We start from the raw sequence: 56,687 nt of genomic DNA on the forward strand, positions 1-56,687 counted from the left end.
CCGCGGGCTGAGCCCGACCCGGCGCGCGCCGGCCCGGCCCCGCGCGCGCCCGGTGCCGAACCCGGGGTTACGGGCCGATCGGACGCTGAATCGACCGGTATCCCCGGGTTCGGCGGCGCGGGGCTGTCGGTCGGTCCGCGCACGGCGGAGGTGAGGTGTACGCCCGCGGCGACTATGTGTACGATCGTACGCATGACTGCTCCGACCGCGTCGCGCCCCGCGCTCGTCGACCGTCGCGCCCGCACCGCGGTCGCGCTCCTGTTCCTCACGAACGGCGCGCTGTTCGCGAACCTCATCCCGCGCTACCCCGAGATCAAGGACGCCCTGGAGCTCTCCAACGCGACCTACGGTCTCGCCGTCGCCGCCTTCCCCGCGGGCGCGATCACCGCGGGCCTCGCGGCGGCGCCGCTCCTTCGGCGGTTCGGCTCGGCGCCGGTCGCCGTGGCGGGCACGATCCTCACCGGCGTCGGCGTCCTGCTCGCGGGCGTCTCGCCGTCGCTCGCGGTGCTCGTGACGGCACTGTTCCTCGCGGGTGCGATGGACTCGATCACCGACGTCGCGCAGAACGCGCACGGCCTGCGGGTCCAGCGCCGCTACGGGCGCTCGATCATCAACTCCTTCCACGCCGTCTGGTCGATCGGCGCCGTCCTCGGCGGCCTGATGGCCGCGGCCGCGATCGCGCTCGACCTGCCGCTCGGCGTGCACCTCGCCATCACCGGGGTGCTGTTCTCCGCCGTCGCGCTGTTCGCCCGGCGCTGGTGCCTGACCGGCCTGGACCTCGCGCCCGACGACGAGCCCGCGGACGCCGCGGGGACCGGTACCTCCGGCGTCGGGCCGGCCGTCGCACGCGTCACCGGGCGCACCGTGCTGCTGCTCGGCGCGCTCGTGCTCATCGCGATCGCCGGCACGCTGGTCGAGGACGCCGGGAACACGTGGGCCGCGATCTACCTGTCCGAGTCGCTCGGCGCGGTCGCGGAGCTCGCGGCGTTCGGGTTCGTCGCGCTCGTCGGGGCGCAGTTCGTGGGGCGCCTGGTCGGGGACCGCATGGTCGACCGCTTCGGCCAGCGCGCCGTCGCGCGTGCCGGCGGCCTGCTGATCGCCGTCGGCGTCGGCCTCGCGCTCGCGCTGCCGAGCGTCCCCGGCACCATCGCCGGCTTCGCCGCGGCCGGGTTCGGCACCGCGACGCTCGTGCCCGCCGCGATGCAGCAGGCCGACGAGGTCCCCGGACTGCGGCCGGGCACCGGCCTGACCCTCGTGTCGTGGCTCATGCGCCTCGGGTTCCTCGCGTCGCCGCCGCTCGTCGGGCTGGTCGCCGACGCGACCAGCCTCCGCGCGGGCCTGCTCGTGCTGCCGCTCGCGGGCGTCCTCGTCGTGATCCTCGCGGGCGTGCTCGCCCCGCGCCGTGCCCCCGCGACCGGGGCTCCCGCCGACCCCGGTACCGTCGGTCCGGCGCCCGACGCGCACCGCACGCCCGAGCCCGAGGAGGCCTCCGCATGACCACCGACTATTTCGCCGGCGACGACCGCACCAGCTACGAGCGCATGGCCGCGGGCGACCTCTACGTCGCCGACGACCCGGCCATCACCGCCGGTGTCCAGCGCGGGATGCGCCTCGTCGACGCGTTCCACCGGGCGGTGCTCGACGGCGACGGCGACGACACGCGCGCTCGCGGGATCCTCACCGACCTGCTGGGATCGCTCGGCGAGGACGCCTGGGTCAAGCCGCCGTTGGCCGTGGACTTCGGCAGCAACGTGCATCTCGGTGCCCGCACGTTCGTCAACTCCGGCCTCACCGCGCTCGACGTCGCGGCGGTCACGATCGGCGACGACTGCCTGATCGGTCCGAACGTCCAGCTCCTCACCCCGACCCACCCCGTCGACCCGCAGCCCCGGCGCGACAAGCTCGAGGCCGCCGAACCCATCACCCTCGGCGACAACGTGTGGCTGGGCGGCGGCGTGATCGTGTGCCCCGGCGTGACCATCGGCGACAACACCGTGGTGGGCGCGGGCGCCGTCGTGACGCGCGACCTGCCGGCGAACGTCGTGGCCGTCGGCAACCCGGCGCGCGTGATCCGCGAGAACATCTGAGCCGTGGCCGCACCCGCGTCCCCACGCTCACCCCGCCCGCGGCGCCACGACCCCGACCGGCACGACCGCATCGTCGCCGCCTGCCTCGACGTGATCGCCGAGCACGGTGTCGCGGGCACGTCGCACCGGCGGGTCGCCGCCGCGGCGGACGTCCCGCTCGGCTCGATGACGTACCACTTCGCGGGGATGGACGAGCTGCTGCGTGAGGCGTTCGGGCGGTTCACGCGGGACGCCGCCGCCCAGTTCGAGCGCCGCATGCACGACGCGCGCACCCCTGAGGAAGCCGTCCAGGCGGTGACGACGCTCATCACGCACGACGTGTTCTCGACCCAGCGCGACCTGGTGCTCTCGCACGAGCTCTACACCCTCGCGGCGCGCGACCCGGCGTACCGGACCCTGACGAACGCCTGGATGCGCCGCAGCCGGGCCGCGCTCGGCCGGCACTTCGACCCGGCGACGTGCCGCGTGCTCGACGCGTTCGTCGAGGGCATGACCATCCACCGCGCGCTCGACACCGAGCCGCACGACGACGTCGACATCCTCGACGCCGTGCGGCGGATCACCGGAGTCGCCGCACCCTAGATGGTGCGGGTCATGACGTCGGCGACGCGAGGCGCCTGCCGGTCGCGTCGACCCTCACACCGGGTCGACCACACTCAGGCCGAGGTGCTCGGCGACAGCCTTCATGGTGGTGTCATGGCTCGCGACGGTCACCGGCTCGCCGATGAGCAGCGCGGTGGCCAGATGGAGGGCATCGAGCGTCTTGACGTGCCGTTCGATGGACTCGGCGACGGTGTGCGTCTGCGGGGTGATCTCGATGATGCCGACGCGGTCCAGGAGCGGCGCCCCGTCGGCTGGCGGGCGACCGTCGCGACGGAGCACACGGACCACCTCGGTGCGCAGCAGTCGAGACGAGACCACCGTGGCACCGGGGTCGTCGAGCCACGCCTGGAGGCGTGGGCGCTCAGGGACGTCGAGGATCGTGCGTAACGCGACGGAGGAGTCGAGGTAGACGATCGGCACCTCAGTGCTCGCCCTTCATCTCGTCCAGCAGCGCGTCGACCTGCGACCGGGTGTACCGGGGACCGCCGGGGCGTTCGGGCCACGGCGCGGGAGATGCTGCGGGGGGCGTGTACCGACCCTCACGCTCGAGGCGCGCCAGACCCGCCTCGGTGACATTGAACTCGGTCACCCTCCACCGCGGCTCCCCGCGCTCGGTCACCACGACGTCGTCGACGCCCGTGACCTGGTCGAGCACCTGGGCGGTGTGCTGGTTGAGCTCACGCTTGGTGACCGTCTGCATGGGGACAGCGTAGTACGTCTGTCTGACATTGCACGTCCCCGACCAGGCACGACCTCTCAGTACCCCGGCGAGCTTCGTCGACGGCGCGAGCGCTGGACCAGGGCGATCCCGAGGCCGACGAACGCGACGGCCAGGGCCAGCGCACCGACGAGGTCGCCGCCGGTCCGCGGCAGGTCGCCGTCGGGCGCAGGGGGTACGGGGCTCGGTCCCGGGGGCACGGGGCTCGGGGCCGGGTCCGGCGTCGGCTCGACCGGGTGGACCGTGCACGTCGGGTCGCCGTCGTCGCACTGCGCCGGCGGAGCCTCGCCCGAGACCACCACGAAGTTCCCCAGCGAGTCGTCCCCGCGCTCTCCGTCCGGCAGGACGGTCACCGCGTACGAGACCGTCACCGACTCACCCGGGTCCACCGAACCCGTCACGACGATCGTGTCCCCGGTCACGGCCACGTCGAGCGCGCCCTGCGGCTCGACGACGAGGGAGCCCTCGACCGGCGTCGCGTCGTCCAGCACCCCGGACAGGTCGTCCGTGTGGTCGACGGCCACCGTGGCCTGGCCGACGTTCTCGAACGTCAGGGTGTAGGCGACGGTGTCCCCCGCCGAGACGGTCGCGCCGTCGGCCGGGTCCGCGGACTTCACGACCTGGAGCTCGGGGATGGGCGTGACCGTGCACGCGGGGTCGCCGTCGACGCACTCCTCCGGCGGGTCCTCGCCCGGTACGACGAGGAAGTTCGCCGCGAGGTCGTCGCCGCGCTCGCCGTCGGGCGAGACGGTGACGGTGTACGTGACCGTCGCGGTCGCGCCCGGCGGGAGCGTGCCGCCGATCGCGAAGCGGTCGTCCACGACGTCTCCGACCGTGACGGACGCGGTGTCCGACGTCGGGCCGGAGGTGAGCTCGGCGTCGTCCAGCACGCCCGCGAGGTCGTCCTCGCGCGCGACGTCCGCGGTCGCCTCGCCCGTGCTCGTGATCGTGATCGTGTACGTCAGGACGGTCCCGGCCGCGACCGGGTCCGTCGACGCCTCGACCGCCTTCGCGTACTCCACGGCGGCCACCGGGCTCAGGGTGCAGTCGGGCTCGTCCAGGTCGACCGGATCGCAGTCCGGTCCCGGAGGCGGGTCGTCGTCCGGGCCGATCAGGAAGTTCGCGGCCAGGTCGTCGCCGCGCTCGCCGTCGGGCAGGACCGTGACCTCGAACGTGACCGTGTACTCCTCGCCCGCCGGGACCGTCCCGGTCACGGCGATCTGCGACCCGACGAGGACGGCGTCGAGGTCTCCCTCACCCGGGGCCGGGCCGGCCGTGACCTCCGCGTCGTCCAGCAGCTGGGAGAGGTCGTCGACCGCGTCGACCGTCGCGTCGGCCTCGCCGTCGTTGCGGAAGTGCAGCGTGTAGGTCAGCGTCGATCCGGCCACGACCGGGTCGTCCGACGCCGAGACCTCCTTCCACGACGCCAGGTCCGCCGCGGGGACCTGGGTGCCGCTGCACGCGTCGGCCGCGTCGGCCGCGTCGTCGACCGGGACGCACGCCTCGTTGACCAGGTTCGCGTCCCCGGCGCCCGTGTACGTCACCGAGTACGTGATCGTCACGGACTCGCCCGCCGCGAGCGGCCCGGACCACGACAAGGTCGGCTCGGCGTAGACGAGCGCGCCGACGTCGGGGTCCACCGCCGCGTCGTCGTTCCACGTCGCGTCGTCGAGCACGTCCGTCAGGTCGTCCGTGACGCTCGCCGGAGCGGCGTCCGTGAAGTCGCCGGGACCGACGTTCTCGACCACGACCGTGTACGTCACCGTCTCACCGACCGCCGGGATCTCGGTCGGCTCGACCGACTTGTCGACCGTGAGCGCGGGCAGGTCGAGTGCCGCGGGGGCGCACGGCTCGCCCGTCACCGGGTCGAGGCCGGCGTCGGTCGGCGGGTCGCACGCCGGCGGCACCGGCGTCTCCGGGTCGGCGGGCTGCCACGCGACGTTCCGCACGACGCGGTCGCCGCCCGAGGTCAACGTCACCGAGTACGTGAGCGTCACGAACTCCCCTGCGGGCAGCGGCCCGCTCCACGTGAGGAGCGGTTCGGCGTACGACGGCGGGACCACCCGGTCCGAGGACGCGTCGTCGTTGTACGTCCCGTCGTCGAGGACGCCGCTGAGGTCGTCGACCACGACGGCCGGGTCCGCGACCGTGTAGTCGCCGGTCCCCGTGTTCGTCGCTGTCACGGTGTAGGTCACCGTGTCGCCCACGCGGGTGTCCGCGGTCGCATCGGACGTCTTCGTGATCGCCAGGGCGGTCACCGGGTGAACGGTGCACGTCGGGTCGTCCGTCGCGCACTCGTCCGGCGGGTCCGTGCCCGCCGCGACCACGAAGTTCCCGAGCGAGTCGTCCTCGCGCTCACCGTCCGGGAGGACCGTCACGGAGTACGTCACGGTCGCGGTCGCGCCCGGGTCCACCGTGCCGGTGATCGTGAACGCGTCGCCGGTCACCGGGCCCACGACCACGGACGCCGTGTCCGACGTCGGCCCGGAGGTCAGCTCCGCGTCGTCGAGCACGTCGGACAGGTCGTCCGTCTGGTCCACCGTCGCCGGGGCGGTGCCCTCGTTCGCGAAGGTCAGCGTGTAGGTGATCGTGTCGCCCGCGGCCACCGTGCTGCCCGAGGCCGGGTCCGCCGTCTTCGCGACCACGAGCTGCGGCACCGGGTGCACCGTGCACTCCGTCCCGGCGTCCGCACAGTTCGGCTCCGGGTCGTCGCTCGGCGCGAGCACGTTCCCGAGCGAGTTGTTCCCCCGCTCTCCGTCCGGAGCGACCGTCACCGTGTACGTCACGGTCGCGGTCGTGCCCGGGTCGACGGTCCCCGTGACGGTGAACGCGTCGCCCGTGACGCCGCTCGCCACGAGCGACGCCGTGTCGGACGCCGGGTCCGTCGTCAGCTCCGCGTCGTCCAGCACGTCGCCCAGGTCGTCCGTGTAGTCGACCGTCGTCGCCGCCGCGCCGTCGTTGGTGAAGGTCAGCGAGTACGTCACGGTGTCGCCGGGCAGCACCGCCGTCCCCGCCGCGGGGTCGGCGGTCTTCGCCACCACCAGCTCCGGCACGGGGTGCACCGTGCACGTCGGGTCGTCCGCCGCACACTCGGCGGGTGGGTCCGTGCCCGTCGGGATCACGAAGTTCCCCAGCGAGTCGTCCCCGCGCTCGCCGTCGGGCAGCACCGTGACGGTGTAGGAGACGGTCACCGACTCCCCAGGACCGACCGTGCCGGTTGCCGCGACCGACTCGCCGTCCACCACGGCGTCCAGCGCGCCGTCCGGCTCCACGACCACGGAGTCCGCGTCGAGCGTCGCGTCGTCGAGCACTCCGGACAGGTCGTCCACGTGGTCCACCGTCGCGGGGGCCGCGCCGTCGTTGGCGAACGTCACCGTGTACGTCACCGTGTCGCCCGCGACCACCGTCGTGCCCGACGCCGGGTCCGCCGACTTCGACACGACCAGCTCCGGGACCGGGTGGACCGTGCAGCGGACGTCGAGGTCGCTGCAGGACGGGTTCACGGAGCCCGACGGTGCGAGGAGGTTCTCGAGCGAGTCGTCGCCGCGCTCGCCGTCGGGCAGGACCGTCACGGAGTAGGTGACCGTCACCGTCTCGCCCGGGTCGACGGACCCCGTCACCACGACGGAATCCCCGTCCACCGCGGCGTCGAGCGCGCCGTCGGGGTCGACCACGAGGGATCCCTCGTCGAACGTCGCGTCGTCCAGCACACCGGACAGGTCGTCCGTGTGGTCGACGGTCGAGGCCGCCTCTCCGTCGTTGCCGAACGTCAGGGTGTACGTCACGGTGTCGCCTGCCACGACGGTCTCGCCGTCGGCCGGGTCGGACGTCTTGTCGACGAGCAGGTCGGGGAGCGGGACGATCGTACCCGCGCACTGGTCCGCCGTCGTCGAGGCGTCCTCGACCGGGACGCACGCCTCGTTCACGAGCGTGAAGTCCCCGCCGCCCGTGTACGTCACCGAGTACGTCAGCGTCACCGACGCGCCCGCCTCGATCGGGCCGGACCACGTCAGGACCGGCTCGGCGTAGGTGAAGGCACCGACGTCGGGCGTCGCCGTCGCGTCGTCGTTCCACGTCGCGTCGTCGAGCACCTGAGTGAGGTCGTCGGTCACGGTCGCGGGCGCGGTGTCCGTGTAGCTGACGCTGCTCGTGTTCGTCACGACGACGGAGTACGTCACCGTGTCACCCACGGCGGGCTCCTCGGTCGTGTCGACCGACTTCGTCACCGTCAGCGACGGCAGCTCGAGCTCGGCCGGGGCGCACGGCTCGCCCGTGACCGGGTCCGTGCCCTCCTCGGTCGGCGGGTCGCAGGCCGGGGTCACCGGCGCGTCCGGGTCGGCGGGTTCCCACGCGACGTTGCGCACCGCGCGGTCCCCGCCCGCCGTCAGCGTCACCGAGTACGTCAGCGTCACCGACTCCCCCACAGGCAGCGGTCCCGTCCAGGACAGCAGCGGTTCGGTGTACGACGGCGGCCCACCCGTGCTCGCGGTCGCGTCCCCGTTGTACGTGGCGTCGTCGAGGACGCCGGAGAGGTCGTCCAGGAGGACGGCCGGGTTCTCGACCGTGTAGTCGCCCGTCCCTGTGTTCGTCGCCGTCACGGAGTACGTCACCGTGTCGCCGACGCGCGTGTCGGCCGTCGCGTCCGAGGACTTCTCGATCGTCAGCCCCGGCTCGCTGAAGAACTCGACCTCGGCGCAGGCGGGCGGGAGCAGGCCGACGAGGTTGACGACGTTCGCGTCCGGGCAGTTCGTGTACGTCACGGGCGACGGGTCCGCGCCCTGCGGGGTGTCCGACGTGACGTCGACCGTGACGGTGCAGGAGACCTCGCCGGCCGCGAGCACGCCGTCGGACACCGTGATCGTCGAGCCGCCCGCATCCGCCACCGTGGTCGCCTGGCACGTGCCGCCGACGCCGCTCGGGTCCGCGACGACGAGGCCCTCGGGCAGGTCGTCGGTGAACCCCCACCCGGCCTTCTGGGACAGCTCGGACGAGTTGGTCACCGTGAACGTCAGGGTCGACGTCCCGCCGACCGGCACGGAGGCCGGGGAGAAGCTCTTGTCGAGCTGGGGCGTCACGTCGACCAGGCGGATGTTGTCGATCGCGTGGTCGTTGCCCTGGCTGCTCCCCGTCTCGTTGCGCAGCACGAGGCCGACGATCGAGCCCGCGGGCACGATCTGGGACCCGTTGGAGAAGAACGTCCCGGCCCGCACGTAGGTGCCGCCGTCGCCCCAGGAGTCGTCGGGCGGCAGGGTCGGCGAGGTGTAGGACGTGGTGCTCGGGTCGGTGCACGCGGTGATCGGGGCGTCCTGCACCGGGCGCTCGGTCCCGCCGTACGTGAGGTAGAAGCTCAGTCGGGAGTTGTTCTGCCCGCCCAGGTACTCGCACGAGACCTCGGCGACGTCGACCGAGAACGTGAGGAACCGGTTGGACGGCACGCCCCGCACGAACGTTCCGCCCACCGTCTGCAGCTCGATCGAGCCGGGCGCGGGATCGATCAGGTGGGTGTAGGCAGTGAGGGCGCGGTTGGCCTGCGTCCCGGCGTCTGACGCGTTCACCGGGGCCGCGTCCGTCCCGCCCTGGACCCCGGCCGCGACCTGGCCGAGCACATCCGCGAGGCGGCGCGTGTTCTGCTGCGCGTACGAGGCGGAGAAGTCGTCGGGGCATAGCGAGCTCGACACGGTGTAGCTGATGATCGTGCCGTTGCAGTCGACCTGGTCGAGCCACGGGTACTCGGCCGTGTAGGTGACGCCATCGGTGCCGGGGTAGGCCGGCAGCCACTCCGCCGTGCCCGCCGCGCCGTTCTCGAAGGTCTCGAGGAAGACCTCCACCGGTTCGCTCGGCACCCCCGGGTTGCCCGGCGCCGCGAACAACGGTGCCGCGCTCGCCGGCCCTGCGAGCGCCGGTCCAGCGAGCGCCGGCTCCGCGGTCACGAGCGTCCCTGCACCGATCGCGGGTGCTGCCACCAGCACGGCGGCCAGCGTCGTCGCCGTCCCTCTCGTCATTCGCACGCGCAGCTCCTCGTCGCCTGCCCCCGGCTGTCCCGGACGCCGGCCTCCCGCGGGACGGCGTCTCTAGGTGTCCTCTCTACCACCCGCGGGCGTGCGTAGCCCGGTGAGCGCGCGGCGCCGCCCCGTAGGGCGTTTCGAAGGTCGGGGCAGCTGCCAGTCGGTGGTTCGTCGACGATCACACGCGTGGGCGATGGGCTCGAACGATCGCGAACCTCGCGCAGGTGGGCGTGCGTTCCCACGCGCAGCCCCCATCCCGCTTGACCGAGGGGATCGAGATCGGTCGTGGGGGCGGTGGCGGTCTCGACGATCATCAGGTGGTCGTCCCCGCCGACATCGATCACCGCGATCCGAGGATCGGGAGGGGTCGCGGCACGCTCGAAGGCCAGAGCTCCCCCGAGCAGCCCCGTGTAGTACGCCACGAGCCGGTCGAGGTCGGGCGTGGACAAGGTCAGGTGGTTGATTCCGAAGAGATCGGACAGAGAGGTCACCGTAGTCGAGCCCCTGCTGCGCGCGACGCCGCCCGGGCTACGGGAGCTCGAACGGCAGGTCCAGCCCGTCGAGCACATGCCGGCACGAGCAGTCGTCGTCCTGCGGGAGGGCGGCGACGACGTCGTGCAGCACGCCCGTGAGCGCGACGACGTTGCGCGCGAACGCCTCGAGCACCGCCGCGTGGGTCACGGACGTCCCGACGTCGACTCCCGCGTCGGCGTCGGTCACGAGCGCGAGGGTCGTGTAGCAGAGCGCGAGCTCGCGCGCGATCGCCGCCTCGGGCATGCCCGTCATCCCGACGACGCTCCCGCCCTCGGCCGCGTTGCGCCGGGACTCCGCGCGGCTGGAGAACCGCGGCCCCTGGATCACGACGAGCGTGCCGCCGTCGACGGCGGGCAGCGAGCCGGACTGCGCGGCGCGCACCGCGACGGCGCGCCCGCGCGGGCAGTACGGGTCGGCGAACGGGACGTGCACGACCGCGCCGACGTCGTCGTACACGGTGTGCGCGCGGCCCCACGTGCGGTCGACCACCTGGTCCGGCACGACGACGGTCCCCGCCGTGAGCTCGGGCCGGAGCCCGCCGACGGCGGACGCCGACACGACCTGCCGGACGCCCAGCGCCCGCAGCGCCCACAGGTTCGCCCGGTAGTTCACGCGGTGCGGCGGGAACCGGTGGTCGGAGCCGTGCCGCGGGAGGAAGACGACGGGCCGCCCCGCGAACGTCCCGCGGCTCGGCGGGTCGGACGGGTCGCCGAAGGGGGTCGTCACGGGGACGGGCTCGGGGTCGTCGAGCAGCCGGTAGAGCCCGGAGCCGCCGAGGATGCCCACGGGTGCGGTCGTGTCGGTCACGCCCGTCACGCTAGCCCGCCCGCGCCTGACGCCGCCCGGTGACGCCGCCGTTCGACCGAACCGTCAGCAGTTCGTCAGCCGCCCGCCCGATACCCGCCGTGCGGACGCAACGCCTCGACGAGTGACGGGAGATAACCGCTGGTCGGTCCCGCGACTCACAGCGCGACCGCATCCGCGAGCGCCGTCTGCGAGATCGGCTGCTTGAGCAGCTGCGCGGGGAACACGTCGATGTCTTCGCGCCCGAACAAGGCCCGCGTCTCCTCCATGAGGCCGGACGCACGCATCAGGAGGTTCCCGTCCGCAGGATCCATGTCGACCAGGATGTCGATGTCACTGCCCTCCTGCGCGGTGCCGCGAGCGACGGACCCGAACAGTCTCGGACTCGTCGCTGCGTACCTGGTCAAGAGCTCCTCGAACTCGTCGCGGTGCACGTTGATGAGTTCGCGCAGGGCGAGCGTCGCGAGAGACACGGCGGTCTTCGGCATGTCTCCAGCGTACCGAGGCGGCAAGCCGGCAGGTAGAGCGGCACCTACGACGCACCGCTGACCCGCAGGCTCGTACCGGGGCGGTGCACGCATCGCGCGTGCCGAGCCGTCAGGCGACCGTCAGCCGGTCCTGCCCCGAGCAGGGCTGCGCCGGGCGGTGCGGGCGGCGATGCTGGAGTGATGCGCATCCTCGTCACGGGCGGGGCGGGCTTCATCGGGACCGCCGCCGTCCGCACCCTCACCGCGGCCGGTCACGACGTGCTCGTCCTCGACTCGCTGCGACCCGACGTCCACGGCGACCGGCCGGCTCCCGCCCTTCCCGACGGCGTCCCGCTCGTGCGCGCCGACGTCCGCGACGGCGACGCGGTGCGTGCCGCGCTCGAGGGCCGGGACGTCGTCGTGCACCTGGCCGCGAAGGTCGGGCTCGGGGTCGGGATCGACGACGTCGACGACTACGTCTCCTCCAACGACCTCGGGACGGCGGTGCTGCTCCGGGCGGCCGCGGGGAGCGCGCCGCACGTCGTGTACGCGAGCTCGATGGTCGTCTACGGCGAGGGCGCGTACTCGTGCGCCACGCACGGCGCCGTCCACCCGCCGCCCCGCGACCCCGCCGACCTCGACGCCGGGGTCTTCGACCCGCGCTGCCCGGCCTGCGGCGAGGTGCTGACGCCAGGGCTCGTCGACGAGGACGCCGCGCTCGACCCGCGCAACGTGTACGCGGCGACGAAGGCCCACGGCGAACGCCTGCTCGCGGCGTGGACCCGCGCGACCGGCGCGAGCGCGACCGCGCTGCGCTTCCACAACGTCTACGGGCCCGGCATGCCGCGCGACACCCCGTACGCGGGCGTCGTGTCGATCTTCCGGTCCGAGGCGGAGCACGGGCGCGCGCCGCGGGTCTTCGAGGACGGGCGCCAGCGCCGCGACCTCGTGCACGTCGACGACGTCGCGCGCGCCGTCCTCGCGGCGGTCGAGCAGCCGCAGGGCGCGGGGGCCGTCGAGGCGTTCAACGTCGGCTCCGGCACCGTGACCACGGTCGGGGAGGTCGCCCGCCGGGTCGCGGCGCTGCTCGACGCCCCCGAGCCGGTCGTCACCGGGCAGTGGCGCGCGGGCGACGTCCGGCACGTCACGGCGTCGAGCGAGCGCGCGGCGCGCGTGCTGGGCTGGCGGGCGGCGGTGTCCGTGGACGACGGCCTCGCCGGCCTGGTCGAGGAGGGCTGACTGCGCGAGATCGACCCGCACGCCCGAGATCGACCTTCAGTGGGTCGACTTCGCGACGCCCGGGTCGATCTCGGCGTCACCGTGCGTCACCGTGCGTCACCGGGCGTCAGCGCGGGGAGGCGGGGAGCAGCACCTCGACCCGGCAGCCGTCGTCGGACGACGCGACGTCGAGCGTGCCGCCGTGCCGGTCGACGACGCGGTCCACGAACGCGAGCCCCAGACCGTCCGACCCGTCCGCGCCGGCGCCCACCTGGAAGCCCGGCCGGGCCAGGTGCGGCAGCGCCTCGGCGGGGATGCCGCCGCACGTGTCGCGCACGACGACGCGGACCGCTCCGTCGACGTGGCCCGCCTCGACCGTCACGAGCCCGACCGGCGAGCCGGCCCGCGCGAGACCCGCGGTGCCCCCGTCCGATCCGCTCGCGCGCACCGCGTTGGCGACGAGGTTGTCGAGCACCCGCTCGAGCTCGTCGGGATCCCCGGCGACGACGACGCCGTCCTGCGACGCGACCCGCAGCTCCACGCCGACGGACCGCGCGAGCGGGCGCGCGTGCGCGACGACCCGCTCGAGGACGTCCGCCACGTCCACGTCGCGCGCCACCGGGCGCGGCCGCGGCACGTCGTTGCGCGCGAGCTCGGCGAGGTCGTCGATCATGCGCGCCATGCGCTCGGTCGCGGCGACGATCCCGTCGAGCGCGGGCACCGGGTCGGGGAACACGCCGTCCTGCAGGCCCTCGGCGGCCGCCCGGACCCCGGCGAGCGGCGAACGCAGGTCGTGGCTGACGAACGCGACGACCTCGCGGCGCGCGGTCTGCGCCGCGCGCTCGCTCTCGCGCGCGGCGTCGAGGCGACGCCGCGTCTCCTCCAGCTCCGCGACGACGAGCGCCAGCTCGGCGGTCGCCGGGGCACCCCCCGGAGCCGGCCGGCGCAGGGCTCCGGTCTCCGTGCGCGCCGGGTCGCCGGTGCCCGTGCCGTCGGGGTCCGCACCGGCAGCCGGCCCGGCGTCGCCTCCGGCGTCGTCCCCGAGCCGCCGGGCGAGGACGCGGACCCGGCGCACGTCGTCGGCCACCGTGCGCCCGAGGACGACGGCGATCACGACGGCGAGCACCGACGACGCCCCCAGTACCAGCCGGACCACTCCCGCGTCGTGCTCGGAGAGGAACATCGCGGACACGTTGACCGACAGCGCGAGCACGACGGCGGCGAACGGGACGAGCGCGGCGAGGACCAGCGCGAGGACGAGCGAGACCCGCCGCGCCGCGCGCACGGCCCAGGCCCCGAGCAGCCCGACGACCACCGCGCACCCCGCGGTCACGGCGAGCATGAAGCCGACGTCGGTCATCGGTCCCTCCCTCCTGCCGCGGCGGTGCTCCCCACCTGATCGTGCGCGGCCTCGTTCCCCGTCTCGTACGCCGGTCGTGCGAGCGTGTACCCGCTGCCGCGCAGGTTGACGACGAGCGTCGGCTCGCCCGGGTCGTCCTCGAGCTTCGCCCGCAGCCGGCGCACGTGCACCATGACGGTCGAGTCGTCGCCGAAGCTCCATCCCCACACGCGGCGCAGCAGCTCGGCGCGGCCGAACGCACGCCCCGGGTGGCGGGCGAGGAAGTGCAGGAGCGCGAACTCGCGGGGCGTGAGCGCCACGGTCCGCCCGTGGTACCGCGCGGTGCGGTCCGTCGCGTCCACGACCAGGTCGCCGACGACGAGCCGCGTCGGCGCGTTCTCCACGTGCCCCGGTCCGCGCCGCAGCAGCGCCTCGACGCGCAGCACGAGCTCGCGCGCGTCGAACGGTTTGACGACGTAGTCGTCCGCCCCCACCTCGAGGCCGCCGATCCGGTCGTCCACCGTGCCGAGCCCGGACAGCAGCAGGACGGGCGTGCCGTCCCCGTCCGCCCGGCGTCGCGCGAGGAGGTCGAGCCCGGAGCGGCCCGGGAGCCGCACGTCGAGCACGACGGCCTCGGGCCGCCACGTGCGCCACGCCCGTTCCCCCTCCACCGCGTCGGTCGCGGTCCGCGCCTCGTGCCCGGACGCCCCGAGGTGCGCGGCGACGCTCGCGACGGTGAGCTCGTCGTCGTCGACGACGAGCACCCGTGACGGCCCGGTGACGGGCTGCAACGGCTCGTCGTCGGCAGTCGTGCTCATGCCTGCACAGTAGCCCGGCACCGGTGCCCGCTCCGGCCGAGGACCACGACGCGGCCCGGGACGACGTCGCCCCGTCAGGGAACCGTCAGGTCCGCTGACGAGCGCCGTCGTCGGGCCGCACCGTACGGTCGAGACGTGACCAGCGTCGACGTCGTCCTCCCGTGCCTCGACGAGGCCGAGGGCCTCGCCTGGCTCCTGCCGCGCCTGCCCGCCGGGATGCGCGCCGTCGTCGTGGACAACGGCTCCACCGACGGGTCGCGGGATGTGGCCCGCGCCCACGGCGCGCTCGTCGTGGACGCGCCCGTGCGCGGCTTCGGGTCCGCGTGCGACACCGGCCTGCGCGCGGCGACGGCGGACGTCGTCGCGTTCTGCGACGCCGACGCGAGCCTCGACCCCGCCGACCTGCCGCGCGTCGTCGGGCCGGTCTCGCGCGGCGAGGCCGATCTCGTGCTCGGGCGCCGCGTCCCTGCGGCGGGCGCCTGGCCGTGGCACCTGCGGCTCGCCAACCGGGAGCTGGCGCGGCGCGCGCGGCGCCGCACCGGCGTCGTCGTGCACGACCTCGGCCCGATGCGCGCGGCGCGGCGCGACGCGCTGCTCGGCCTCGCGCTCGCGGACCGCCGCTCCGGCTACCCGCTCGAGATGCTCGTCGCCGCCGCGGACGCCGGGTGGCGGGTCCGGGAGGTCGACGTGCCCTACCGGCCGCGCCTGGGCCGGTCGAAGGTGACGGGGACGCCGCTGGGCGTGTGGCGCGCCGTGCACGACATGTCGAAGGTGCTCGCATCATGAGGCCCGTGCCGCTCGACCCGCCGCGCACCGTCGTCGTGCTCGCCAAGGCTCCCGTCCCGGGGCGCGTCAAGACGCGTCTGACCAGCCTCCTGTCCCCCGCCGAGGCCGCGGACGTCGCCGCGGCGGCGCTCGCCGACACGCTGGAGGCCGTCGCGGCGCTGCCGGGCGACCACGTGCTCGTCCTGGACGGCGTTCCCGGGCCGTGGGTGCCGCCGGGGTTCGTCGTGCTCCCCCAGGCCGAGGGCGGGCTCGACCGTCGCCTCGCCGGGGCGTTCGACGCGGTCTTCGACGCGGTCTTCGACGCCAACCTCCCGCGCCACGACGGTCCGGTGCTGCTCGTCGGGATGGACACGCCACAGCTCGCACCCGTGCTCGCGGGCATCGACTTCCACGGGCACGACGCCGTGCTCGGCCTCGCCGACGACGGCGGCTTCTGGGCCGTCGGGCTGCGCGCCCCCGACCCCGGCCTGTTCCTGGGCGTCCCCATGTCGGAGCCGACGACGGGCGCGGCCCAGCTCGCACGGCTGCGCGCGCACGGGCTCGACGTCGGGCTGCTGCCGACGCTGCGTGACGTCGACGAGCCGGACGACGCCGAGGCGGTCGCCCGCCAGGCGCCCGACACCCGGTTCGCGCGCCGGTGGCACGAGATCGCGGCTCGGGTGCGACCGGGGTCGGTGGCCGGGGCAGGGCACGGCACCGCGTGGGCGCGGCCGTGACGGTCTCGCCGCCGCGCCGCGTCAGCCCCGTGGTCCTCTACGAGGCCGCGCTGGGCGGCGAGCCCGTCGTCGCGCTCGACGGGGGCGGCACGCGACCGCTCGACGTGCACACCTGGGCCGCGCCCGCCACGGACTCCGACGAGGTCCTGCTCGCGCGCTGCGAGGCGCCCGTGCTCGACGTCGGCTGCGGCCCGGGGCGCCTGGCCGCCGAGCTCGCGCGGCGCGGGGTGCCGTGCCTGGGCATCGACGTGTCGCGCGACGCCGTGCGGCGCGCGCGGGACCGCGGCGCGATCGCGCTGCGCCGGGCGGTCGAGGCGGCGCTCCCGGGCGAGGGCCGGTGGGGCACGGTGCTGCTCGCCGACGGGAACATCGGGATCGGCGGGGACCCCGAGGCGCTCCTCGCGCGGTGCCGCGACCTCGTGCGCCCGGGCGGCTCGGTGCTCGTCGAGACCGAGCGCGACCCGGACGTGCACGACCTCTCCCCCGTCGTCCTGCGCGCCGCGGACGGGCGCCTGAGCCGGCCGATGCCCTGGGCGCGGCTCGGCGCACGGGCGCTGCGCGACGTCGCCGCGCGGGCCGGACTCAGCGGGGTCGAGGAGTGGACCGCGGGCGGACGGACCGTCGTCGTGCTCAGGCGCACCGGCAGAGCCTCGGCGACACCCGCCACAGACAGATAACCAACACCGGCTGTATGCTACGCGCCATGACTCATACCTACGAGGAGGGTCTTGTCCGGCGGGACTCCGGCATGCGTACGCTCCGGTCGCACCTCGACGCAGTGGTGCGAGCCGGAACGGGACGGATCGTCGCCGTGCGAGGTCGCCGCCAGGTGGGCAAGTCCACCCTCGTCGAGCGCTTCGTGGCCTCGGCCGACGTCCCGTCGGTCTTCGTCCCCGGCGTCTACGGGTCGTCGTCCCGGCGCCAGCTCGAGGACGCCACCCGGGCGATCACCGAGTCTCGTCGACCGCTGCCGGACGCCGATCTCCTGGCCCAGTCCCCGGCTGGTTCCTGGCGCGAGTGGCTCGGTCGCCTTGCCGTGGCCGCGCGGTCCGGCCCGGTCGTCGCGGTGCTCGACGAGTTCCCGTGGATGGTCGCGGGCGATCCGACGCTGGAGGGCGAGCTGCAGGTCCAGTGGGACCGGACCCTGGAGAGACTTCCCGTCCTGCTGGTCCTGATCGGCTCCGACGTCGCCATGATGGAACGGCTCGCGACCCACGGCAGGCCTCTCTTCGGCCGCCTCCGTCCGTGCACGGTCTCGCCGCTCGATCCCGCCGAGGTGGCCTCCGCTCTCCCTGGCCGCGGTGCGTTCGGCGTCTTCGACGCGTACCTGGTCACCGGTGGGTACCCGCGACTCGTCACCGACCTCGCGGCGTCGGACCTCGAGCCGGAGCAGTACGTCCGGACCTCTCTGGCCGACCCGTACAGCCCGCTCGTCACGACGGCTCGTCTCACGCTCGACGCCGAGTTCCCGGCCGCGCCCGCCGCCTACCGAGTCCTCGCGGCGATCGGCTCGGACGACACCGCGAACCCGGGCTTCACCGACGTGCTCTCCGCGATCCAGGACTCGTCCGAGCGCAAGGCCCTGGAGACGGCGACGACCCGGGCCTTGAAGACGCTGACGGAGACCAGGTCGCTCGTCGAGCGCGAGATCCCGGCGTGGGCCTCGTCGTCCGGACGCCTGCGTCGCTACCGGGTCACGGACCCGTACCTGCGCTTCTGGTTCCGCTACGTCGAGAGGCAGGTGGAGCAGATCGCGCGCGGCCGGGCGGACCTCGCGGTGGCTGCCTTCGACCGCGACTGGGCAAGCTGGCGGGGCCGGAGCGTCGAACCCGTGGTGCGTGAGGCCCTCACGCGGCTCGCACGGTCGGACGAACGCCTGGCGGGGGTGGAGGCGGTGCGACCGTGGTGGACCAGGGACGGCCGCGTCGAGGTCGACGTGGTCGCGGCGACGCACGACCGCTCGGCGGTCGTCGGCTCGGTGAAGTGGCGACCCGAGCGAGGTCTGTCGGCACGGGACGTGGGAGCGTTGCGCGCCGCGCGCGACCGGGTGCCCCGTGCCGCGGAGGCGCGCACCGCCGCGATCAGCCCCTCGGGCGAGCTCCCCGCCGGTGCCGACCTCGCCTTCGGCGCCGACGACCTGCTCTCCGCCTGGCGCGACTGAGGGCGGCTCACCCCTGGGCGTCGCCGCCGACGTCGGGGCGTCGAGATCCCGCGATGAACGCCCCGGCGACGACGCCGAGCACCACGACGAGCGCGGCCGTCGCGATCGCGGCGAGCGGGTCCTGCGGGACGACGGACCAGTGCGCGCGGTCCGCCGCGCCGGCCACGACCGCTACGGAGAACAGGGCGAGCGCCCCGGCGGCGAGGAGCCCGCCTCGCAGGGGGCCGCGCCAGACGGGCGGCACGCGCGGCAGGACGAGCGCCCCGAGCGCGAGTGCGATCGGCGCGAGCAGCAGGTCGTGCACCACGACCCCGCCCGCGAGCCACAGCAAGACGGACGACCACTGCCCGCGCGGCACGGTCGACCACGCGGTCCACGCGCCGAAGGCCATGAGCCCGACGCCGCCCAGGACGAGGGCGGCCCGCGCCCGGCGGACGACGGGCGGCTGGGCCGCCGGCGCATGCGGGGACGGCGCGCGCGGAGCGGGCCCACGCGCGCTCACGCGACGCTCCCGTCCCGCAGGACCGTGATCCGCGAGACCCACTTGGTCTGGAGCACGCCGGGCCGGTTCGGGGCGACGACGCGCGCCGGGTAGCCGTGGTCGAGGTCGAGGTCCTCGCCCGCGAGGCGGAGCGCGAGGAGCGTGTCGTCGGCGGCGACGTACGCCGCAGGGAGGGTCGACTCGCGGTACGACCCGCCCTCCTGCAGGCTCTCGACGCGGACGTCGTCGCGCTCGGTGCCCCCGACGAGGCGGACCAGGTCGCGCACGCGCACACCGTCCCAGGTGGCGGTCGCGCTCCAGCCCTCGACGCACGCGATCGGCACGACGGCGGTCACGAGCCCCAGGGCGAGGAGGTCGTCGCGCGACAGCGATCGCTCGCCGTCCGGTCCGGTCAGCGCGAGACGCCAGGCCGGGTCGGTCGCGCTCTCCTCGACCCCGGCGGACCGTGCCGTCTTGTTCACGGGCAGACCCTGCGGCCCGACGCGCGGGTCGCGCGGCGCGAGCACGGCGAACGGAGCGAGCGGGCGGACCGTCTGCCCGACGGTGAGCGCGACGACGCCGAGCGTCGTCGCGGCGACGGCGGCGAGGAACCCGCGGCGCGTGGCGCCGGCCCCGTCGTCCGCGGACGCGAGCGGGGTGGCGCCCTGTGCCACGGCGGACGGCGAGACGGCGGTCGGGGCGTCGTCTTCCGCGGGGACGCGCGGGGTGTCGTCCCGCATGTCGTCCACCGACGCGCGCAGCGCGGTGACGATCGTCGGCAGCTTCACCCCGACGTGCACGACGACCGCCCCGAGGACGACCCACGCCGTCGCGTAGTGCACGGCGACGAAGCTGAACCGCCACGGGTACACCTGGAACACGTTGAGCACCCCGGTGACCACCTGGAACGTGGTCGCCGCGACGAGGACCGCGACGGACGCACGCTCGAGCCCGTGGACCACGCCGCGCAGCGCCGGACGCTCGAAGAGGCGCGGGTAGGCGGCGTAGAGCTTGGCGAGCAGGAGCGGCACGCACGCGATCCCGACGGCGACGTGCACGCCCTGAGTGAGCCGGTAGCCCCACGACGGCGACGGCCCGAACCCCAGCCACGGCACGGGGTTCTGGTGCAGGTGGGACAGCAGCCCGGTGACGAAGAGGACGACGACGGCGGAGCCCAGCAGCGCCCCGACGCGCGCGACGACGCGCGCGTCGTGGACGGGCGAGCGGAAGTCCACCGTCCGGGGAGCCGTCGGCCTCATCTCTCGACCCTAGGCCGCTCGCTCACGGCCCGGACCTGACGGTCGGCTGACGGAGATGAGCGTCCGCGACGGCGAGGGGCCCGCGGCGTTCGCGATGCACACCTACCGCGACCTCGCCCTGTACGAGCGCTGGGTCGAGCAGGCGAGCGACGGACGCTGAGCGGAACGTTCGTCGGGAGTGCACCATGGGGAGGCTGACCCTGGGAGGAACTTGATGAAGATGAACGGAACCGGGCCTCCGGTCGTCCAGGTGGTCCTGGCCACGCGGCACCTGGAGGAGTCCGTCGAGTTCTACTCCGCGCTGTTCGGCTGGGAGTTCCTTCCCGACATCTCGTCGTTCCAGATCGGGACCGTCGACACCAGGTCCTTCTTCCTGGTCACGATCGAGAACTGGCACGACGGGCTGGCTCCCTCGACCTTCGGCGTGCTCGTGGACGACGTCGACGCGTGCCACACACGTGCCCTCGAGCTCGGTGCCGTCGAGATCCGCGTTCCTGAGGACTCCGCGTGGAAGCCGCGGAGCTCGGTGATCGACGACCCGTCCGGCAACCGGATCCAGCTCGCCCAGGCGTGAGCGCGCTCAGCTCCGCGCCGTCCTCCCCCGGAGCGCACGGAACGCCAGGAAGAAGCTGATCGTCCCGACCACGGCGATGGCCGCGACCCCCTGCCACAGGGCGGTGACGTCCCAGCCCTCCATGATGAGCGAGCGCAGTGCCGCGAGGAGGTAGGTGACGGGGTTGAGCTCCGCGATGGTGGCCAGCCAGCCGGTGAGCGCCTCGAGCGGCAGGAACGTCGTGGTGAGGAACGCGAAGGGGAAGAAGAGCAGGAAGCTGGAGTTCACGGCGGCCGGGTTCCCCGTGCGCAGCGCGATCGCGTACGGGAACCCGGTGAACGCCAGGCCCCACAGTCCTGCGAGGAGCAGGAACACGAGGACCCCGGCGATGCCGGTCGCGAACTGCACCCCCAGCACGAAGCCGAGCACGAGCACCGGGATCGACAGCGCGACGACGAGCACGAGGTCGGCGACCATCAGGCCGAGCAGCAGCGCGGTGCGGTGCATCGGGGTGAGCAGGAGCCGGTCGAAGTAGCCGTCGGTGATGTCCGTGACGAGGGCGCTCGCCCGCGACACCCCGGTGACGGCGAAGATGATGGCCACCGGGATCTGGAACGCCTCGACGCCCGTCGCGGTGGCGACGTCGGACAGCGCGCCGACGTTGACCACGAAGAAGAAGATCGGGATGACCAGCGCGGGGATGATCGCCTCCGGCTCGCGCGGGATCTGGCGCAGCGCGCGGATCGCGACGGACGTGAGGTCGCGCCAGAACCCGGCGGGGCGGCCGGTGATGGACTGCGCGCCGGCGGGGAGCGCGCCGCGGCGCGGCGTCGCGGGTCGCGCGGTCATGCTGCCGCTCCCTCGTCGTCGAGGATCCGCTGGCCCGTCACCCGGAAGAACACGTCGTCGAGGGTCGGACGGCGCAGGGCCAGCTCGTGCACCTCGACGCCCGCGCGGTCGAGCGCGAGGGCGATCGGGCTGATCGCCCGCGCGCCGTCGGCCACGGAGACCATGAGGCGCCGGCCGTCCGCGTCGACACCCTCCACCCCGGTCACCGTCCCGAGGGCCGACCGTGCGTCGTCGTCGCGGTCCCCCACGTCGATCACGACGACGTCGGTGCCGATCGTGCGCTTGAGCTCGGCGGGAGTTCCCTCCGCGACGATCGACCCGCGGTTGATGATCCCGACCCTGCCGGCGAGGGCGTCCGCCTCCTCGAGGTACTGGGTCGTCAGGAAGACGGTCATCGAGAGCTCGCGGTTGAGCCTGCGTACCTCGGCCCACACGGCGGCGCGGCTCACGGGGTCGAGGCCGGTCGTCGGCTCGTCGAGGAAGAGCACCTCGGGGTTGTGCACGAGGGCGAGCGCGAGGTCGAGGCGGCGCTTCATCCCGCCCGAGTACGTGGCGACCCGGTCGTCGAGGGCGTCGCCGATGTCGATGAGCTCGCGCAGCGCAGCGACCCGGCGGTCCGTCTCTCGGGAGTCGAGCCCGTAGAAGCGCCCCTGGAGCCTGAGCATCTCGACCCCGGTCTGCTTGTCGTCGAGGGCGGCCTCCTGCAGCGCCACCCCGATGCGGAGGCGGACGGCCGTCGCCTCTCGCACGACGTCGTGGCCCGCGACCGTCGCGGTACCCGCCGTCGGTGCGAGCAGCGTGCACAGCACGCGCGTGAGCGTCGACTTGCCCGCCCCGTTCGGCCCGAGGAACCCGTACATCTCGCCGGTGCGGACCGTGAGGTCCACGCCGGCCACGGCGAGGTTGGTGCCGAAGCGTCTCTCGATGCCCTTCGTGACGATCGCAGCCTCGGGCACGCGATCACTCCCTCTCGACCAGGCGGCGGCCGTCGGGTCGCCGGGAACGGACGTGAACATCCTCAGTGTGAGTAGTTCGGCGGGAGGTACCAGGACGGATGCACGAGGTGCCCGGCGAGTACGGGTCGGCGGGCGTGTCGATCACCACGGCGAGCGCAGCACCGTCGCCAGGACGAGCGTCGCGGCGCCCTGGGCGGCGAGCCACCAGCGCCAGGCGACGGCGCGCCCCGGGTCGACGAGCGCCGCGGCGGCGGGCGCGACCCAGCACGCGAGCGGCAGCCAGATGCGCTCGACCTCGCCACGCTCGAACCCCGTGATCGCGCCGAGCAGCGCGGACCCCGCCGCGACGAGCACGAGCGCACGCGTCGTCCGGTCGAGGTGCCGGACGCGCGCCAGCCCGCCGACGCCCGCCGGGCCGACGAGCACGCAGAGCAGCACCACGTCCGCGACGAGGAAGAAGAGGTACGGGCGACCCGTCCCGGATCCCGCCGCCCACTCGGCCTGCGTCGCCGCGACGCCCTCCCACAGCCAGAACCCCGCGGCTCCCCACGCGAGCGCGGACGCGACGACGACCGCGGCCGCGACCGCCGTCGGCGCCCACCGTCGCGTCGCCCACGGCACGACGAGCGCGACCACACCCATGTGCAGCAGCCCGTAGGAGAGGAACGGGCACGCGCCGAGCAGGACGCCGGCGACCACGGCGGCGGTCCAGCGCACCCCGGGCCGCGACGTCGTCGACGCGACCGCGAGCGCCGCCACCCCCCATGCGAGGACGCCGGCGAAGAAGGCGTCGGCGCTCGTCGCGACCCACAGCGCGGCGGGCGCCAGCACGACGGCGGGCAGGGCGCGCCGCGCCGTCCGCTCCCCCGCCTCGCCGCCGAGCCGCCGCAGCGTGACCGCGACCGCGACGACGGCGCTCGCCCCGGCGACGACCACGAGCGCGCTCGCCCAGCCGGCGCCGGAGAGCCCGTGCCGGTCGAGCCCGGCGAGGACCAGCACGAACCCTGGTGGGTGGCCGCGCACGTGGATCGGGTAGGCGCCGATGTCCTGCGTGAACCCGGCGACGAACCCCGCCGGGTCCGCCGCGGCGTCGGGCACAGCGGGCAGGTAGTCGTGCCGCCCGCGCATCGGCTCGGCGAGGTGGTCCCACGAGGTCAGCGCGCCGAGGGCGACCGCGAACGCGAGCCCCGTCGCGCCGGCGACGGCGAGGAGGACCGGCCAGCGCAGCGTCGTCGCGAGGCGCGGACCGAGCGCGACCACGGCCGCGACGACCACCAGCGCGACGACCGTCCCGAGACCGGCCCGCACGTCCCAGTGCCCGACGAACGGCTCGGCGCCCGTGAGCAGGACCACGCCGTCGCGGCCGCGCAGGGTCCAGGCCCACGCCGCCAGGAGCCGCAGGGCGACGGCGACGGCGACGGCCGCGGCGACCGGCACGAGCCACCCCGGCGTGCTGCGGGCGCGTGTCGGCACGGCTCCTCCTGCGGACGGGTGCTCCCGACGCTACCCGCGGGCGGCGTCCCCCGGACCCTGGTGCGAGGGTGCGCAGCCTTACGGTGCGCTGACCGTCCCCGGCGCGTCCGGCGACGCCGCGCGGACGTCGAACAGCTCGCACGTCGTGTCGTAGTAGGCGTCGGTCGTGCCGCGGTGGGTCATGCCGATCCGGCGGCACACCGCCTGCGAAGCGGCGTTGTCGACGTGCGTGACCGCGACGACGCGGTCGAGACCCCGCGCGAACGCGTGGGCGAGGACGGCGGACGCCGCCTCCGTCGCGTAGCCGCGGCCCCAGACGTGCGGGTGGAAGTGCCAGCCGATCTCCGTGTCGCCCGACGGTTGCAGCGGGTCGCCCGTGCCCGACGCCGGGATCGGCTTGAGCAGGATCGTCCCCACGGGCACGTCGGCCGCGGGTGCGTCCCCGGGCGTTCCCAGGGCCTCGCGCGGCACCACGGCCCACACCCCGTGCGTCCCGTCGTCGACGGCGTCCCACCGCTCCACGCGCGCGGCGGCCTCGTCGAGGGTGGTGAGGACCTGCGGCGTCGTCCCGACGAAGCGCATGACGTCCCAGCGCGAGTAGATGTCGAGGATCGCGTCGGTGTCGGCGAGGGTCCACGGGCGCAGGACGAGGCGTTCGGTCGTGAGGGTCTGCATGGCGCCAGGCTATCCACGCCGTACAGCGTGGGGACTACGTCCCTCCGTGCCTCGTGCTCTGTTCACGGCGGGTCCGCGGGTCCTGCTCCTGCTCGTCGTCGTGCGGCGGCGAGAATGCCCACCACGACGAGCGCGGCGGACAGCAGGACGAGGGAGCGCGTGCGCGCGCCGGTCTCGGCCAGGGCTTCCGCCGGCACGGCATCGCGGTCCGGGTCGTCGTCGGTGCCGACGCTGACCTCGTCCCCTGCTCCGGCTGCGAGTACACGCAGCTCGACCTGGCCGCCCACCGTCACCGTGTCCGGCAGGAGGACGTCGAGGCGCAGCCAGCGCTGCTCGTCGGACGTCATGGTGAAGAGCGGGCGTGCTTCGCCGTCCACGGGCACAGGCGCACCCCGCACGTGCACCTGAGCATCTGCGCATACTCCGTCCTGCCACCGCTGTGGGCACGAGCGGACGTCGGCAACCAGAGCCAGCTCGTCGTCGCCGGTGCCCGACCAGCTCACGGCGATCGACCCCGGGCTCGGTGCGCGTGTCTCGACCCCGACCTCCCAGGCCACCGTGTCACCGGGCGTCATGGCTGCCATGCGCTCCGTGTCCGCGATCGATGTCAGGGAGATGACAGGGCCTCGCACCACGCTCTCCCGCGGCAGCGCGACAGCGCGACCGTGCGGTACCAGAGCGAGCGAGGTGGCGCAGACCATGATCAGCGCGAGGGTCGGGGCCGGGGAGGCAGCGTGGTCCGCTGTCGACCGCTTGGGCGGGCGGGGCCAGAAGGCCCAGACGACGAGGGTGCTCGCGCCCAGCGTCACGGCGCCGAGCACGATGGGGTTCTGTGCCATCGCGAGGACCGGGGCGACGCCTGGTACGTCGAAGACGACCCGCCGGACCGACGACACGAGGTAGGGCTCAGGATCAGGCTGGGAGTTGGCGTCTCCTTGGAGCGTCAGCAGACGCTCGGCGCCGGGTGCTTCCTCGATCGCCACCACCCGGTGCGTGACGTCGAGCTGGCCTTCTCGATCGACGGTGACGATGTCCCCCACGGCCAGCTCGGCCGCCGGGACCGGGACGGTGAAGGCGGCAGAGCCCGTGGTGATTGCCGGTGCCATCGAACCAGTACGGAAGAGCGCCACGCGACCGTCGAGCACCACCGCGAGGACGGCCAGGACGACACAGATCGATCCGCAGACGGCCGCGACCCAGAGCAGCACGCCGCCAAGGCGACGCGCGACACCCTGCAGAGCGACGACGCCGCCCTCCGCGTCGCGCATCACTGCGCCCTAGAGGATCGGATCGCCGGACTCGGCCTGGAACTCCCACGTCACGCCGGCGTCGCCGCCCTGCGGCAGGGCGTCTCCCGCCTCGACGACGAAGCACAGGTTGATCGGCAATGCTGCGGTCGGCAGCGAGAACGCATCCACGGGTGCCGGGTCGGTCACAGCCTGGTCGGACACGAGAGGCGCCGCCCCGGGAGGAGTGGCTGCGCTGCACGTTGCGCCGAAGCTGGCCACCGGATACAGCGAGTACGTCAGCTCGGCGGCGAGGGCACCGTTCGCCGTGGTGGCAACCGCCACGAGCGCCTCGTAATCGGCATCGGGCGCGAGCTGCACCGCAAACGGCGCGTACACGAGCTCACCCGGGGCGAGGAGCTCCGGATCGAGGGTGAACGTCAACGCCTTGCCCGGCGCCGTCGGCGAGTCCGTGAACGTCGTACCGTCCGTGCTGCCCTGGATGTTGAACGTCCCGGACGCGAAGCTCGCACTCGCGAACTCGCTGTCCTGCCACGCGGCGAGAGTCGCCGTCGCCCCCACCCCCAGGACGACACCTCCTGCAAGCAGCGCGAGCACCTTGCGGCGCCGCTGGGCCTTCATCTCCTCCACGCCCTTCGCAGGAACGATCTCGTTGCTCGCTGTCATCACAGCACCTCCCCCAGCGAGGAGCGGAACGCTCCCGGATACGACCAGGCTAAGAGCAGCAGCCAGATGTCGCCCGCCGAGCCCTACCGCCACTGCGGAGTCCGGTGCCACGACACAAGCGGTCGTGCGGACGGTTGGTGTTCTCGACGCGATGGCCGTGCGATGGTGCGAACCGGGTCCGCCCGAGTCGGCACGACGACGACAGCGATCGCATCAGGTCCGGAGAAGCCTCGGTCAGTGCTGTCAGAGGTTCACTCGAAGGATCACGCGGTGGCCGCACACTGTCTCGTCGAGGACGACGAGCCCGACAACCGCGCTACACCACTACCAGGGACTCGACTGCTACGGGAGCCCGGGCCCCGGTCAGATGATCTTGGGGAAGGAGAGCAGGAGCCCGATGCCGACGACGAGCACGACGCACGCGATGCCGACCATCCCCCACGACGCGCGCTCGGAGCGGAACCTGCCCGCGAACGCGCCGAAGAACAGCACGAGGGCGAAGAGCACGGTCGTGAGCGTGTAGTCGTCGCCGCGCTGGTTGTTCCGCAGCGCCTGGTCGAAGAGGTCGTCGGCGCGTGCGTCCGCCTCGACCGCTTCCACCTCCCCTGGGGGCACGTACGTGTCGAGCGCGAACGGGCTCGGCGCCGCCTCGGGGTTCTGCAGCGGGCGCGACGCGAGCCACTCCTCGAACGCCGGCTCGAAGTGCGGGGTGAACCGCTCGCGCGCGAAGCTCTCGAGCTGGGCGTTACCGTTCGCCACGCCGTCGAGGTAGAGCGAGAAGACCTGCAGGTCGATCGCCCGCGCCGCCTCGGCGCGCGTCTGCTGGGTCGACGCCTCGATGCGCTGGGTCGACGCGCGCGAGAAGGCGATCGACATCTCGCCGCCCCACTTGCTCGCCTCGAAGCCGCTCCACGCCGTCAGCACCGCCGTCACGGCGAGCAGCGCCACCGTCACCGTCTCGCGCCACGACCGACCGCCCGTGTCGGTCTCCTGCGTGCCGCTCTGCTCGCTGCCCTGCTCAGCCTCGTCGGTCACGGCAGGACAGTAGCCCGGGAGCCGGGACGGCGCGCGGCGGACGGTGAGCAGCACGCCGCCGAGGATCAGCGCGGCGAGGCCACGGCCAGCAACGTCCCGACCTGCGCACCCGTCGCGGCCAGGTCGTCCCCGCCGTCGGCGTCCGGCGTTCCGTCCGTGCCGGGGGTGTCCGACGTCGGCCCGTCCGTGGGCGGGACCGTCGGGTCGGTCGGGGTCGGGGTGGGCTCAAGCCACCGGTCCGTGGGGTCGTCGCTGCCGCAGCCCAGGCCATCTCACCTGGCGGGCGCCCTCGACCGCATGGCGGATGGCCCGTAGGATCGGGTGAACCATCCAGAGCGGTCGAGAGTCCTGGCTCGACGACACCGCAGCAACCCGCCGACGGAAGCCTCCCGAGGACAAAGGTGCTAACGCCAGGGTCGATGGAGTGACGCATGGTCTCAGAGGCATCCTTCGCGCACCGCCCGGGCAGTCCCCGGCCGACGGTGTCGTTCGAGCTCATGCCCCCGCGGCGCCCGGAGGCCGCACCGAAGTTCTGGGAGACGGCGCGGCGGCTCGTCGCGACGCACCCCGACTTCATCTCCGTGACGTACGGCGCCGCCGGGACCGACCGGGCCACCGCGCGCCAGGTCGTCGGGCGCCTCCTGCAGGGCACGCCCGTGCTGCCCATCGCGCACCTCACGTGCGTGGGGGCGTCGCGCGAGGACGTCGAGGAGGTCATCTCCGACTTCCTCGACGAGGGCGTGCGCTCGTTCCTCGCGCTGCGCGGCGACCCTCCGCGCGACCAGCCCGACTGGCGGCCCGCGGCCGACGGCGTGCGGTCGTCCACGGAGCTCGTCGCGCTGCTGCGCGAGGTCGAGGCGTCGCGCTGCGCGTCCGACCCGGCCGTCGCCCTGCGCAGCGCCACGCGCCCGCTGACGATCGCCGTCGCGACCTTCCCCGACGGGAACCCAGGCGCCGGCACGACGCGCACGCAGGAGGTGCGCCGCCTGTGGCAGAAGCAGCAGGCCGGCGCGAGCTTCGCGATCACGCAGCTCTTCTACGACGCGTCGTCGTACACCGACTTCGTCGCGGAGGCCCGCGCGGCCGGCGTGACGATCCCCATCCTCGCCGGGCTGCTGCCCACGACGGAGCCCGCGCGGCTCCGTCGCGTCGAGGAGCTCACGGGCGTGCGCGCGCCCCAGCACCTGCTGGACGCGCTCGACGCCCTGCCCGACCCGGAGGCGCAGCACGCCTACGGGATCGCGTACACGGTCGACCTCGCGCAACGCGTCCTCGACGCGGGCACGCCCGGTCTGCACGTGTACACGTTCAACAAGCACCGCGCCGCACTTGACCTGCTCGAGGGTGTCCACCTCGGCGGCGGGTCGCGCGGGACCGGAGGCAGCAACAGCGCTGCCGCCGCCCCGCTCGCCCCGGACCTGGCCAGCGGGCCGTGGGTCACCGGCACCTCCCTGCCCACGACGAGCGCAGCCACGCACGGCACGCCCGTCTGACCGGTCCTCCGGACCAGCAAGAGGTTTCGATCATGGCCACTTCCCTACCCTCCCCTACCCAGAACCCGGTCCCGTTCCCGGCGGGCACCGTGCTCGGCTACCCGCGCATCGGGCGCCGTCGCGAGCTCAAGAAGGCCGTCGAGGCGTTCTGGGCCGGGCGCACGAGCGCCGACGAGCTCGAGGCGACGGCCCGCGAGCTCCGGCTCGCGACGGTGCGCCGGCTCGTCGAGCTCGGCCTCGGCGCCGACGACGCGTCGGTCCCGGGCTCGTTCTCCTTCTACGACCAGGTGCTCGATGTCGCAGCGTCCCTCGGGGCCGTGCCGTCGCGGTTCGCGTCGCTCCTCGGCACCGGTCCGGACGATGCCGGTCGCCTCGACCTCGCCGGCTACTTCACGGTGGCGCGCGGCGCCGGCGATGATGCGCCGCTCGAGATGACCAAGTGGTTCGACACCAACTACCACTACCTCGTCCCCGAGATCGGCCCGGACACCCCGATCCGGTTCGTCGACGACCGCGTCGTGCGCGAGTTCGTCGAGGCCAAGGAGGCCGGCGTCGTGACGCGGCCCGTAGTCGTCGGGCCGGTGACGTTCCTCGCGCTGTCCAAGGCGTCCGACGACGCCCCCGCCGGGTACTCGCCGCTCGACCGCCTCGACGACGTCGTGGCCGCGTACGCCGACCTGCTGCGCGCGCTCGCCGCGGCGGGCGCGCCGTGGGTCCAGCTCGACGAGCCGATCCTCGTCACCGACTCGGTCGACGTGCCGTTCGCCGAGCTCGCGGCCGCTGTGGACTCGGCGTACCGCACCCTCGCGACGGACCTCCGCCCGGTGCCGAACCCGGGGTCTTCGCCGGACTCGTCCGCGATCCCGGCCGCAACCCCGGGTTCGGCGGGGGACGTGCGGCCCGCGATCCTCGTCGCGGCGCCGTTCGGCGGGCTCCGGGCCGGGGCGTCGGCGTCCGACGGCGCGGGCGCGGCCCGGCGCGATGGGCTCACCCTCCTCGCGGCCACCGACGTGGAGGCGATCGCGATCGACCTCGTCAAGGGCGCGGTCCCGGCCGGGTCCGCCGACGACGGGACCATCCCCGGACTCGCGACGAAGACGCTCGTCGCAGGCGTGATCGACGGGCACAACGTGTGGCGCGCCGACCTCGCCGCGAAGCTCGACGGGGTCGACGCCGTGCGTGGGCTCGGTGCGGGCGCGGTCGCCGTCGGGACGTCGACGTCGTTGCTGCACGTGCCGCACGACGTCGACGACGAGGTGTTCCGCTCGGTGGACGAGGCGAGGGACAACGCGCACGGCGACTCGCACGTCGATGCCTCCGGCCCCGTGCGAGGCGAGGCGTCCGGTCGGCGCCCGGGCACGGCGTCGGGCACGACGCTCGACCCGCGCCTGCGCGACTGGCTCGCGTTCGCGGACCAGAAGGTCGGCGAGGTCGCGACGCTCGCCCGCGCGCTCACCGAGGGGCGCGACGCCGTCGCGACCGAGATCGAGGCGTCCCGCGCGGCGGTGGCGTCGCGCGCCGAGGCGAGCGGCGTCGTCGTCCCGGCGGTGCGCGAGCGCGCCGCAGCCCTGACGGACGCGGACTTCGCGCGCGACGACTACGCCACGCGCGCGGCCGCCCAGCAGGAGCGCCTGAACCTGCCGCCGCTGCCGACCACGACCATCGGCTCGTTCCCGCAGACGCCGGAGATCCGCCGCGCCCGCGCGCAGTGGACCAAGGGCGAGCTCTCGGACGCGGACTACACGGCCGCGATGCGCGAGGAGATCGCGCGCGTCGTCGCGCTCCAGGAGGAGCTGGGCCTCGACGTGCTCGTGCACGGCGAGCCGGAGCGCAACGACATGGTGCAGTACTTCGCGGAGCACCTCGACGGGTTCGCCGTCACCGCGAACGGCTGGGTGCAGTCGTACGGGTCGCGCTGCGTGCGCCCGCCGATCCTGTGGGGCGACGTGACGCGCCCGGAGCCGATCACGGTCGAGTGGTCGGCGTACACGGCCTCGCTCACCGAGAAGCCGGTCAAGGGCATGCTCACCGGGCCGGTGACGATCCTCGCGTGGTCGTTCGTGCGCGACGACCAGCCGCTCGGCGACACCGCGAACCAGGTCGGCCTCGCGCTGCGCGACGAGATCGCGGACCTGGAGGCCGCGGGCATCGGGATCGTGCAGGTCGACGAGCCCGCGCTGCGCGAGCTGCTGCCCCTGCGCAAGGCTGACCAGCCGGCATACCTCGACTGGTCCGTGGGGTCGTTCCGGCTCGCGACCTCAGGCGTGGAGGCGGCGACGCAGATCCACACCCACCTGTGCTACTCGGAGTTCGGCGAGGTCATCGGCGCGATCGACGGCCTGGACGCCGACGTGACGTCGGTCGAGGCGGCGCGCTCCCGGATGGAGATCGTGCCGGAGCTGCGCGACGCCGGGTACGCGCGCGGGATCGGGCCGGGCGTCTACGACATCCACAGCCCCCGCGTGCCGTCCACCGAGGAGGTCACCGAGCTGCTCGAGCTCGCGGTGAAGGCGATCGACCCGAGGGTCGTCTGGGTCAACCCGGACTGCGGCCTCAAGACCCGCCGCTACGAGGAGACCGTGCCGTCGCTCGAGCACCTCGTGACGGCGGCGAAGGCGGTCAGGGCCACGCTGTCCTGATCCGGGTCCTGCCGAGGTAGAGCCCTGGTCGCGCGAGGTAGAGGCGTGGTCCGGCGAGGTAGAGGCGTGGTCGTGACCACGCCTCTACCTCGGCGCACCGGAGCTCTACCTCGCGAGGTCGTCTCGTCAGCGCTCGGTGGTGCCCGTCCACGACATGGGCCACATGAACGCGAGGGTCGCCGCGGCGAGGCCGCCGACGAAGAGCCACACGCCGCCGTCGACGCCCGACATGCCGGCGCCCATGAGCACGAGGCCCCCGACGAACAGCACGAACGAGACGATGAAGCGCGCGAACGCGCCGGCGTGGCCGGGGATGTCGCGACCCTCGGTCCCGGTGGGGAGGGGGCTGTTCGCCGCCTGCTCGCTGCTCGTGGTCATGGACGTTCTCCTTCTGCGGCTGTACGGGGTGCGGGCGCCGGTCCCGCTCAGGGGGCCGACCGTTCCACGCAATTCTCCACCGTACCGGGGTCGTGCGCGCTCGCCGTCTACGCTCGGGCGCATGACGACGACGATCGGCCGCACCGTCCTGCTCTGCCGCGACCTCGACGCGAGCGCCGCGTTCTGGGCGGACGGCTTCGGGTTCGGCACGCTGTTCCGCGGTGAGACGGACGGGTTCCCGCTCCTGCACGTCGGCCCCGGGCGTGTGGACGAGCCCGGGCTGTGGCTCGTCCCCCTGCCCGACGGCGCCGCTCCCCTGACGCGCTTCGGCCTCCCCAACCTCGTGCTCTACGTGGACGACCTCGACACGTCCCTCGCGCGGCTCGCGGCGATCGGCGTGGACCCGTCCGTCGGGCCGGACGAGGACTCGGGTGACCGGTTCGCGCACGTCAACGACCCGGACGGCCACCGGATCGTCGTCGTCCAGCTCGGGTCGCCGTCGACGACGCCCCGGCCCTCGGCGTAGCACAGGCCCCTCGCCGAACCCAGGGTTACCAGTCACACAGACGCCCCGGTGACGCGAGATCCCGGGTTCGGCGGGTGCCTGGGCCCGGCCCGTCCCCACGAAGCCCGCCCGCGCCCGGACGACGTGGCCCCTTTCACGTTGACGGCGACGCCCCGCGAGGCGCACCATCGACAGGGACGGTTGCCGAGGGCAGCCGTCCGTCGTGCCGGACGTGCACGACGACGGGTCAGGTCGCGCTCCAGGGCGCGCCGTACGGGACGAGGAGACGCGGATGCTCGGCACCGCAGGCTGCGAGGTGGCCACGACGGCCTGCTCGGGCACCCTTCCCTCCCGCACCGTCACCCGCTGAGACCGCGGTTCGGTCGCCGACCCCGGCGCCCACCCCTGATGAGTGCTGGACATTTGTCGCCGGAACGCTTTCCACACGACAAATTACCCGCACTCAGCGGCTCGGTGACGACGGTTTGCGGGCACGCCGTCCTCCCCGACCCGTCCAACCACGCGTGCGGCGCCTCGTACGCACGGGCGACCCCGCGTCGTCGTGCACCCCGGCACCCGTGCCGCAGCGCGCCGTCGGACAGGCGGGACCGTACCGACACGGAAGCCGTGAACCGATGAACCCCCTGACCGAGAAGCAGATCCGCGCGTCCCTCGTCAACGCGTCCAAGCGCGAAGCCGCGCAGGCGACCCTCCCCGACCTCGACACGCTCGACTGGGACCGCCTCGACTACCTCGGGTGGCGCGACCGCAGGTCGCCGCTGCTCGCCTACGCCGTCGTCGAGGTCGACGGCGAGCCGCGCGGCGTCCTGCTGCGCTCGACCGACGCCAAGACCGGCGGCATGCGCAAGCGCGCCGTCTGCGCGTGGTGCGAGGACGTCGTCGTGACGGAGGACGTCAGCCTCTACGTCGCGCGCCGCGCCGGCGCCGCGGGCCGTCGCGGCAACACCGTCGGCACGCTCATCTGCACGCACTTCCTCTGCTCGCAGAACGTCCGCCGCGCCCCCACCCGCACCGAGATGGGCGACGACGAGTCGATGCGCGACCTGTTCGTCGAGCTCCGCATCACCGGCCTCCGCGAACGCTCCGCCCGCTTCGTCACCGAGGTCATGCGCGACGTCTGACCACGGCTCTACCTCGCCGGACCACGGCTCTACCTCGCGCAACCACGGCTCTACCTCGCCGAACCAGGGCTCTACCTCGGCGGCGCCGAGGGTGACACGGAAGCGGAGGCCGACGGCGGAGCGGGGGTGGGGCGGGTCGTGGTGGGTCTGGCGGGAGCCCGCGAGGAACGAGCGGGCGGATGGTAGACCCGCCCCGCCGCCGCTCCGTCGTCGGCCGGCCCGACCTGCCCTGCTCCGTCGTCGGCCGGCCCGACCTGCCCTGCTCCGTCGTCGGCCGGCCCGACCCGCCCCGCTCCGTCGTCGGCCGGGCCGACCCCCGCGCCGGTCCGCCAGGACGGCCACCAGTTCCAGCGCCCGAGCAGCGTCATCGTCGCGGGGAGCAGGAGCCCCCGGACGACCGTGACGTCGAGCAGGACGGCGACGGCCATGCCGATGCCGACCTCCTTCATCGCGACGAGCTCGCCCGCCGCGAAGCCGAGGAAGACGATGCCGATGGCGACGGCCGCCGTCGTGACGACGGGGCCTGACGCGGTGATGCCGCGGAGCACGGCGCGGTCGTTCGCGACGCGCGGGTCCTCGCCGGGGCGGCGGGCGCGCCACTCCTCGGCGGTGCGGGAGAGCAGGAACACCTCGTAGTCGGTCGACAGGCCGAAGACGAGCATGCCGATCAGCAGCGGCGTGGTGACGTCGAGCGCTCCCCACGGCTCGAAGCCGAGCAGCGAGGCGCCGACGCCGTGCTGGAAGACGGACACGAGGACGCCGAGCGTCGCGGCGAGCGTGAGCAGGTTGAGCAGGAGCGCCTTGAGCGGCACGACGAGCGAGCCGGTGAGCAGGAACAGCAGGACGAACGTGGCGAGCACGACGACGCCCGCGGCGAGCGGGAGGCGCTGCGCGAGGTGCTCCTGGGTGTCGACGACCTCGGCGGCGGGGCCGGCGACCTGCACGTCGAGGTCGGTGTCGAGGTCGCGGATCGCGCGCACGACGTCCTGCGCCTCGGCGCCGGTCGCGTCGCCGCCCGCCCCGACGTCCGGGGTGACGTCGACGACGGAGACGTCGGCCGGGTAGCCCGAGTCGAGCATGGCGTCGTCGACGCCGGGCAGGGCGGCGACCTCGTCGAAGAAGTCGGCGACGCCGGGCGCGTCGACCGGCGCCTCGACGAGGACGGTGATCGGGGTGACGCCGAGGTCCGCGAAGCGCGAGGTGGAGGCGTCGGCAGCGAGGCGCGCCTCGGCGTCGGCGGGCAGCGAGCGGACCTCCGAGCTGCCGAGCGTGAGGGAGCCGAGCGGCGCCGCGAGGGCGAGGAGGAGCGCCGTCGCGCCGAGCGTGACGAGCACGGCGTGCCGCTGCGCGGTCCGCGCGAGGCGGCCGAGCGTCCCGGCGCTGCCGCGGCCGGTCCACGGGTGGGACCACGTGCGGGCGCCCGGCGCGGGGATCGCGCGGTGCCAGGTCGCCACGAGGGCGGGGACGAGCGTGAGTCCGGCGGCGGTCGCGACGAGCACGACGACGGCGCCCCCGACCGCCATCCCGGAGAGCAGGGAGTCACCGAGCAGGAGCAGGCCGGCGAGGGAGATCGCGACGGCGAGGCCCGAGGCGAGCACCGCGCGGCCCGCGGTCGCGAGGGTCCGCCCGACGAGCTCGTCCACGGGAGCGTCGGGTGCGGCGGCGCGTTCCTCGCGGAACCGTGCCAGGACGAGGAGGCTGTAGTCGACCGTGAGCCCGAGCCCGAGCAGGGTCACGACGTTCACGGCGAACTCGTTGACGGGCACGATCCCCAGCAGTCCGCTGAGGACGAGCAGCGCGACGGCGATGGACGCGAGCGCCGAGAGCAGCGGGAGGAGCCCGGCACGCAGCCCGCCGAGGACGATCACGAGGACGACGAGCAGCACGACGATCGCCGCGCCCTCCCCGACGGCGGCGTCGGTGATCGCCTGGTCGACGAAGGCCTCCTCCGCGAGCAGCGAGCCGCCGACGAGCACCTCGGGGGTGTCGACGGTGTGCAGCCGGTCGGAGACCTGGTGGGCGAGCGCGAGCGCCTCGTCGTCGGTGAGCGCGGGGTCGAGCTCGACGACGACGAGCGAGCCCTGCCCGTCGTCGGCGATGAGACCGCCGCCCGTGTAGGCGTCGGTCACCTCGACCACGCCGGGCAGCTCACGGATGCCGTGCATCACCTCGCTCGCCTGCGCGACGAGATCCGTGGAGAAGTAGTCCCGGCCGGACAGCACGGCGACGACGCTCTCGCCCTCGGGCGCGAGCTCCTCGAGGCGCTCGGCCGCGAGCGCGGACGCGCTGCCGGGCGGGGCGGGCTCCACGTCGCTGGTCTTGTCGAACACTGCGCCGCCGAGCACGGCACCGGTGACGAGGAGGAGCGCCCACACGGCGAGCACCACGGCCCGACGCCGGGCGGCGAACCGTCCGGTCCGGTGCAGCAGGCGTCCGAGCGCCATGGCGTGACTCCCCTCGTCGGGATCCGTCGTGTCAGGAAACAAGCCCCCGCGCTGTCGCGCGAGGGCATGAGGTGAGCACCCTACGCGAGGACGGAGCGCCGTCGGACCACGCTCCGTCCCCCGCGGGACGTCTCATCGGTGCGGCTGGGCGGGGCAGGATCGCCCGCTCCCGGCCGGTGCTCGGGGCGGCCGGCTCAGGCCGGCCGCCCCGGGTTCAGGTCACCCGCAGGTCACCCGCACGTTCCGACGTCGTAGGCGACGTCCGCCTGGAACGTCCGGCCCTCGCCGGTCGCGGACACCTGGGCGGCACCCGCCTCGGCGGAGGTCGAGCGCGTCGCGAACGACTGGTACGCCGACGCGCCCGGCTGGACGCCGGTCACCGTCTTCGTCCCGAACGGCGTCGTCAGCGTGATGTCCGCCGGCACCGTGTCGTCGTTCGTGGCACGGACCGCGACGTACGCCTTGCCCGCGAGGCAGCGGGTGTCGGTCGTCGTGGAGATCGCGAGCTCGTCGACCGGCTCGTCGGTCAGGGCCTTGAACCGGATGTTCCGGTAGCCGACCATCTCGCCGTTGCCGTGGTTCTGGATGCCGACGAAGCTGTTGACCAGCCGCGCCGGGTCGGTGCTCGTGAAGTCGTTGACGAGCACGTCGTTGAGGTAGACGCGGATGCGGTCTCCCTCGACGCGGATGTCGTACGCGTTCCACTGCCCGACCGGGTTGAGCGCGGTCTCGATGGCCTCCGGGTCGGCACCCTGGAAGGTGTAGACGGCGCCCGTGGTGCGGTCGGCCGCGTCGGTCGCGTCGATCTGGATCTCGTAGCCCTGGTTGACGGCCACCCACGGGTCGTCGCCCGGGTTCGGGAACCCGACGAACACGCCGCCGTTGTCGTCCTTCGTGAGCTTCCAGTCGAGCTTGAGGCTGTAGCTGTCGCCGAGCTCCTGGTCGTACCAGAGCAGACCCAGACCACCGGCGCCGCGGATCGAGCAGTCCTCCTGGCGACCGAACGAGCCCGGCCCCGCCATGCGCCAGCCGGCGTCGAGGCTCGCGAGCGTGCCGTCGTAGAGGGCGGTGTAGCCGTCCTCGACCTCGCCCGGGGTGCAGATGTCCGGGGTCGAGCCGAGCGACAGGACGTCGAGGTTGACGTGGCCCTCGTCGCCGTCCTCGTACTTCAGCGTGATCGTGTTCGTGCCCGCCTGGAGCTCCAGGTCACGCGTCTGCGTGCCCCAGTCCTTCCAGCTGCCCGTGGTGGGGAACGTCCACTGGCCGAGGTCCTCGCCGTTCACGTGGAGCGACACGTTCTTGGACCGCAGCTCGGGGTACGGGTGGATGCCGTTCGTGTATCGCACGTTGACCGGGTAGGTCCCCGCCTCGGGGGCGGTGACGGTGAACGTGCGGCCGGAGCCGACGTCCTGCATGCCGGCCGCGAAGCCGGAGCCCGAGTAGTTGCTGTGGTCCGAGCCGATGCTCGACCCGCCGAGCGGCTGCGCCTCCTCCGCCTCGTACCAGCCGCGGTCGGCCGGCGCGACGTAGCCCGGCAGCGAGTTCAGCGTGTACCAGGCCTCGGTGCTGAGGAGCTCGGCACCGCTGGCCGAGGCGAACGGGCGCGGCGAGCGCACGTACACCACGTGGCCCGGCTTGAGCCCGTCGACCTTCAGCGTGACGGTCGTGCGGTCCTCGGACACCTGGGCGTCCGTGACGAACAGCGGCTGCTCGTCGACCTTGGGGCCGCCGTACTGCTGCGTGGGCACGTAGCGCCACTGCTTGAGCTGGTAGGCGTCGGCGAGCTTCGCGACGACCTCGTCGGAGACCGGGTCCGTGTACTCGATCTCGAAGCCGCCCTCCACGACGCGCATCTCCAGCATGTCGAAGGAGTCCTCGTCGACGGGGACGAGCTTCTGGAGGCCGTACCGGAGCTTGCCGGACTCGCCCCAGTTGCCGCCCTCGCCGGTACCGCCGGCGTAGAGCGCGCCGTCGGGCCCGTAGATGATGCGGTTCGCGCCGACCTCGAGGCCCGCGGTGTGGCGGAAGACCGCACCCTGGAACTCGCCGTCGACCCGCTCGAGGAACGCGCGCTGGATGCCACCGTAGGTGACGTCGCCGAGGAGCATCTGCCCCGCGAACTCGCCGTCCTGGACGAGGATCGGGTTGCCCGGGGAGTTGGCGATCTCGTTCTGCGGGAGCCACACGGCGGGCGGGGACACGGGGTTCGCGTCGAACGGCCCGGCCGGGTTCGTGAAGTGGTTGAAGAACTTGTCCTGCTCGATGTGGACGAGCTTGTTCGACGGGAGCCACGCGCCCTGGTTGTCGGTCCCGAAGAGCTCGCCCTCGGGGCCGAAGCCGATGCCGTTCGGGGTGCGCAGGCCGCCCGCGACGTAGGTGACCTCGCCGGTCTCGCGGTCGATCTTGATCGACGTGCCGCGGTTCGCGCCGGGCTGCGGGTTGGTCGTCGCACCGCCGTTGTCGATCGCGACGGAGAGGTTCACGTAGAAGTAGTCCTCGTCGTGCACGAGGCCGAACGCGAACTCGTGGAAGTTGCCGCCGTCGGGCCACTCCGCGATCTTCGTGTGCGTGTCGTAGAAGCCGTCGCCGTCGGGGTCGGTGAGCTGCGTGAGCTGGTACCGCTCCGAGACGAAGATCGAGTCCTCGATGACCTCGATGCCCATGGGGTTGAGCAGCTCGTCCGCGACCTTCGTCGCCGTGACGTCCTCGGGGCCGTCGGCCTCGACGACGCCGTCGAGGAAGTACACCTCGCCGGACGTCGGGTCGGGCCGCCAGCCCCCGGAGCTCACCTCGCCCGTCGTCACGACGGCGAGCTGCTCGTCCGGCGTGAACGCGAGGCCGGAGACCTTGGGCTCGAAGCCCTCGGGGCGCAGGTCCACGAGGTCGTAGTTCGGGTTCACGCTGTCGAGGCGCAGGCCGTCACCGGCGGTGTCGGTCGCGCCCTCGCAGTACTTGTAGCCGGGCGCGGTCACGCGCACGACGCCCGCCTCGGTGCTCAGCGCCGACGTCGGGATCACCTCGAACGCCGCGGCGCCCGGGGCCTTCCACTCGAGCGTCAGACGCTCGTCGTACCCGCCCTCGTAGTACTCGACCCGCAGGTCGTGCACGCCCGCGGTGAGCGCCGCGGAGCCTTCGACGGAGGTCGAGTCGTTCGGGCCGTCGTTCTCGATCACGAGCTCGTCGTCGATGTAGACGAGCGCGCCGTCGTCGTTCGTGACGCGGAACTGGTACTGGCCGTCGGCAGGCACCGTGAGGTTGGCGAGGACGTGGGAGATGAACTGGTCGGAGGCGCCGAACTCCTCGGGCGTGCGCCAGTCGATCGTCGGCATGAGCTTGTCGACGTTCGGGGTCTGCCCGGACTTCAGGGTGCAGACGCCGCCGGGGTCCTGCGCGAGCTGGAAGGTCCGCAGCGTGACGCCGGGCTCCTGCTCGGGAAGGTCTGCCGCAGCGGGGACCGCCCAGCCCGCGACGACCAGGGCGCCGAGGGTGAGGGCGGCGGCGCCGCGGCGGCGCCTGGCCCGGCGGGTCGCCGGCAGGCTCGTGCGTACGAGCATCGTTGCTCCTTCTTCGTATGGATCATCGGGTCGACGAAGCTGGCCCCCAGTGTCACCCGCTCCGCGACCGTGCTCTGACAACGCTGTCGATCGTAAACCGGTTATGTCGAGCCGTCCACAACTTCCGTGTAACGATCGGCAAAAGTGCTGGCGGAGTCCTCGCCGTAGGCTCCGTGGCATGAACGCACGCCACGACGACATCGCCGACGCGACCGTGTCGCGCCCGTTCGCCCAGGTCGACGTCTTCTCCGACCGCCCCACGCTCGGCAACCCGGTCGCCGTCGTGCTCGACGGCGCCGGCCTCACCGACGAGCACTTGGCCGCGTTCGCCCGGTGGACGAACCTCTCGGAGACGACATTCCTCCTGCCGCCCACGGCTGACGGGGCCGCCGGTGGCGCCGACTACCGGCTGCGGATCTTCACCCCCTCCGGCGAGCTCCCGTTCGCCGGCCACCCGACCCTCGGCTCGTGCCACGCGTGGCTCGAGGCGGGCGGGCAGCCCCGGGCGGGAGACGTCGTCGTGCAGGAGTGCGGCGTGGGCCTCGTGACGATCCGCCAGGCGGGCCCGTCGCCCGACGGCGGGGGCTCGCCCGACGACGGCGGGTCGCCCGGGCCCGACGGCGCGCCGCGCCTCGCGTTCGCCGCGCCGGACCTGCTCTCCGACGAGCCGGTCCCCGCCGACGAGCTCGCCGCGATCGTCGACGCCCTCGGCGTCGCCGGCGACCAGGTGCCCGACCAGGTGCTCGACCACCGCGTGCTCGACAACGGGCCCGGCTGGCGCGTGCTGCTGCTCGACTCCGCGGCGCGCGTCGCGGCGCTTGCACCGGACTGGGCGCGCCTGCGCGCCCGGCACCCCGACCTGTCCGTCGGCGTCGTGGGGCTCTACGGCGACGCGGCCGAGGGCGGCCCGGACGGTGCCGGGCCCGACGGCGCTGCGGTCGAGGTCCGCGGGTTCGCCCTGGGCATGGGCATCCCGGAGGACCCGGTGACGGGGAGCCTCAACGCCGTCGTCGGCCAGTGGCTCATGCGCGACGGGCGTCTGCCCGACCGCTACGTCGCCGCGCAGGGCGCCGCGCTCGGCCGCGCGGGACGCGTCAACGTGTCGCGCGACACCGCCGGCACGGTGTGGGTCGGCGGCGCGAGCGTCACGTGCATCGCAGGCACCGTCCGCCTCTGACTCCTCGCCGCCAAGCCACCAGGCGGTGAGTGCATGAAAATTGTCGTCCGACACCGCTGTCGCACGACACATTTCATGCACTCAGCGTTGTCAGGCTCCGTAGACTGCGGCAAGTGTCAAAAACCCCCACAGTTCCCGGGCCTGGTCGCGCCCTGACGGGCGTCGTCGTGCAGCGGGCGCGCTGGGCGCTCATGGCGCAGTTCGGGCTGTTCGGGGTCATCGGGGCGTCGTGGATGAGCCGGCTGCCCTCGGTGCGCGAGGCGCTCGGGATCAGTGCGAGCCAGCTCGGGCTGCTGCTCGTGGTCGGCGGCGTCGGCACGCTCACCGCGGTGGTGGTCACCGGCGCGGTCGTCGCGCGGTTCGGCAGCCGGGCGACGCTCGTCGTCGCGACGGCGGGGAACGTCGTCGGCTTCGGGCTCGTCGCGGTCGGCACAGGGACGGGCAGCGTCGGGTTCTTCGCCGTCGGGGCGTTCCTCAACGGCATGTGCGGCGCGCTGACCAACGTGCCGATCAACATCTGCGCCGCCTCCGTCGAGCAGCACGTCGGCCGCGCGATCCTCCCCCACTTCCACGCCGCCTTCTCCATCGGCGCCGCGGGCGGCGCGCTCCTCGCCGCAGCGTTCTCGTGGGCGCACGTGGGCGTCACCGCACAGGTCGTCGTCGTCACCCTCGCGGTCACGACGGCGCGTGCCCTGCTCATCCGCCCGGCGACCGCGCTCGCACCCGAGCGGGCCGCGCTCGCCCGCGCGGGCGAGCGGGCGTCGTCGGGAACCGGCGACCTGTCCGACGACGGCGTCTCCCCCGGTCCCGCCGTCGCACCCCGGCGCGGGGCCGGGGTCCGGGCCGCGCTCGGTGCGTGGCGCGAGCCGCGCACGCTGCTCATCGGGCTCGTGCTGCTCGCGTCGTCGCTGTCGGAGGGGTCGGCCGGCAACTGGCTGTCGATCGCCGTCGTCGACGGGTTCGAGGTGCGCGAGGCGCTGGGCGCGGTGGCCTACGGGACGTTCGTCGGTGCGATGACGGTGTTCCGGTTCGCCGGCACGGGCCTGATCGACCGGTTCGGTCGCGTCACGGTGCTCCGCGTGTCCGGCGTCTCGGCGCTCGTCGGGCTGCTCGCGTTCGGGCTCGCCCCGAGCCTGCCGCTCGCGTGGGTCGGGATCGTCCTGTGGGGCTGCGGCGCGGCCCTCGCCAACCCGGTCGCCATCGCCGCGGCGTCCGACGACCCCGCGCACGCGGCGCCGCGCGTCGCCGTCGCGACGTCGTTCTCGACCGTCGCCATGCTCAGCGCTCCCCCGCTGCTCGGGCTGCTCGTCGACGGCGTCGGCGCCCGGCACGCGCTCCTGGTGATCTGCGCGGCGACGGTGCTCAGCCTCGCCGTGGCGGGCGCCGTCCGACCCGCTCCGCGGCCGGTGCCCCTGCCTGCGCCGTCTCGACCGGCGAGCACCACGGCGTAGGACGTCTCAGCCCGCGGCCACGAACCCGTCGTACGCGGCGAGGCGCTCGCGGTCGGACAGGAGGTCGATCCCGAGCACGCGACCGTCGCGCACGGTGAACGCGAGGACCGCGCGGACCTGGCCGTCGCGCACGGAGACCAACCCTGGGGACCCGGCGACGAGCGCCGGGCGCGAGAAGCGCGCGCCGTCGAAATGGAGCCGCGCCTGCTCGGCGACGGCCTGCCGACCGCTCAGCATCCGGGTCAGCTCACCCGGGCCGTAGTCGAGCCGCAGCGTGATCTCGGGGTCGAGCAGGGCGAGGAGCCCGTCGAAGTCGCCGGCCTGGGAGGCCGCCAGGTAGGCGGCCACGACCTCGCGACGGCGCGCGACGTCGTCCTGCCGCGGGACGCCGTCGCGCACCTTGCGCCGCGCGCGGCTGGCGAGCTGGCGCGTCGCGGCGACGGACCGGTCCACGATCGGCGCGATCTCCTCGAACGGCACCGAGAACTGGTCGTGCAGGACGAACGCGACGCGCTCCGCGGGGGCCAGGGCGTCGAGCACCACGAGGAGCGCGGACCCGACGGCGTCCGACTCGACGGCCCGACGGGCGGGGTCCTCCGGGCGGTCGGGACCGTCGAGGGGTGCGACGTCGAGGTCGGGCAGACGGGCACCGCCGGGCAGCTCCCAGGACGACTCACGCCGCGAGGACCGGGACCGCAGCAGGTTGAGCGCGACCCGCGCGACGATCGTCGTGAGCCAGCCGCCGAGGTTCTCCACGCCCGCGGTCCCGGCCGACTGCGCCCGCACCCACGCGTCCTGCACGGCGTCCTCGGCGTCGGCGGTCGAGCCCAGCACGCGGTACGCGACCGAGCGCAGGTGCGGCCGGAAGGTCTCGAACTGCTCCGCCGCAAGCTGGTCGGTGCTCACCGGTCACACTCCTTCGTCGGGACGTGTCAGAGGGGTGACAGCACACGCTGCCGGTGCTCACCGAACCACGGAAGCGACGCGCCGGCCACCCTCGAAGGAGCCCGACTTGCACACCCTCACCTCGGCAGACACCCTCGGTTCGTCGCTCGACGGCCGCCTCCTGCTCCCCGGCGACGCGGACTTCGACCGCGCCGCGACCCCGTGGAACCTCGCGGTTCGCCAACCGGTCACCGCGGTGGTCGAGGCCGCGCACGCCGACGACGTCGCCACCACCGTGCGGCACGCCGCCCGTACCGGCCTCGCCGTCGCCGCCCAGTCCACCGGCCACGGCGCCTCGGGCGCGGCGGCGGGGACGATCCTGCTGCGCACAGCGGCGCTCGACGACGTCGAGGTCGACCCCGCGCGGCGCGTGGCCCGGGTCGGCGCCGGCGCCTCGTGGGGCGCCGTCCAGGCCGCGGCCGCACCGCACGGGCTCACGACCCTGCTCGGCAGCGCGCCCGGCGTGGGCGCCGTCGGCTACACGCTCGGCGGCGGCCTCGGCTGGTTCAGCCGCGAGCACGGCCTCGCGGCCGACCACGTGCGGTCGTTCGACGTCGTCGGCCCGGACGGCGAGCGCGCCACCGTCTCGGCGGAGTCCGACCCCGAGCTGTTCTGGGCGCTGCGCGGCGGCGGCGGGGACCTTGCGGTCGTGACCTCGATGGAGATCGACCTCGTCCCGGTGCCGGCGTTCGCGGGCGGGCGGCTCGTGTGGCCTGCGGAGCAGGCGGGCCGGGTCCTCGACGCCTTCCGGGAGATCACGGCGGTCGCACCGCCCGCCCTGAGCCTGTGGCTCTCGCGCGTCGAGGCGCCCGGCGCCCCGGCGGTGGTCGTGGTCCACGTCGCGTTCCTCGGCGACGCCGTCGAGGCGCGCGCGCTCCTGCGCCCGTTCGCCGAGGTCCCGGGTGCGGTCGGACCTGCGCTCGACGAGGCGATCCGGCGCGTCGGGCTGGCGGACGTCGGCGACATCACGGCCGACCCGACCGACCCGGCGGCGGGCAGGTCGCGGGCCGCGCTGCTGTCGCGGATCGACGACGCGGCCGTCGAGCGCCTGTTCACCTCGCCCGTCACCCCGCTGCTCCTGCTGCAGCTGCGCCACCTGGGCGGGGCGCTGGCCGAGCCGGGGGCGGGCGCGGGGGCGCTCGGTGCGCTCACCGAGCCGTACCTGCTCTACGGGTTCGGGCTCGCCTTCGAGCCGGGGATCGCGGCCGCCGTCGGGGGCCGGCTCGACCGCCTGCGCGACGACGTCGCGGACGTGGCCACCGGCCGCGTCCCGACGACGTTCCTCGCCCCGGGCGACACCGCGGCGGCCGCGTTCGACGGCCCCGCGCTCACCCGGCTCCAGGAGCTCAAGCGCTCACGCGACCCGCGCTCGGTGATCCGCGGCGCGTACCCGCTGCTGGGCTGATCGCCGTTCCACGCGCCCCGACGGCTACTCGTCTCGATGGATCGCCCGGAGGTGGGGGTCCACGAGGTCGAGGAGTCGCGCGTGCGTCCGGGGGTCTGCCGAGACGACGAGACCCTGACCGGTGTGCAGCGGATCCCCGGCGAGATCGGTGACGACGCAGCCCGCTGCCTCGCACAGCGCGATGCCCGCGGCGAAGTGGACGGACCGTTGGAGATTGCCGTCCGAGACGTAGGCGGCCCGTCGCCCGGCAGCGACCCACGCGACGGCCAGGGTGGAGGAGATGACCCGGGGACCGAAGGTCGAGCGAAACCTCGGGTCGCCGACGAGCAGACCACCGACGTTCGGCCGGTCGGTCGGCCCGTCGCAGTTGACGTCGACGAGGCCGGAGTCGGGCACCGGCACGAGGGGCCGGTCCTCTCCGTCGCGCCGACGGTACGCGCGCTCCCCGTCCGTCCAGAACACCTCGGCCGTGAACGGGTCGGCGGCCGCCGCGGCCAGGACGCGGTCGCCGTCGACCAGCGCGACGTTGACCACCGCGAGAGGCGTGCCGGCAGCGAAGTTCAGCGTCCCGCACAGCGGGTCGACGAGCCAGCGCCGGGAGGCGCCCGCCGCGCCGGAGGCGCCCGACTCCTCCCCCGTCCGCGCGTCGCGCGGACGGTGCGCGGAGAGAACGCTCATGATCGCTCGCTCGGCGTCGACGTCGGTCTCGGTGGCGAAGTCGGTGGCCGATTTCACGGTGCGGACATGGTCGCCGCCGAAGCCCCTGCGGACCACCTCGGCCCCGGCTCGGCTGGCGGCGATCCCGACCTCGGCATCGGTCATCGGCATCGACATCGGGATCGGCATGGACCGACCGTAGCGGCCACGGCTAGAGCTCGGGCGGAAGACGGCGGCTCGGCGTCCGCCCTCGACCTCGACCGGGCCCTCGACCGACGGCTCATCGAGACGGATGGCATCAGCGAGCGCCCGCGCCCGTGATCGCGCCCGGACGCGAAGGGCCCCGCCCGCTACTACCGCGGACGGGGCCCCAGGACCGTGGACCTCTCAGCCGCGCAGACCGAAGAGCGACGTGTAACTGCGGCGCGCGTTGCCGAACGAGTCGACCGGGTTCGGCGGGACCGCCGTCGTCGGCGCGTTGTCCTGCTCCCAGATCCCGTACCGCGTGCCGCGGGCCTTCGTAGCCCGGAGGAACTCGCGGTAGGGCAGGTCGCCGGCGTCGAACTCGATGATGTCGAAGCCGTTGGGGTTGGCCTCGTTGCGCGCCCCGTCCTTGAGGTGCAGGAGCGGGTAGCGGTGCGGGTTGTTGCGCACGTAGTCGATCGGCTCGAAGCCCGGGAACCGGTACTGACCCACGAACGCCCAGTAGACGTCCATCTCGAGGAACACGGCCCGCGGGTCCGTGTTGTCGAAGAAGACGTCGTACAGCCGCACCTCCGGCTGGTCCGTCGCGAACGCGAACTCGCCCGCGTGGTTGTGCTGGTAGAGCTTGAGGCCCGCCGCGTTCGCCTGCGCGCCCCACGCGTTGAACTCCTCCGCGGCGGCGAGGTAGCCGGCGACCGTGTTGACGTTCGTCGGCGCGTTCGCCGTCCCGACGTGCGGCATGCCGAGGATGTTCGCGATCTCCAGCTGACGCGGGAGGTCGTTGCGCAGCGCGTTGAGGCTCACGTGCGACCCGACGGCGCTGAGCCCGTTGTCGTCGAGGAGCTGCCGGATCTCCTCCGGCGTGATCGGCCCGACCTGGCCCTGGTTGTAGCCCGCGAACTCGATCTCGGAGTAGCCGATGTCGGCGAGCTGCTCGAACACCACGCGGAACCCGAGGCTCGAGACCTTGTCGCGGATCGAGTACAGCTGGATGCCGATCTTGCCCGGGGGGATCAACCGGCCGTTGCCGGCGGCCGAGAGCGGGCCGGCAGCGGGGACGGTCGCGGCGCCGGCGGCCGGCGCGGCGGCAGCACCGAGGCCGACGGCCACGGTCGACGTCGCGAGCGCCTTGATCAGGCTTCGACGCGTCATCTGAGAAGTGCTCATCGTCTCTCCTTCGAGGGATGACAGTGCGTGTTGATGAAGGCCAGAGCGCTGAGCGCCCTGCGGCTGGTCCTCCTCGTCTCGCCGTCGAGCGGGCTCCCTCGCACGTCGTCGTACGAGAGCGGCGACCGCGCGCAGCACAGCGCGCAGCACCGGTTCGAACCGGGCGGAGGATTCGACCTACCGCCCGGTCGTCATCCTACGAGCGTTCCGTCGGGTGTCAATCAAAAGTCGCGACTCTGTCGATAGACATGTTGGGCCGTCCGCCGAGGTAGAGCCCGGTACCGCGAGGTAGAACGGTTCTACCTCGCGGGAGGCGTGGTCGGGCGGGTCGCGGCCTCGAGGAGCTCGAGGACGTGGACGTAGTCCTCGCCCGTGGCGCGGGACATGCCCATCTCGCACGTGCGGTTGTTCGACACGTACGCGTCGAACGCGCCCGACGGCAGCTCGTGCGCACGGTCCTCGACCTCGCGCGCCTCGGCGCGCGTCGCGGCCTCGGTGAGCTCGGGGTGGAGCATCCCGCGGTCGCCCGCGAAGCCGCAGCAGCCCCACGCGGCCGGCACGGTCGCGCGGTCCGCGACCGACTCGGCCACCGCGCGCAGGTCGTCCACCGCGCCGAGGTGCACGGTCGCGCACGTGGGGTGCACGACGACGTCCCCGATCTTCTCGACATCGACCCCCCGCGCGGCGAGGGCGGGCAGCACGTCGGTGCGCACGAAGGTCACCGCGTCGACGATGCGCAGGCGCGCGAACCGCTCGCGCGCCTCGACGTCGCCGTCCTCGCCGGGCGCTCCGGGGCGCCCGAGGTGGCGGGCCGTCTCGACGAGGCCGTGGGTGCAGCTCGACGCGTCGCACACGATGGGCAGCTCACCCCCGCGCGTGGCGACCCACAGCGCGTCGACGACCTTGTGCGCCATGGCGGCTGCGCCGTCGGGCAGTCCCTTGGACGACCACGGCGTGCCGCAGCACAGCCCGCCGATGCCGTCCGGGACCGCGAGGCCCACGCCCGCGCGCTCGCACAACGCCCGGAACGCGGCCTCCGCACCGAGCCCGCCGTCGGCGGGCGCGAAGAGCTCGCCCATGCAGGACGCGAACAGCACGGCCCGCACCGACGTGCCAGGACCAGGTGACGCCCCGGGAGCACCTCGTCCTGACATGCCGCTCGGGTCGCGGCGCGCGCCCGGGCCGGGCAGGTCCGCGTCGACGCGCGGCACGACGTCGGTCCCGACCACCCCGCGCGCGACCTCCGACGCGACGTGCACGAGCGGCGTCGGGAGCGCCTGGACCACGCCGAGCGCGGCGCGCAGCCCCGAGACCACCGGCCCCCAGTGCTCGGCCGCGGCTGCTCCCCCGCGCTGCACGACCCGCGGCTGCGATCGCGCGCGGTGGCCCTTCATGACGACGCCCGTGTCGATGCCGACGGGGCACGCCTCGACGCACATCGAGTCGGCGGCGCAGGTCTCGACGCCCTGGTACGCGTACTGCCGCTCGAGCTCTCGCCGCTCCGCGGGCGGCGCGGCGGCCATCTCCTTGAGCAGCGCGATGCGCTGGCGCGGCGTCGTCGTGATCGTGCGCGACGGGCAGCCCGGCTCGCAGTACCCGCACTCGACGCAGCGGTCGACGAGCGGACCGTCGTCGCCGCCCGCCGACGTCTCGACCTTGAGGTTCCGCAGGTGCTCGTGGTCGTCGTCCGTGATCACGACCCCGGGGTTGAGCAGGCCGCGCGGGTCGAACAGGCGCTTGATCTCGCGCATGACGTCGTAGAGCTCGTCGCCGAACTGGCGCCGCACGAACGGCGCCATGATGCGGCCGGTGCCGTGCTCGGCCTTGAGCGTGCCGCCGTGCCCGAGCACGAGGTCGACGAGGTCGTCGCTGAACGCGGCGTACCGGTCGAGCTCGGCGCGGTCGCCGAGGCGCGGCGTGATCATGAAGTGCAGGTTGCCGTCCTTCGCGTGCCCGAACGTCACCGCGTCGCCGTAGCCGCGGCGCGCGAAGAGCGCGCCGAGGTCGCGCACGGTCGCGGTGAGGTCGGCGACGGGGACGGCGACGTCCTCGAGGAGCGCGGTGCTGCCCGCGGGGCGCGCGCCCGCGACGGCGGTGTACAGGCCCTTGCGCACGCGCCACAGGCGCTCGCGCGTGGCCGGGTCGGTCGTCACGGTCGCGGGCACGGCGAGCGACCCGGCGAGCGAGCCGACGACGTCGCGCGCCACCTCCTGGAACGGCGCGAGCGCGTCGGGCGAGTCCGCGCGGTACTCGACGAGCAGCGCGGTCTGGCTGCGGATGCCGTCACCGGTGGCCAACGACCGCATCGAGGGGTCGGCCGCCGGATCGGCCGCGGCGACGCGCAGGGATGCCGCGTCGAGCAGCTCGATCGCCTCCGCGCCGGACGCGACGAGCGGCACGAGCGCGTCCGTCGCCTGCTCGAGCGAGTCGAGGACCAGGAGCGTCGTCGCGGCGTGCGCGAGTAGCGGGACGGTCCGGAACGTCACGTCCGCGACCCAGCCGAGCGTGCCCTCGCTGCCGATGAGCAGGTGCTCGAGGATCTTCACGGGCTCGTCGTGGTCGAGCAGCGCGTTGACGGAGTAGCCCATCGTGTTCTTCATCGAGAACTGGCGCTCGATCTCCGCGCGCATCGTCGCGCTCCCCCGCACGCGGTCGCGGAGCGCCGCCAGGCCCCGGTGGAGCTCCGGCTCGGCGGCCCGCAGGCGCGCGTCGGCGTCGGGTGCGCCCGTGTCCACGACCGTCCCGCTCGGCAGCACGACCGTCATCGACTCGACCGTCCGGTACGCCGTGCGCGCGGTGCCCGACGACATGCCCGACGAGTTGTTCGCGACGACCCCGCCGATCGTGCACGCGATCTCGCTCGCCGGGTCCGGCCCGAGCCGACGGCCGTGCCGCAGCAGGTGCGCGTTGACGAGCCGCAGCGTGGCGCCGGGCTGGCACCGGACGCGCGCGCCGCCGTCGAGCACCTCGACGCGCGTGAAGCGCGTGCGCGTGTCGACCAGCACCCCGCCGCCCGACGCCTGCCCCGACAGGCTCGTCCCGCCCGAGCGGAACGTCACCGGCAGGCCGCGCCGGGTCGCCTCGCGCATCGCGGCGACGACGCCGTCCTGGTCGTGCGCGCGCACGACCGCGACGGGCCGAAGCAGGTAGTGCGACGCGTCGTGCGCCTGCGCGACCCTCGTGAGCAGGTCGGTGCGGAGCTCGAAGCCGGGTCCCGCTTCCGGGGCCGGTGGGCGCGACCTCACGGCCGGGCCTTGCGCTCGTACCCGAGGCGGTGGGGCTGCACCGCCTCGTACGTCGCGCGCAGGTTGGCGCTCGTGCGGTCGTAGAGCCGCTGCGCGACGCGCACGAAGAGGAAGTCCACGATCGCGAGCTGCGCGATGCGGCTCGAGAGCGCGCCGGACCGGAACTGCGTCTCGCGTGCCGTCGTCGTCAGCACGACGTCCGCGTGCGCGACGAGCGGCGACTCGGGAAAGTTGGTCACGGCGACGGTCGTCGCGCCACGCTCGTGGGCGATGCGCAGCGCGTCGTTCGTCTCGACCGTCAGGCCGCTGTGCGAGACGCCGACGGCGACCGCTCCCGGCCCGAGGAGCGCGGCCGACTGGAGCTGCACGTGCGGGTCGGGCGACGCGAAGCAGATCAGGCCGATGCGCTGGAGCTTCTGCGCGAGGTCCTGCGCCGTGAGCCCGCTGGACCCGACGCCGAACAGGTCGATGCGCAGCGCCTGGGCCACAGCCGCCGCGACCTGCTCCAGCGCGTCGAGGTCGAGCATGCGCGCCGTCTCCTCGATGGTGCGCGCCTCGTGGAACGCGATCTTGGTGACGACGTCCTGCAGGGTGTCCTCGGGGTCGATCTCGCCGTGCGCGACGTTCGCGCGCTCCTGCTCGACCGCCCGGCGGCTCGTCGCCTGCGCGAGGTCGATGCGGAAGTCCGGGTAACCGCCGTACCCGACCGCCCGGCAGAACCGGACGACCGTCGCCTGCGACGTCCCGACGAGGGCCGCGAGCTCGGTGATCGTCTTCCCGACGACGGCAGCCGGGTCGGCGAGCACGACCTCGGCGATGCGCGCCTCGGCCGGGCGCAGGTTCGGCAGGGACTGGCGGATGCGGACGAGACCGTCGGCGGCCATTCAGTCCTCCTCGGTGGTCGGGTCGGGTCGGCCGTGCGGGTCGATCGGGGCGTCCTGGTCGGCCGGTGGCCCGGCCTGCCGGTCGAGCGTGAGCCACGGCTCGTGCCCGACGACGGAGCCCGGGTCGGTCGCGAGGCGTCCGGCCAGGTGCAGCGCGCCGTCGAGCGGAGTGCCCGCCGCCTCGACGAGCTCGACCTCGGGGCGCAGGACGGACAGGCGCGCGCGGAAGGGGTCGGTGAGCAGCGGGCCGACCCCCAGCACTCCCCCGGTCGCCGCCGCGAGCGGCGGGACGCCGTCGACCAGCGCGGCGGCGAGCGTCGTCGCGAGGTGCGTGCCCGCGCCGGCGAGGATCTGCCGCGCGACCGGGTCGCCGTCGTGGGCCGCAGCCGCGACGTCGGGCGTGAAGGACGCGAGCACCTGGGCGCGGTCCGCGCGGGTGTACAGCTGGGCGGGCCATGTGGGGACCGGGCCGAACCGGGCCGTCGCGGCGGCGAGCAGCGCCGTCGACCCGCCGTTGTCGCGGCCGTCGTGCGCGGCGGCCGCCGCCCGGAGTCCTTGCGCCCCGATCCACGACCCGGACCCCAGGTCGCCGAGCAGGTGGCCCCAGCCGTCGACCCGGTGCCAGACCGACCGCAGGTCCGTGCCGAGCGCGATCGCGCCCGTACCGACGGCGACGACGGCCCCCGGCCGCCCACCCAGCGCGCCGAGATGCGCGGTGAGCGCGTCGGCCGCGACGGCGGTCCAGGCGGTGGGCACGACGGCTCGCAGCACGGTGTGGAGCTCGGCCGGGTCATGCACGAGGGAGGCGAGGCCGGTCGCGCCGAGGGCGGCGGCAGCGACGCCGCCGTCGATGACCCCCGGAGCCGCTGCGCGGAGGTGCGCCAGGAGCTCACGGACGACGTCGACGACGTCGCTCCCGCGCGCGGTGACCTGCACGGGCCGGCCGGTCAGCTCGACGTCCTGGCGGGACGCCGCGAGGACGGGTGCGCGTCCGGTCCGTCGCGCGACGAGGCGGCTGCCCGATCCGCCGACGTCGAGCGCGACCAGCCACTCGCCGTCCGGAACGCTGCTCAGCACACCTCATTGTGGCATAAAGTTTCACGAACAAGCGGATAGATGAAGATTGTCGCCACCGCCCGTGAGTCCACGCTCTCGCTCAGGGTAGCGCCGGCAGGCCCCGCTTCGTCAGTCCGGCACGGGTGTCTGCTGGTAAGAGGCCAACGCGACGACGTCGCCCCGGCGCACGTAGACGCTCGTCATGAGACCGGTGAACGGCGGCGCACCCTCGTCGCGCCAGCCCTGCCCGCGGTAGACGAGCACCGCGGCGTCGTCACCGAGCGGGACGAGCCGTTCGTCGTCGATCGCGTACCGGGCCCACGGCGGGGCGTCGCGCAGGGACGCGACGACCTCCTCCCGGTCCCGGACGCGTCCGTCCGCGAGCACCATCACCGCGTCGGGCGTCATGATGCGGCCGTAGAAGTCGGCGCCCGTGCCGTCGCACAGCGAGCGCCAGCCGTCGTGCTCCATCCTCAGCAGCTCGTCGAGAGTCATCCCGCACCTCCGGCTCCAGGCTCGCGCCCGCGCGCGACGCTCGCCACCCCGCGACCCGCCTGAGCCGCCTGCTCTGCCAGGCGCCCGGGCGTCACCCGGACGCGGGGACGATCGCGGTGTGGACGCAGCGCCACGACTCGCCGCGCCGCACGAACGTGTCGACCGACCACTCGTCGTCGCGGAACGATGTCCCGCGCCACGTGCCGGCGGAGACGCCGCGCGCGAGGGTGACCGCGACGTCGTCGTGCACGCTCACGGAGACGAGCTGCGACGACATCTCGGTGTGCAAGAGGTCCCCCGCCGCGACGACGGCGAGGAAGCCCTCGCGCTCCTGCGCGTTCCCGTCCGTGCCGACGAGCACCCACCCGGGCTCGACGAACGCGTCGATCGCGGCGGGGTCGTTCGCGACGAGCGCGTCGCCCCACGCGCGCAGGAGCGCGGCGAAGGCGGCAGGCGTGTCCGACGGTCGGCTCATCGCGCCAGCCACTCCTTGCGCTCGGCGGGCGACAGCTTCTCGACCGACGCGCGGAGCACGTCGCGCGGCATCGTCGCGGCGTGCTCCTCGAGGAACGCGCGCAGCCGCTCGGGCTCGACGTCGCCCGCGTGGCGGAGCATCCAGCCGACGCCCTTCTGCACGTAGGGCTCGCGGTCGTCGACGAGGACCTCGGCGAGCCGGAAGGTGTCGTCCACCTGGCCGCGCCGCAGGAACGCCGCGGTCGCGACGATCGCCGTGCGCCGGCGCGGCCAGTCGGGCGCGCGCGCGAGGTCGTCGAGCACGCCGCGCGGCCGGTCGAGCAGCCACGACCCCAGGACCTGGTACGCCGTGAGGTCGACGAGGTCCCACGTGTCGACGCGGTCGTGCCGTCGCAGCAGGAGGTCGACCAGCTCGGCGTGCCGCTCGACGGAGACCCTGCGGGCCGTCGCGGACTTGCCCATGATCGAGCACGCCCCGGCACGGACCTCGTGGACGCGGTCCTCGAGCAGGAGCTCGATCTCGGCGACCGGCAGGTCGAGCGCGCTCTTGGCGAGCGTGAACACGTCCCCCATCCGCACGCCGACGAACGAGTCGTCGCCGGGGAAGTAGCGGGTGTAGGACCGTCGCTGCCCGGACGTCGCGCGCGCGAGCAGCGCGGCGCGGAACTCGCTCGCCGACGTGAGCGGCGGCATCGCCGGCCTCCTCCCTGCGCCGGCCCCGGGCATGTCGGGCCTCACCGCGGCGCCATGCGGATGGCGCCGTCGAGACGGATCACCTCGCCGTTGAGCATCGGGTTCTCGACGATCGCGCGCACCAGGTGCGCGTACTCGTCCGGGAGCCCGAGCCGGCTCGGGTGCGGGATCTGCGCGGCCAGCGACTCCTGCGCCGCGTCGGGCAGCGACGCCATCATCGGGGTGCGGAAGATGCCCGGCGCGATCGTCATGACGCGGATGCGGTGCTGCGCGAGGTCGCGCGCGAGGGGCAGCGTCAGCCCCGCGACCCCCGCCTTGGACGCCGCGTACGCCGCCTGCCCCACCTGCCCGTCGTATGCCGCGACCGAGGCTGTCTGCACGACGACGCCGCGCTCCTCCCCGTCGGGGTCCGGCCCGTCCGGGCCGAGCGGCTCGAGGGCCAGCATCCGTTCCGCGGCAAGGCGGACGACGTTGAACGAGCCGACGAGGTTGACGTCGACGACGCGCCGGAAGGCGTCGAGCGGGTGCACCCCCGCCTTCCCCAGCACGCGTTGCGCGAGCACGATCCCCGCGCAGCCCACGACGACGCGCGCCCCACCGAGCTCGTCGGCCGCGTCGAGCGCCCGCGCGACGTCGTCCTCGTCCGTCACGTCGGTGGGGACGAACCGCGCGCTGCCGCCGAGCGCGTCGGCCACCGCCGCGCCGTCGGACGACGCGAGGTCCGCGAGGACCACGCGCGCCCCCGCCCCGACCAGACCCTCCGCCGTCGCGCGCCCGAGGCCCGAGGCCCCTCCCGTCACCAGGGCGACCGTGCCCTCGATCCGCATGTCTCACCCTCCGTCACCGGCGCGAGCACCGTCGCCCGCCCTGCTGACCGTACCCAGATCGACCCGCAGGTCGCGAGGTCGACCCACCGAAGGTCGATCTCGGACGCTCGGGTCGATCTCGCGGGGAGCCTCAGTGCGACGGCATCTCCAGGCACCCGCCGTCGGCGATCGGGCCGCCCGCCTCGAGCGTCACGGCGTCTGGCGCGACGGCGCCGTACACGCACCCGCCCGGGACCCAGACGCCCACGCCGACGACCGTCGCGACCTCGCCGCCCGCCGTCCTGTCCGCTACCTGCACGCTCTCGTCGAACCCCGCCGCGGCGAGCGCGGCCCAGACCTCGTCACCGTCGACGGGCGACCCGTCGGCGAGCGGGTCGAGCGCGGCCTGCACCGCGGGCAGGGAGAGCGCCGCCTCGGCGTGGCTCTCGGGCGTGCCCATCCGCTGCCGGTAGGCCTCGTTGGACGCGTCGAGGCCGGGATCGGGCCCGGTCTCCTGCTCGACGGCGGTCGTGTCCTCCGCGTACGTGGTCGCCGGCCCGCCGTGCGTCCCGTCGTGGTACGAGTCCGCCCACTGCTGCATCCCGAACGCGACGACGGCGTAGAACCCCACGACGCCGACGAACGCGAAGATCGACAGGCCCACGACGACTCCGATGACACCACGCGCCAGCCGCGAGGTGCCGTCCGTGTCGGCCGGGGTGCCGGCCGGCTCGTCCGGACCGTCGGGTCCGCCGACTCGTCGCGTCGTCATGCGGCGAGTCTCGTCCCGGGGGCGGCGGGCAGCGACCGCGGGCGCGGCACCGCTCCAGGATCTTCACATCTCGGACGTCGCAGGGTGCAGGATGGGAGGGCGACCCGGGCAACCGTCCGTCACGCGCGACCGTCAGGAGAGAGATCACATGAGCCTGTACGACATCCCGTTCGACGCGATGGACGGGACGACGCACACCCTGCGCGAGCACGCGGACGAGGTCGTGCTCGTCGTCAACGTCGCGTCGCGGTGCGGGCTCGCGCCGCAGTACGCGACGCTCGAGGCGATGCAGTCGACGTACCGCGACCGCGGGTTCACGGTGATCGGGTTCCCCAGCAACCAGTTCCTCCAGGAGCTGGGCACGAACGAGGCCGTACAAGAGTTCTGCTCGACGACGTACGGCGTGACGTTCCCCGTGGTCGACCGCGTGCGCGTCAACGGGCGGCACGCGCACCCGCTCTACACCGAGCTCAAGAAGGCGCCCGACGCCGAGGGCAAGGCCGGGCGCGTGACCTGGAACTTCGAGAAGTTCCTCGTCCTGCCAGGTGGCGACGTGCGCCGGTTCCGGCCGCGCACCCTTCCCGACGACCCGGCGATCGTCGACCTCGTGGAGCAGCACCTGCCGCGCTGAGCCCGCCCGGGCGCGCAGGCCGCTCAGCGCACGACGAGCGCGGGGTGCCGCGCGTCATCGACCCGCACGACGACGTCGGCCACCTCCGCGGGCCGGACCTCCCGGTCGTAGCGCGCGTAGGCGGCGAGCGTCCACGCCTCGTCCGCGTCCGTGCGGCGCGCGAGCGTCGCCGCGCGCAGCGCGAGGTGGACGGTGAGGTCCGTCGTGAGCCCGCGCCCGAGGGAGAGCGACCCGTCGAGCACGACGACGAGCCCCGGCTCGGCGTCGACGTACGCCGCGCGGGTGGAGCGGCTCGTCGCCGGGTCGCGCAGACTCGGCACGTAGCGGCCGGACCCACCGGTGCCGACGGCGTCGAGCACCTCACGATTGAGCCCTGCCACGTCGATCCACTCGTCGAGCAGGGCGTCCGGGTCCTCGCGACCGCGCTCGAGGCGCAGCGACGCGGGGCGCCAGAAGTCGCGCACCCGGATCCGCGCGACCGGTCGCCCGGCCGCGCGCAGCGGTGCGACGAGCGCGTCCGCGAGCGCCTCGGGATGCGTGGAGGGGTGGCCGTCGACGAGGAGCCGGACCGCGGCGTCGGGCTCGCGGCGGCCGCGGCCGTCGGTACCGGGGAGGGGGCGGAGCAGCAGGTCCACGACCCGGTCCACGAGGACGGCCTCGGTCACCGGTTCGACGCGCACCGCGTCAGGACGCCACACCGCGCCGCTGGGACATGCCCCGCAGCGCGGTGTCGACGAGCGCGTCGACGTACTCGTCGGTCAGGGGGCCGCTGCGCTGGAGCCACCGGTTGAGCAGGGGGCCCCAGATGACGTCGACCGCCACGTCGAGGTCGAGGTCTCGCGCCAGCTCGCCCGTCTCCTGCGCGCTGCGCAGGCGACGTCGCTTGGCCTCGCGGAGCGGGGCGTCGAGCCGCTCGTGGTACGCGGCGGCGAGTGCGTCGTCGTGCGCGACCTCGGTCGCCAGCGCGCGCATGGGCTCGGCGAGTTGGGGGTCGTTCAGCTCGGCGACGGTCGCCTTGAG

The 56,687-nt window shown here is 74.1% G+C and carries 51 protein-coding genes and 1 riboswitch (2 of these 52 running past the window's edge); of the genes, 18 read left to right on the plus strand and 33 right to left on the minus strand.

Annotated features, from left to right (window positions below):
• The 4 genes from AC4H2H_RS01010 to AC4H2H_RS01025 all read left to right on the plus strand — a co-directional run.
• On the plus strand, positions 1-11 hold the 3' portion of the coding sequence (locus AC4H2H_RS01010) for an alpha/beta fold hydrolase (protein ID WP_494368950.1). 796 nt of this gene lie to the left of the window's left edge; 11 of the gene's 807 nt are visible here — the last part of the coding sequence; the start codon falls outside the window, past its left edge; its stop codon occupies positions 9-11.
• A gap of 181 nt (positions 12-192) precedes the next feature.
• Positions 193-1,497 (plus strand): MFS transporter, encoded by a 1,305-nt coding sequence (locus AC4H2H_RS01015; RefSeq protein ID WP_494368951.1) that lies wholly within the window; start codon positions 193-195, stop codon positions 1,495-1,497.
• Positions 1,494-2,087 carry a sugar O-acetyltransferase gene (locus tag AC4H2H_RS01020; protein WP_494368952.1) on the plus strand — a complete coding sequence of 198 codons (594 nt, stop codon included), beginning with the start codon at positions 1,494-1,496 and terminating at the stop codon, positions 2,085-2,087. The genes AC4H2H_RS01015 and AC4H2H_RS01020 overlap by 4 nt, the downstream gene beginning before the upstream one ends.
• Positions 2,088-2,090: 3 nt before the next feature.
• Entirely contained in the window at positions 2,091-2,669 is a 579-nt protein-coding gene (locus AC4H2H_RS01025) for a TetR/AcrR family transcriptional regulator (RefSeq protein ID WP_494368953.1), read from the plus strand.
• A gap of 54 nt (positions 2,670-2,723) precedes the next feature.
• Here AC4H2H_RS01025 and AC4H2H_RS01030 read toward each other — a convergent pair whose 3' ends face one another.
• The 6 genes from AC4H2H_RS01030 to AC4H2H_RS01055 form a co-directional block, all read right to left on the minus strand.
• Positions 2,724-3,110, minus strand: a complete 387-nt coding sequence (locus tag AC4H2H_RS01030) for a type II toxin-antitoxin system VapC family toxin (protein WP_494368954.1) — start codon at positions 3,108-3,110, stop codon at positions 2,724-2,726.
• Position 3,111: 1 nt separating this feature from the next.
• Complete coding sequence (locus AC4H2H_RS01035; protein ID WP_494368955.1) at positions 3,112-3,390, minus strand: hypothetical protein; 279 nt, start codon at positions 3,388-3,390, stop codon at positions 3,112-3,114.
• Positions 3,391-3,446: 56 nt separating this feature from the next.
• Positions 3,447-9,410 carry a DUF7927 domain-containing protein gene (locus tag AC4H2H_RS01040; RefSeq protein WP_494369114.1) on the minus strand — a complete coding sequence of 1,988 codons (5,964 nt, stop codon included), beginning with the start codon at positions 9,408-9,410 and terminating at the stop codon, positions 3,447-3,449.
• A complete protein-coding gene (locus tag AC4H2H_RS01045) occupies positions 9,407-9,904 on the minus strand; it encodes a VOC family protein (protein WP_494368956.1) in 498 nt (165 codons plus the stop codon). Before AC4H2H_RS01045 ends, AC4H2H_RS01040 begins: the two co-directional genes overlap by 4 nt.
• Positions 9,905-9,941: 37 nt before the next feature.
• Positions 9,942-10,754, minus strand: coding sequence for an S-methyl-5'-thioadenosine phosphorylase (locus AC4H2H_RS01050; protein WP_494368957.1), 813 nt, complete (start codon positions 10,752-10,754; stop codon positions 9,942-9,944).
• Positions 10,755-10,909: 155 nt separating this feature from the next.
• Positions 10,910-11,239: a nucleotidyltransferase family protein gene (locus tag AC4H2H_RS01055; RefSeq protein WP_494368958.1), complete on the minus strand. Its 330-nt coding sequence runs from the start codon at positions 11,237-11,239 to the stop codon at positions 10,910-10,912.
• Between the two features lie 180 nt (positions 11,240-11,419).
• On the opposite strand from AC4H2H_RS01055, the gene AC4H2H_RS01060 reads away from it, so the two are divergent.
• The gene (locus tag AC4H2H_RS01060) at positions 11,420-12,457 is read left to right on the plus strand and encodes an NAD-dependent epimerase/dehydratase family protein (protein WP_494368959.1); all 1,038 of its coding nucleotides are present in this window, start codon (positions 11,420-11,422) and stop codon (positions 12,455-12,457) included.
• Positions 12,458-12,563: 106 nt separating this feature from the next.
• On the opposite strand, the gene AC4H2H_RS01065 is transcribed toward AC4H2H_RS01060, so the two are convergent.
• Together AC4H2H_RS01065 and AC4H2H_RS01070 are read right to left on the minus strand one after the other, a co-directional pair.
• Positions 12,564-13,796 (minus strand): sensor histidine kinase, encoded by a 1,233-nt coding sequence (locus AC4H2H_RS01065; RefSeq protein WP_494368960.1) that lies wholly within the window; start codon positions 13,794-13,796, stop codon positions 12,564-12,566.
• On the minus strand, positions 13,793-14,593 hold the full coding sequence (locus tag AC4H2H_RS01070) for a response regulator transcription factor (protein WP_494368961.1): 801 nt from the start codon (positions 14,591-14,593) through the stop codon (positions 13,793-13,795). Before AC4H2H_RS01070 ends, AC4H2H_RS01065 begins: the two co-directional genes overlap by 4 nt.
• A gap of 135 nt (positions 14,594-14,728) precedes the next feature.
• Here AC4H2H_RS01070 and AC4H2H_RS01075 point away from each other — a divergent pair, with 135 nt between their 5' ends.
• From AC4H2H_RS01075 to AC4H2H_RS01090, 4 genes are read left to right on the plus strand one after another with little or no spacing between them, the layout of a single operon-like run.
• Complete coding sequence (locus AC4H2H_RS01075; protein WP_494368962.1) at positions 14,729-15,379, plus strand: glycosyltransferase family 2 protein; 651 nt, start codon at positions 14,729-14,731, stop codon at positions 15,377-15,379.
• Positions 15,376-16,095 carry a TIGR04282 family arsenosugar biosynthesis glycosyltransferase gene (locus AC4H2H_RS01080; RefSeq protein ID WP_494368963.1) on the plus strand — a complete coding sequence of 240 codons (720 nt, stop codon included), beginning with the start codon at positions 15,376-15,378 and terminating at the stop codon, positions 16,093-16,095. The genes AC4H2H_RS01075 and AC4H2H_RS01080 overlap by 4 nt, the downstream gene beginning before the upstream one ends.
• Positions 16,092-16,772 (plus strand): class I SAM-dependent methyltransferase, encoded by a 681-nt coding sequence (locus tag AC4H2H_RS01085; protein ID WP_494368964.1) that lies wholly within the window; start codon positions 16,092-16,094, stop codon positions 16,770-16,772. Before AC4H2H_RS01080 ends, AC4H2H_RS01085 begins: the two co-directional genes overlap by 4 nt.
• Positions 16,773-16,798: 26 nt before the next feature.
• On the plus strand, positions 16,799-18,256 hold the full coding sequence (locus AC4H2H_RS01090; protein WP_494368965.1) for an ATP-binding protein: 1,458 nt from the start codon (positions 16,799-16,801) through the stop codon (positions 18,254-18,256).
• Positions 18,257-18,263: 7 nt separating this feature from the next.
• Here the strand turns inward: AC4H2H_RS01090 and AC4H2H_RS01095 are convergent, their stop codons facing one another.
• Positions 18,264-18,758 (minus strand): hypothetical protein, encoded by a 495-nt coding sequence (locus AC4H2H_RS01095; protein WP_494368966.1) that lies wholly within the window; start codon positions 18,756-18,758, stop codon positions 18,264-18,266.
• Positions 18,755-19,996 carry a molybdopterin-dependent oxidoreductase gene (locus AC4H2H_RS01100; RefSeq protein WP_494368967.1) on the minus strand — a complete coding sequence of 414 codons (1,242 nt, stop codon included), beginning with the start codon at positions 19,994-19,996 and terminating at the stop codon, positions 18,755-18,757. The genes AC4H2H_RS01095 and AC4H2H_RS01100 overlap by 4 nt, the downstream gene beginning before the upstream one ends.
• A gap of 214 nt (positions 19,997-20,210) precedes the next feature.
• Between AC4H2H_RS01100 and AC4H2H_RS01105 the strand changes: the two genes are divergently transcribed.
• Complete coding sequence (locus AC4H2H_RS01105; RefSeq protein WP_494368968.1) at positions 20,211-20,570, plus strand: VOC family protein; 360 nt, start codon at positions 20,211-20,213, stop codon at positions 20,568-20,570.
• A 6-nt stretch (positions 20,571-20,576) separates the two neighbouring features.
• On the opposite strand, the gene AC4H2H_RS01110 is transcribed toward AC4H2H_RS01105, so the two are convergent.
• The 7 genes from AC4H2H_RS01110 to AC4H2H_RS01140 all read right to left on the minus strand — a co-directional run bounded on the left by AC4H2H_RS01110 (position 20,577) and on the right by AC4H2H_RS01140 (position 27,450).
• On the minus strand, positions 20,577-21,398 hold the full coding sequence (locus AC4H2H_RS01110) for an ABC transporter permease (protein WP_494368969.1): 822 nt from the start codon (positions 21,396-21,398) through the stop codon (positions 20,577-20,579).
• Positions 21,395-22,354, minus strand: coding sequence for an ATP-binding cassette domain-containing protein (locus tag AC4H2H_RS01115; RefSeq protein ID WP_494368970.1), 960 nt, complete (start codon positions 22,352-22,354; stop codon positions 21,395-21,397). The genes AC4H2H_RS01110 and AC4H2H_RS01115 overlap by 4 nt, the downstream gene beginning before the upstream one ends.
• A gap of 141 nt (positions 22,355-22,495) precedes the next feature.
• Positions 22,496-23,827 (minus strand): hypothetical protein, encoded by a 1,332-nt coding sequence (locus AC4H2H_RS01120; RefSeq protein WP_494368971.1) that lies wholly within the window; start codon positions 23,825-23,827, stop codon positions 22,496-22,498.
• 78 nt (positions 23,828-23,905) lie between these two features.
• The gene (locus tag AC4H2H_RS01125) at positions 23,906-24,502 is read right to left on the minus strand and encodes a GNAT family N-acetyltransferase (RefSeq protein ID WP_494368972.1); all 597 of its coding nucleotides are present in this window, start codon (positions 24,500-24,502) and stop codon (positions 23,906-23,908) included.
• Positions 24,503-24,564: 62 nt separating this feature from the next.
• Entirely contained in the window at positions 24,565-25,770 is a 1,206-nt protein-coding gene (locus AC4H2H_RS01130; RefSeq protein WP_494368973.1) for a signal peptidase I, read from the minus strand.
• 9 nt (positions 25,771-25,779) lie between these two features.
• Complete coding sequence (locus AC4H2H_RS01135) at positions 25,780-26,415, minus strand: SipW-dependent-type signal peptide-containing protein (RefSeq protein WP_494368974.1); 636 nt, start codon at positions 26,413-26,415, stop codon at positions 25,780-25,782.
• A 363-nt stretch (positions 26,416-26,778) separates the two neighbouring features.
• On the minus strand, positions 26,779-27,450 hold the full coding sequence (locus AC4H2H_RS01140; protein WP_494368975.1) for a hypothetical protein: 672 nt from the start codon (positions 27,448-27,450) through the stop codon (positions 26,779-26,781).
• Between the two features lie 323 nt (positions 27,451-27,773).
• Positions 27,774-27,876: riboswitch (SAM riboswitch) on the plus strand.
• A gap of 5 nt (positions 27,877-27,881) precedes the next feature.
• On the opposite strand from AC4H2H_RS01140, the gene AC4H2H_RS01145 reads away from it, so the two are divergent.
• Together AC4H2H_RS01145 and metE are read left to right on the plus strand one after the other, a co-directional pair.
• The gene (locus tag AC4H2H_RS01145) at positions 27,882-28,943 is read left to right on the plus strand and encodes a methylenetetrahydrofolate reductase (RefSeq protein ID WP_494368976.1); all 1,062 of its coding nucleotides are present in this window, start codon (positions 27,882-27,884) and stop codon (positions 28,941-28,943) included.
• 32 nt (positions 28,944-28,975) lie between these two features.
• Positions 28,976-31,582, plus strand: coding sequence for a 5-methyltetrahydropteroyltriglutamate--homocysteine S-methyltransferase (metE, locus tag AC4H2H_RS01150; RefSeq protein ID WP_494368977.1), 2,607 nt, complete (start codon positions 28,976-28,978; stop codon positions 31,580-31,582).
• A 126-nt stretch (positions 31,583-31,708) separates the two neighbouring features.
• Here metE and AC4H2H_RS01155 read toward each other — a convergent pair whose 3' ends face one another.
• Positions 31,709-31,960, minus strand: coding sequence for a hypothetical protein (locus tag AC4H2H_RS01155; protein WP_494368978.1), 252 nt, complete (start codon positions 31,958-31,960; stop codon positions 31,709-31,711).
• A gap of 121 nt (positions 31,961-32,081) precedes the next feature.
• Between AC4H2H_RS01155 and AC4H2H_RS01160 the strand changes: the two genes are divergently transcribed.
• Together AC4H2H_RS01160 and AC4H2H_RS01165 are read left to right on the plus strand one after the other, a co-directional pair.
• A complete protein-coding gene (locus AC4H2H_RS01160) occupies positions 32,082-32,486 on the plus strand; it encodes a VOC family protein (protein ID WP_494368979.1) in 405 nt (134 codons plus the stop codon).
• A gap of 614 nt (positions 32,487-33,100) precedes the next feature.
• Complete coding sequence (locus AC4H2H_RS01165) at positions 33,101-33,607, plus strand: FBP domain-containing protein (RefSeq protein WP_494368980.1); 507 nt, start codon at positions 33,101-33,103, stop codon at positions 33,605-33,607.
• Positions 33,608-33,678: 71 nt separating this feature from the next.
• Here AC4H2H_RS01165 and AC4H2H_RS01170 read toward each other — a convergent pair whose 3' ends face one another.
• Both AC4H2H_RS01170 and AC4H2H_RS01175 read right to left on the minus strand, forming a co-directional pair.
• Entirely contained in the window at positions 33,679-36,051 is a 2,373-nt protein-coding gene (locus tag AC4H2H_RS01170) for an MMPL family transporter (protein ID WP_494368981.1), read from the minus strand.
• Between the two features lie 230 nt (positions 36,052-36,281).
• On the minus strand, positions 36,282-39,605 hold the full coding sequence (locus AC4H2H_RS01175; RefSeq protein WP_494368982.1) for a 3-keto-alpha-glucoside-1,2-lyase-like domain-containing protein: 3,324 nt from the start codon (positions 39,603-39,605) through the stop codon (positions 36,282-36,284).
• Between the two features lie 178 nt (positions 39,606-39,783).
• Between AC4H2H_RS01175 and AC4H2H_RS01180 the strand changes: the two genes are divergently transcribed.
• Both AC4H2H_RS01180 and AC4H2H_RS01185 read left to right on the plus strand, forming a co-directional pair.
• Positions 39,784-40,782, plus strand: a complete 999-nt coding sequence (locus AC4H2H_RS01180; RefSeq protein ID WP_494368983.1) for a PhzF family phenazine biosynthesis protein — start codon at positions 39,784-39,786, stop codon at positions 40,780-40,782.
• 113 nt (positions 40,783-40,895) lie between these two features.
• Positions 40,896-42,233, plus strand: a complete 1,338-nt coding sequence (locus AC4H2H_RS01185; RefSeq protein ID WP_494368984.1) for an MFS transporter — start codon at positions 40,896-40,898, stop codon at positions 42,231-42,233.
• Between the two features lie 6 nt (positions 42,234-42,239).
• On the opposite strand, the gene AC4H2H_RS01190 is transcribed toward AC4H2H_RS01185, so the two are convergent.
• Positions 42,240-43,139, minus strand: coding sequence for a sigma-70 family RNA polymerase sigma factor (locus tag AC4H2H_RS01190; protein ID WP_494368985.1), 900 nt, complete (start codon positions 43,137-43,139; stop codon positions 42,240-42,242).
• Between the two features lie 106 nt (positions 43,140-43,245).
• Between AC4H2H_RS01190 and AC4H2H_RS01195 the strand changes: the two genes are divergently transcribed.
• The gene (locus AC4H2H_RS01195) at positions 43,246-44,583 is read left to right on the plus strand and encodes an FAD-binding oxidoreductase (protein ID WP_494368986.1); all 1,338 of its coding nucleotides are present in this window, start codon (positions 43,246-43,248) and stop codon (positions 44,581-44,583) included.
• Positions 44,584-44,607: 24 nt separating this feature from the next.
• Here the strand turns inward: AC4H2H_RS01195 and AC4H2H_RS01200 are convergent, their stop codons facing one another.
• From AC4H2H_RS01200 to AC4H2H_RS01245, 10 genes are all read right to left on the minus strand, one after another.
• A complete protein-coding gene (locus AC4H2H_RS01200) occupies positions 44,608-45,429 on the minus strand; it encodes an inositol monophosphatase family protein (RefSeq protein ID WP_494368987.1) in 822 nt (273 codons plus the stop codon).
• 198 nt (positions 45,430-45,627) lie between these two features.
• Entirely contained in the window at positions 45,628-46,611 is a 984-nt protein-coding gene (locus AC4H2H_RS01205) for a sugar phosphate isomerase/epimerase family protein (RefSeq protein WP_494368988.1), read from the minus strand.
• Positions 46,612-46,910: 299 nt separating this feature from the next.
• Complete coding sequence (locus AC4H2H_RS01210; protein WP_494368989.1) at positions 46,911-49,856, minus strand: FAD-binding and (Fe-S)-binding domain-containing protein; 2,946 nt, start codon at positions 49,854-49,856, stop codon at positions 46,911-46,913.
• The gene (locus AC4H2H_RS01215; RefSeq protein ID WP_494368990.1) at positions 49,853-50,740 is read right to left on the minus strand and encodes a MurR/RpiR family transcriptional regulator; all 888 of its coding nucleotides are present in this window, start codon (positions 50,738-50,740) and stop codon (positions 49,853-49,855) included. The genes AC4H2H_RS01210 and AC4H2H_RS01215 overlap by 4 nt, the downstream gene beginning before the upstream one ends.
• Complete coding sequence (locus AC4H2H_RS01220; protein WP_494368991.1) at positions 50,741-51,817, minus strand: N-acetylglucosamine kinase; 1,077 nt, start codon at positions 51,815-51,817, stop codon at positions 50,741-50,743.
• Between the two features lie 108 nt (positions 51,818-51,925).
• The gene (locus tag AC4H2H_RS01225) at positions 51,926-52,291 is read right to left on the minus strand and encodes a nuclear transport factor 2 family protein (RefSeq protein WP_494368992.1); all 366 of its coding nucleotides are present in this window, start codon (positions 52,289-52,291) and stop codon (positions 51,926-51,928) included.
• Positions 52,292-52,382: 91 nt separating this feature from the next.
• Entirely contained in the window at positions 52,383-52,766 is a 384-nt protein-coding gene (locus tag AC4H2H_RS01230; protein ID WP_494368993.1) for a nuclear transport factor 2 family protein, read from the minus strand.
• Positions 52,763-53,458 carry a DNA alkylation repair protein gene (locus tag AC4H2H_RS01235; protein WP_494368994.1) on the minus strand — a complete coding sequence of 232 codons (696 nt, stop codon included), beginning with the start codon at positions 53,456-53,458 and terminating at the stop codon, positions 52,763-52,765. Before AC4H2H_RS01235 ends, AC4H2H_RS01230 begins: the two co-directional genes overlap by 4 nt.
• A gap of 41 nt (positions 53,459-53,499) precedes the next feature.
• Positions 53,500-54,285, minus strand: a complete 786-nt coding sequence (locus AC4H2H_RS01240; protein ID WP_494368995.1) for a 3-hydroxyacyl-CoA dehydrogenase — start codon at positions 54,283-54,285, stop codon at positions 53,500-53,502.
• A gap of 130 nt (positions 54,286-54,415) precedes the next feature.
• Positions 54,416-55,036 (minus strand): DUF6993 domain-containing protein, encoded by a 621-nt coding sequence (locus AC4H2H_RS01245; RefSeq protein ID WP_494368996.1) that lies wholly within the window; start codon positions 55,034-55,036, stop codon positions 54,416-54,418.
• Positions 55,037-55,184: 148 nt separating this feature from the next.
• Between AC4H2H_RS01245 and AC4H2H_RS01250 the strand changes: the two genes are divergently transcribed.
• A complete protein-coding gene (locus AC4H2H_RS01250) occupies positions 55,185-55,667 on the plus strand; it encodes a glutathione peroxidase (RefSeq protein WP_494368997.1) in 483 nt (160 codons plus the stop codon).
• A gap of 23 nt (positions 55,668-55,690) precedes the next feature.
• On the opposite strand, the gene AC4H2H_RS01255 is transcribed toward AC4H2H_RS01250, so the two are convergent.
• Entirely contained in the window at positions 55,691-56,332 is a 642-nt protein-coding gene (locus tag AC4H2H_RS01255; RefSeq protein ID WP_494368998.1) for a nucleoside/nucleotide kinase family protein, read from the minus strand.
• Positions 56,333-56,351: 19 nt separating this feature from the next.
• A protein-coding gene (locus tag AC4H2H_RS01260) for a TetR/AcrR family transcriptional regulator (protein ID WP_494368999.1) crosses the window boundary here: on the minus strand, positions 56,352-56,687 show its 3' portion. The gene runs 273 nt beyond the window's last position; the window shows 336 of its 609 coding nt (coding positions 274-609); the start codon falls outside the window, past its right edge; the stop codon is at positions 56,352-56,354.

The sequence above is a fragment of the Cellulosimicrobium sp. BMG9.22 genome, assembly GCF_059159975.1.

Excerpts from the sequence above, each read along its gene's own strand:
- AC4H2H_RS01060 (WP_494368959.1), top strand. The coding sequence starts at position 11,420 with ATGCGCATCCTCGTCACGGGCGGGGCGGGCTTCATCGGGACCGCCGCC.
- AC4H2H_RS01035 (WP_494368955.1), bottom strand. The coding sequence starts at position 3,390 with ATGCAGACGGTCACCAAGCGTGAGCTCAACCAGCACACCGCCCAGGTG.
- metE (WP_494368977.1), top strand. The coding sequence starts at position 28,976 with ATGGCCACTTCCCTACCCTCCCCTACCCAGAACCCGGTCCCGTTCCCG.
- AC4H2H_RS01090 (WP_494368965.1), top strand. The coding sequence starts at position 16,799 with ATGACTCATACCTACGAGGAGGGTCTTGTCCGGCGGGACTCCGGCATG.
- AC4H2H_RS01135 (WP_494368974.1), bottom strand. The coding sequence starts at position 26,415 with ATGACAGCGAGCAACGAGATCGTTCCTGCGAAGGGCGTGGAGGAGATG.
- AC4H2H_RS01065 (WP_494368960.1), bottom strand. The coding sequence starts at position 13,796 with ATGACCGACGTCGGCTTCATGCTCGCCGTGACCGCGGGGTGCGCGGTG.
- AC4H2H_RS01175 (WP_494368982.1), bottom strand. The coding sequence starts at position 39,605 with ATGCTCGTACGCACGAGCCTGCCGGCGACCCGCCGGGCCAGGCGCCGC.
- AC4H2H_RS01205 (WP_494368988.1), bottom strand. The coding sequence starts at position 46,611 with ATGAGCACTTCTCAGATGACGCGTCGAAGCCTGATCAAGGCGCTCGCG.
- AC4H2H_RS01155 (WP_494368978.1), bottom strand. The coding sequence starts at position 31,960 with ATGACCACGAGCAGCGAGCAGGCGGCGAACAGCCCCCTCCCCACCGGG.
- AC4H2H_RS01225 (WP_494368992.1), bottom strand. The coding sequence starts at position 52,291 with ATGACTCTCGACGAGCTGCTGAGGATGGAGCACGACGGCTGGCGCTCG.
- AC4H2H_RS01145 (WP_494368976.1), top strand. The coding sequence starts at position 27,882 with ATGGTCTCAGAGGCATCCTTCGCGCACCGCCCGGGCAGTCCCCGGCCG.
- AC4H2H_RS01055 (WP_494368958.1), bottom strand. The coding sequence starts at position 11,239 with ATGCCGAAGACCGCCGTGTCTCTCGCGACGCTCGCCCTGCGCGAACTC.
- AC4H2H_RS01105 (WP_494368968.1), top strand. The coding sequence starts at position 20,211 with ATGAAGATGAACGGAACCGGGCCTCCGGTCGTCCAGGTGGTCCTGGCC.
- AC4H2H_RS01100 (WP_494368967.1), bottom strand. The coding sequence starts at position 19,996 with ATGAGGCCGACGGCTCCCCGGACGGTGGACTTCCGCTCGCCCGTCCAC.
- AC4H2H_RS01235 (WP_494368994.1), bottom strand. The coding sequence starts at position 53,458 with ATGCCGCCGCTCACGTCGGCGAGCGAGTTCCGCGCCGCGCTGCTCGCG.
- AC4H2H_RS01110 (WP_494368969.1), bottom strand. The coding sequence starts at position 21,398 with ATGACCGCGCGACCCGCGACGCCGCGCCGCGGCGCGCTCCCCGCCGGC.
- AC4H2H_RS01250 (WP_494368997.1), top strand. The coding sequence starts at position 55,185 with ATGAGCCTGTACGACATCCCGTTCGACGCGATGGACGGGACGACGCAC.
- AC4H2H_RS01070 (WP_494368961.1), bottom strand. The coding sequence starts at position 14,593 with ATGAGCACGACTGCCGACGACGAGCCGTTGCAGCCCGTCACCGGGCCG.
- AC4H2H_RS01015 (WP_494368951.1), top strand. The coding sequence starts at position 193 with ATGACTGCTCCGACCGCGTCGCGCCCCGCGCTCGTCGACCGTCGCGCC.
- AC4H2H_RS01080 (WP_494368963.1), top strand. The coding sequence starts at position 15,376 with ATGAGGCCCGTGCCGCTCGACCCGCCGCGCACCGTCGTCGTGCTCGCC.
- AC4H2H_RS01125 (WP_494368972.1), bottom strand. The coding sequence starts at position 24,502 with ATGCAGACCCTCACGACCGAACGCCTCGTCCTGCGCCCGTGGACCCTC.
- AC4H2H_RS01160 (WP_494368979.1), top strand. The coding sequence starts at position 32,082 with ATGACGACGACGATCGGCCGCACCGTCCTGCTCTGCCGCGACCTCGAC.
- AC4H2H_RS01245 (WP_494368996.1), bottom strand. The coding sequence starts at position 55,036 with ATGACGACGCGACGAGTCGGCGGACCCGACGGTCCGGACGAGCCGGCC.
- AC4H2H_RS01180 (WP_494368983.1), top strand. The coding sequence starts at position 39,784 with ATGAACGCACGCCACGACGACATCGCCGACGCGACCGTGTCGCGCCCG.
- AC4H2H_RS01040 (WP_494369114.1), bottom strand. The coding sequence starts at position 9,410 with ATGACGAGAGGGACGGCGACGACGCTGGCCGCCGTGCTGGTGGCAGCA.
- AC4H2H_RS01240 (WP_494368995.1), bottom strand. The coding sequence starts at position 54,285 with ATGCGGATCGAGGGCACGGTCGCCCTGGTGACGGGAGGGGCCTCGGGC.
- AC4H2H_RS01130 (WP_494368973.1), bottom strand. The coding sequence starts at position 25,770 with ATGCGCGACGCGGAGGGCGGCGTCGTCGCTCTGCAGGGTGTCGCGCGT.
- AC4H2H_RS01230 (WP_494368993.1), bottom strand. The coding sequence starts at position 52,766 with ATGAGCCGACCGTCGGACACGCCTGCCGCCTTCGCCGCGCTCCTGCGC.
- AC4H2H_RS01200 (WP_494368987.1), bottom strand. The coding sequence starts at position 45,429 with ATGCCGATCCCGATGTCGATGCCGATGACCGATGCCGAGGTCGGGATC.
- AC4H2H_RS01215 (WP_494368990.1), bottom strand. The coding sequence starts at position 50,740 with ATGGCCGCCGACGGTCTCGTCCGCATCCGCCAGTCCCTGCCGAACCTG.
- AC4H2H_RS01165 (WP_494368980.1), top strand. The coding sequence starts at position 33,101 with ATGAACCCCCTGACCGAGAAGCAGATCCGCGCGTCCCTCGTCAACGCG.
- AC4H2H_RS01020 (WP_494368952.1), top strand. The coding sequence starts at position 1,494 with ATGACCACCGACTATTTCGCCGGCGACGACCGCACCAGCTACGAGCGC.
- AC4H2H_RS01170 (WP_494368981.1), bottom strand. The coding sequence starts at position 36,051 with ATGGCGCTCGGACGCCTGCTGCACCGGACCGGACGGTTCGCCGCCCGG.